Here is a 55,221-nt window from a genome sequence, read left to right on the forward strand (position 1 = left end):
GTCCGGACCCGAGGAGAGCGCCGACGACGACGACCCCGCGCGGCGTCGGCGCGCGGGGTCGTCGTCGTCGGCGCTCTCCTCGGGTCCGGACCGGCTCGACCGCCCTGTCGAAGGCTCCTCCGTCCGGGTCAGCGGCTGGTCCGTCCACTCTGCCGCTACACACTCCTACGGCTCCGTGCTCCACCCGCCCCGCACGGGCGAGCCGGGTTCCTCGCTCCTCCTGCTCCGCACGGGCGAGCCGCACTCCGCCCGCCTCGCCGTCACCTCAGCGAGGCCCGACCGCCCGGCCGCGGTCGTCTCCGTCCGAGCCCAGGCGAGCGCACGGCGGCGTCGGCCGGGCGCATCGCGAGGGGCGGCCGCGTCCGAGGGTCGGGCCGCCCCCTCTCGACGGCCCCGGAGTCCGCGCCTCAGACCGTGGTCACGACGCGCAGAGTGCGTAGACGCTGAGGGTCAGCGTGCCGTTGACGGCGTAGGCGGACCCGGTGACGGTCCATGTACCGGATCCGACCGGAGCGCTCGTGGAGACCTCCGACTTGTAGGGGCTGCTGCCGTCGACCTCGGTCCAGGAGAAACCGCCTCCGATGACATTCGGCGTCGCGCCGGTGCAGGTGGCGGAGAGTGTCTGCACGTTGTTCGCGTAGATTCCAGTCCTGGTCGCGGTGACTGTGGCGTATGTGGCGCCTCCGCCCGCGGGTCCGGCGGGTCCGGCCGCTCCATCCGCTCCGGGAGGCCCTGCGGGCCCGGTCTCTCCGTCCATTCCGGTGGCTCCGATCTCTCCGATCGGCCCGGGGGCTCCGTCTGCTCCGGGGAGCCCGGGGGCTCCGTCTGCTCCGGGGAGGCCGGGGGCTCCGTCTGCTCCGGGGAGGCCGGGGGCTCCGTCTGCTCCGGGGAGGCCGGCGGCTCCGTCCGCTCCCGTCGCGCCGATCTCTCCGTCCGCTCCGGCGGGACCAGGCGCCCCGTCCGCCCCGTCCGCTCCCGGAGAACCGATCGGCCCCACTGCTCCGGCAGGACCCGTAGAGCCCACCGCGCCCGTGGCGCCGGTCCTGCCGACCTGTCCCACTGCTCCGGGAACGCCCGCCGGCCCCGTCTTGCCGACCGGTCCCTGCAGGTTCCAGCTGGCCGTGGTGGCGCCCTTCGGGCACGTCGGCGAGGTCGTGCCGACCTTGAAGAGGAGGCCCTGCTGCAGGCATCCGTAGTAGGCGGGCGACGTCGTCGTCGCAGCGGATGCTGCGGCGCTCCCGCCGGCGACGACCGCCAAGGCGACGGCGACGGCGATTCCGGCGTTCTTCAGTCCACGCCGGCGGGACTTCTTCGAGGATTCGATCATGAACGAAAGGTAGGTCTCAGGCCGTGTCCGAGGGTGGACATGTCCGCAACAGGACACCGGTCCGCTGCTGAGGCGGACGACCTCCTGCTCCTGCCTGGTGCGGCTGACGTCCCGCCACTCGAGGCCCAGACGCACCGTCAGCGGTCGGCACGGCACGGCACGGGCGGCCTCACCGGAGGCGGCTCCTGGTCCGCGGCGCCGGCTACCACAGCGCCGCCCGCCCGTGCACGGGGTGGCCCCGGAGGCGCGGCTCGCCTGGGATGGAGGGGAGCGGCCCGATCCGGGTGCCGCGGACGGAGGAGCCATGCCCGACCAGTACACGTTCACGAACCCCGCCACCCAGTACCCGGACGTGACTCCGCCGGTCCAGCAGCAGCCCGAGCCCGGGCTGCAGTCGCGGATGACCCCGGTGCCCGACCTCGGCGAGGAGAGCTACCGCGGCACCGGCAGGCTCGCGGGCCGCCGCGCGCTCATCACGGGAGCCGACTCCGGGATCGGCGCAGCCGTGGCCATCGCCTTCGCCCGCGAGGGGGCCGACGTCGCCCTCGCCTACCTCCCGAGCGAGGAGGAGGACGCGCAGCACGTGATCGGGCTGATCCGCGCGGAGGGGCGCACCGCCGTGCCGATCCCCGGCGATCTCACGAGTGCCGAGTACTGCACGCGGCTCGTGGCGGAGGCGGTCGAGGGCCTCGGCGGGCTCGACGCGGTGGTCAACGTGGCCGGGAAGCAGATCTGGAAGGAGGACCTGCTCGACATCACCGACGAGCAGTTCGAGGCGACCTTCGCGGTCAACGTCTTCGCTCCGTTCCGGATCATCCGCGCGGCCCTCCCGCACCTGCCCGCGGGCGCCACGATCATCAACACGGCGTCGGCGGAGGCGCACAAGCCCGCCCCCGACCGCCTCGACTACGCGATGACGAAGGGCGCGATCAACAACCTCTCGAAGGGCCTCGCGCAGCAGCTCGCCGCGAAGGGCATCCGCGTGAACGTCGTGGCGCCCGGCCCGACGTGGACCGCCCTGCAGGTGAGCGGCGGCGTCGACCCCGAGAGCCTGCCCGACTTCGGCTCGAGCGAGTCGCCGATGGGCCGTGCCGCGCAGCCTGCCGAGCAGGCCCCGGCCTACGTGTTCCTGGCGTCCGCCGAGTCGAGCTTCGTCGCCGGCGAGACCCTCAACGTGAACGGCGGCATGGTCTCGCCCTGACCCGCCGCGCCGCCGGCGCTCGCTGCTGGACCGCCGAGACGCCTCCGTCCTGCTCGAGACACGGGCTCGCGTCAACCCTCTCCCGAGCGGCGGGGGGCGCGAGGTGCCATGGAGGGACCACCACGAAGGAGCACCATGAGCACCACGACCGTCCTCCCCATCGAGACCTACTCCGACGAGCAGGGCTGGCACAACCGCATCGCCCACGCCCGGGTCCCGCTGAGCCACCACGAGTCGCGCCAGGAGGCGGAGGAGGTCGGCGAGGAGATCGCCGAGCAGCGCGGCGGGGAGCACGTCGTCCTCGGCTGACGGTCGACGCGGGGCGCGGCATGCCGTGCCTGACCGGGGAACGCGGTCGGCCCGCGGCAGGCGCCCGCTCCGCAGACGCCCCGCCCCGCAGGCGCCCGCTCCGCAGATGCCCCGCCCCGCAGGCGCCCGCTCCGCAGACGCCCCGTCCCGCGCGTGTAGCGCCCTCGACCCCGCCCGGTCAACCTTCTCGACCTCCCGGCCCTCTCCTCCCTAGCGTGGCCCGTCGTGCTCGCTCCCGAGCGCGCGACGAGAGGACGACATGGCCACGACGAGCGACGCCCCCGCGACCGGAGAGGCCGGCGGCACCTCCCTGCGCCGCCGCATCACCGGCCCGCTGCTCTACTTCTTCATCCTCGGCGACGTCCTCGGCGCGGGCATCTACGCCCTCATGGGCACGCTCTCGGCGGAGGTCGGCGGTGCCGTCTGGATGCCCCTCCTGCTCGCGCTCGGCCTCGCGCTGCTGACCGCCGGCTCCTACGCCGAGCTGGTGACGAAGTACCCGAAGGCGGGAGGCGCGGCGGTGTTCGCGCAGCGGGCGTTCAAGCGCCCGATCGTCTCGTTCCTGGTCGGCTTCGCCATGCTCGCGGCCGGAGTGACCAGCGCGGCCGGTCTGTCGCTCGCGTTCGCCGGCGACTACCTCGGCACCTTCCTCGACGTGCCGACCGTGCCGACGGCCATCGTCTTCCTGATCCTCGTCGCGTGCCTCAACGCGCGGGGAGTCGCGGAGTCGCTGCTCAGCAACACGGTGATGACCGTGATCGAGGTCGGCGGCCTGCTGATCGTGATCGGATGCGTCGCGCTGCTGGTGGCGGGCGGAGGCGGCGACCTCGCCCGCACGGTCGAGCTCAGCTCCGAGCAGGCGCCGGCGCTGGCGGTGCTCGGCGCGGCGATCATCGCGTACTACTCCTTCGTCGGCTTCGAGACCTCGGCCAACATCGCCGAGGAGATCCGCGACCCCAGCCGCGTCTACCCGCGCGCGCTGTTCGGCTCGCTGCTGACGGCCGGTGCGGTGTACGTCCTGGTCGGCCTGGCGAGCTCGATCGCGCTGCCCGCCGACGAGCTGTCCGGGTCCTCCGCCCCGCTGCTCGACGTCGTGACGGCGAGCGGAGCCGGGGTGCCGGCGTGGCTGTTCAGCCTGATCGCGCTCGTCGCGGTCGCCAACGGAGCGCTGCTGACGATGATCATGGCGAGCCGCGTCACCTACGGCATGGCGAAGGACGGCCTCCTCCCGGACGTGCTCGGCCGGGTGCTGCCGAAGCGCCGCACGCCGTGGGTGGCCATCGCGGTGACCACGCTGGCCGCATGCCTCCTGACCCTGGTCGGCGATCTGGCGACCCTCGCCGAGACCGTGGTGCTGCTCCTCCTGCTGGTGTTCATCAGCACGAACGTCTCGGTGCTCGTGCTGCGGCGCGACAAGGTCGAGCACGACCACTTCCGCGTGTGGACGGCGATCCCCGTGCTCGGCGTCGCCTCGTGCGTGCTGCTCCTCAGCCAGCAGGACCCGATCGTCTGGCTCTACGCGGGGATCCTCCTCGTGGTCGGAGTCCTCGTGCACCTGGCGACCCGCCGCTCCTCCCGCCGCACCGCCTGATCCGGCGGGGGATGGGCCGGCTGCACCATCCGACCGTCCTCCCTCGGCCGAGCCCCGTTCGCCCCGCGACCGGTCAAGCCCCTGGGCGGACGGCCGTCCGAGGCGTGGGATGGAGGGAACGGAAGGAGCACGAATGACCGACACACCCTCCCGCGAGGAGCTGCCGCTCCCCGACTGGAACGACATCCCGCTCGGCACGCTCGCGGAGCGCATCCGCCCGCTCGACGAGGCCGGCCTCGGCGCGCTGCTCGCCTACGAGGAGGCGCACGGGCACCGCCTGCCGGTGACGACGATCCTGCACTCGCGTCTCGAGCAGCTGCGCGGGGGAGCGGAGCCGGCAGGCAGCGTGCCGGAGTCGCTGCCCGAGGTGTCCCGCTCGTCGTCCGGATCGCCGGTCTCGCCGGCGACGTCCGGTCCGCCGATCAATCCGCCCTCGCACGGAGTGCCGACGAACCCGACTCAGCCGCGCTGACGGCGGCGGGCGGAGTCGCGGTCGCGGCGGCTCCGCCCCCGCCGCGCGCTACCCAGGGCCTGCCCAGCGCGCACGGGCAGACTGTGCGGAGCCGATGACGGCGACCGGACGAGGGAGCAGTACCCGGAACGCGACAAGACTGACTCGTAGGAGCTGTCATGTCCTGGATCGTCCTCATCCTCTCCGGTGTCCTCGAGGCCGTGTGGGCCACCGCCCTCGGCAAGTCGGAGGGCTTCACGCGGCTCGGCCCGTCGGTCGTCTTCGGAGTCGGCGTCGTCGCGAGCATGGCCGGCCTCGCCTACGCGATGCGCGAGCTGCCCACCGGCACCGCGTACGCGGTCTGGGTCGGGATCGGCGCTTCGCTGACCGTGCTCTACGGCATGTTCTTCGGCGGCGAGGGCTTCTCGCTCGTGCGTACGCTGCTGGTCCTCGGGATCGTCGGCTGCGTCGTCGGCCTGAAGCTCGTGCACTGACCTGGCGGCCGTCCTCTCCTCCGCGACAGGCCGCTCCCGTACGCGACACGCCGACGGAGGCGCGCCGGACTGGCATCTCGCCGAGGGTCCGAGGCCGGTGGTTGCAGGACGCCGCGCGTTCCACCTAGGCTCGGCGCATCAGGGGAGAACGATCGTTCTACGGTTCTCCCCGCCCCCCAAGGAGGACTCATGCCCACTCGTACCGCACGCACCGCCTGGAACGGCTCGCTCGAGACCGGCGAGGGCCAGGTCGAGCTCTCGAGCTCGAAGATCGGCACCTACGACGTCTCGTTCCCCAAGCGCGCCGCCGACGACGCCAACGGCTCGACCAGCCCCGAGGAGCTCCTCGCGGCCGCCCACTCCGCCTGCTACGCGATGCAGTTCTCGGCCGTCCTCGGCCAGGCCGGCGGCACCGTCGAGGCGCTCGACGTCCGCGCCGACGTCTCGCTCGGCCCGGACTCGGCCGGCGGATTCAAGCTCACCGGCATCAAGCTCATCGTGAGCGGCGAGGTCTCCGGCATCGACGAGGCCGCCTTCCTCAAGGCCGCCGACGAGGCCAAGGAGACCTGTCCCGTCAGCAAGGCGCTCACCGGAGTCGACATCACGCTCGACGCCACCTTCGAGGGCTGAGCCCCTCCGCACGTCCCGAGCACCCCGTCGCGCATCGCGGCGGGGTGCTCGTGCGTCCGGCGCGGCCGCGGAGCGGCCTATGGAGACCCCCGCCCCCACCGGCCGCCCGGCGCCCCCTGTCGTCAGACCGCCGCCGGCGCGTAGCGGAAGCCGGCGCCGAGGTGCTCCTCCGGCAGCCGGTCGCCGCGGCCGTGCAGCTTCTGGCGGAGGCTGCCCTTGACGTACTCCTCCGGGTACGCGCCGCGGCTGCGCAGCTCCGGCACGATGAACTCCACCACGTCCTCGAAGGTGCCGGGCGTGATCGCGTAGGCGAGGTTGAACCCGTCCACGTCGGTCTCCTCGACCCACTCCTGGAGGTGGTCGGCGACCTCCGCGGGCGAGCCGACGACGAACGGGCCGAGCCCGCCGATCACGCTGAGCTTGGCGATGTCGCGGACCTTCCACTCCGAGCCGTCCTCGTTCGCCTCCTGGAAGTTGGCGACGGCCGACTGGATCGCGTTGCTCTTCACGTTGCCGATCGGCTCGTCGAGGTCGTACTGCGACAGGTCGATGCCCATCCAGCCTGACATGAAGACCAGCGCCCCCTCCTCGCTCCCGTAGGAGAGGTAGTCGCGGTGCTTCTCGTGCGCGGCCTCGCTGGTCTCGGCGGTGATGATCGTCAGCAGTGTGTAGATCTTCGCGGAGTAGCGGTCGCGGCCGGCCGCCTCGAGGGCGTCGCGGATGCGCGAGACGGTCGCCTTCAGGCCGGCCTTCGTCGAGGACGCGACGAAGATCGCCTCCGCGTTGCCCGCCGCGAAGCGGATGCCGCGCGGCGACGCTCCCGCCTGGTAGATGACGGGGGTCCGCTGCACTGACGGCTCCGAGAGGTGGATGCCGGGGACGGTGAAGTTCTTGCCGCGGTGCCCGATCTCGTGCACCTTCGCCGGGTCGGTGAACACGCCGGACTCGCGGTCGCGGACGACCGCGTCGTCCTCCCACGACCCCTCCCACAGCTTGTAGAGCACCTCGAGGTACTCGTCGGCGACGTCGTAGCGGTCGTCGTGCTCGAGCTGGTCCTCGTGGCCCATGTTGCGGGCGGCGCTGGGGAGGTAGCCGGTGACGACGTTCCAGCCGACGCGGCCCTTCGTCAGGTGGTCGAGCGTCGACATGCGCCGCGCGAACGGGTACGGGTGCTCGTAGGCGGTGCCCGCGGTGATGCCGAACCCGAGGTGCTCGGTCGCGGCGGCCATCGCCGAGACGAGGAGGATCGGGTCGTTGACGGGGACCTGCGCGCCGTGGCGGATCGCCGCCTCGTTCGAGCCGCCGTAGACGTCGTAGGTGCCGAGCACGTCGGCGATGAAGATACCGTCGAACGTGCCGCGCTCGAGCAGCTTCGCCAGGTCGGTCCAGTACGAGAGGTCCTTGTAGCGCCAGGACTGGTCCTGGGGGTGGCGCCACATGCCCGAGGACTGATGGGCGACGCAGTTCATGTCGAAGGCGTTGAAGCGGATCTGGCGGGTCATGGAGTCGATAGTGCCCAGAAGAGCAGCGAACGGGTACCGAGCGCGACGCACGGCGTCACAATGCGACGCCCGTCGAGGCGCCCGGCGGGTCTGGGTGGTCGGCGACGTCCTCGACGAGCTGGCCGACCTCGAGGACCGCATCGGCAGCGCGATGATCGAGAGTCGGAACGGGTGATGCGCCGGGGCGCACCGCCCCCGTCCGCCGACCGGGCGGCTCCTCCTCCTACGCCAGCTCGCGCCCCAGGAAGCGCACGTGCTCGCCGATCTGGAACGCCTCGCCGCCCTCGTGGCCGTTGAAGGGGTAGACGCGGATCTCGCGGGGTCCGGCGTAGCGGTTGTAGGAGGCGTAGACGGTGGACGGCGGGCAGATGTCGTCGCGGAGCGCGACTGAGAACAGCGCGGGGGACTGCGCGTAGGGGGCGAAGGAGGTGCCGTCGAAGTACGAGAGGGTGTCGAACACGCGCGCCTCGGCGCCGCGGTGGGTGTGCAGGTACTGCACGATCTCGCCGTACGGCATCGTGTCGACCAGCCGGACGGCGTGCGGGATGTGGGAGAGGAACGGCACGTCGACGATCGCGGCGCGCGCCGACTCCGACTCGCCGAGCAGGCCCAGGATCCCGGTGACGGCGAGAGCGATCCCGCCTCCCTGGCTGCCGCCCGAGACGGCCACGCGGGAGGCGTCGACCGCGGGGTGCGCGCGCAGCACGTCGAGCGCGCGGACGGCGTCGGTGAAGACGCGGCGGTAGAAGTGCTCCCCGGGCGACTCGATGCCCTGCGTCATGAAGCCGGAGACGTGCGGCCCGCTGCCCACCGGGTCGGGCGTCGCTCCGGAGCGGTGCCCGGACCCCTGGCCGCGGGTGTCCATGACCAGGTGCGCGTAGCCGGCGGCCGACATCGCGGTCCACTCCGCGAGCTGCCCGCGGCCGCCTCCGTAGCCGATGTAGGTCACGAGCCCGGGGAGGGGCCCCTCGACGCCGCGGGGGAGGATCAGCCACGCGCGGATCGGGTGGCCGCCGAAGCCGGAGTAGGTGACGTCGAAGGTGTCGAGCAGTCCGAAGCCGGCGTCGACCCGCTCGAGGCGCGGCTCGGTCGCGACGGCCCTCGCCTCGGCGATCGTGTCGCGCCAGAACTCGGCGAACCCGGCGGGCTCGGCGATCTCGGGGGCGTACTGCTCGAGGAGGTCGAGCGGGAGGTCGTACTGCGGCATCACGGACTCCTTCTCGGGCAGCGGCGCCCGAGGACCGAGGCTACTGGAGGCACGGGCCCACCTGGGTGCGGCGTGGGAGAACGCCGCAGAGCGGAATGCCTGGGCACCCTCCGCGTTCTCCTCAGCATGACGACGTACGGAATCATCGGAGCAGGCAACATCGGCAGCCAGGTCGCACGGGCGGTCATCGCCCTCGGGGACGAGGTGGTCATCGCGAACTCGCGCGGCCCCGAGACCCTCGCCGACCTCATCGCGGAGCTCGGCCCGAAGGCCCGCGCCGCCACGGCACAGGAGGCGGCCGAGGCCGCCGAGATAGCCGTGGTGACGGTGCCGCTGAAGAACCTCGAGGAGGTGCCGGTCGCCCCGCTCGCCGGCAAGATCGTCCTCGACACGAACAACTACTACTTCGAGCGCGACGGCCGCATCGAGGCGCTCGACAAGGGCGAGACCACGACCAGCGAGATGCTCCAGCAGCACCTCCCGGAGTCGAAGGTCGTCAAGGCGTTCAACCACATCATGGCCGCCGACATCACCACCGACGGCACCCCGGTCGGCACGCCCGACCGCCGTGCCCTCGCGACGTCGAGCGACTACCCCGAGGCGATCCACTTCGTGACCGACCTCTACGACCGGATCGGCTTCGACACCGTCGCGATCACGCCGCTGAGCGAGTCGTGGCGCGTCGAGCGCGACCGCCCCGCCTACGTGGTGCGGCAGAACCGCGAGGAGCTCGAGGCCAACCTCGCGAAGGCCCCCCGCACGGTCTGATCCAGCCACTCGGAGGGGAGCGGAGCTGCGGCGCCGCTCCCCTTCTGCCTGTCCGGACGGCGTCGGAGGCGCGCCCGGGACGGCTTCCTCGGCGCTCGCCGCCGCCGGGCCTGCGATAGTCGAGAGGACCAGCCACGCACCAGAGAGCCCCGATCGGGCTCCGAGAGGAGAGGCCTGCCATGCCCTCGACACCCCGTTCCGTCCCCTCCCGCTCCGGGCTCTCGCGCCGCAGCGTCGTGATCGGCGGTCTCGCGGTGCTCCCGCTGCTCAGCGCCTGCACGCCCGACTCCTCCGCTCCGGACGACGCTCAGCAGGAGGCGCCCCGCACCCGCACCGCGGCTCCGAGCGGGCCGGTGGCGCTCGCCCCGGACGCGCTCGCCGCGAGCGCGGCCCTGTTCGCCGCGGCTCCGCTGGTCGTCCTGGTCGAGGACGTCGCCGAGTCCCGCCTGCGCGCCGCCCAGGTGAGCATCGCCTGGGGCGTGCCGCTGCTGGTCGGCTCGGCGGGATCCGGAGCGACGGCCGCCCCGACCGCGGACGCCGCGGCCGTGGGATCCACGGCTTCCGAGACGCCGTCCGATCCGGGGGGCCCGTCCGACTCCGCGACCGGATCCGCCACCCCGTCCTCCACCGCTCCGACCTCCGACGCCCTCGCCGCCGAGTTCGCCCGCCTCGGCGTGACCCGCGTGCTCGCGATCGGCGACGTCACCGCGCCCGAGGGCGTCGACGTCGTCGCCTCCGCCTCCGACGCGGCCGCCCTCAGCACCGCGTCCGGCCTGACCGTGACCGACCTGGCGCTCGCCGACCTCGCCGCCGCGGCGCCGTCCACCGCCTCCGACGCTCCCTTCGGCGCTCTCCCGGCCCGGGCCGACGCCCTGACCGGCCTGCACGCTCTCGCCCGCGCGCAGGACGCCGACGTCGCCGCACTGGCGACCGCCCGCGCGGCCGGCGTGCCCGTCACCGTGGTCGACGGCGACGACCTGCTCGCCTCGGGCGGAGCCGTGACCGCGATCGCCGAGGCCGACGCCTCCTGCACGCTGCTGCTCGGCCCTGTGCTCGCCGCCCAGCCCGAGCCCGAGTGGGCCGTGCGCGCGGCCGCGAGCGGCTGGCAGCTGCCGGGCGGCGGCCAGCGGATGTTCGGCGGGCACCTCTTCGTCGCGATCTACGGCACTCCGGGCGCTCCCGTCCTCGGCGTGCTGGGGGAGCAGGGCCTCGAGCCCACGATCGCGCGGGCGCAGGCGGTGGCCGAGCCGTACCGGGCGCTCACCGACAAGCAGGTCGTGCCGAGCCTCGAGATCATCACCACGGTCGCGGCGGGCGACCCCGGCAAGGACGGCGACTACTCCAACGAGCTCGACGCCGCCGACATCCGCCCCTACATCGACGCGGCGCAGGCGGCGGGGATGTACGTGGTGCTCGACCTGCAGTCGGGGCTGACCGACTTCCTCACCCAGGCGAAGCAGTACGCGGACCTCCTGACGCTGCCCAACGTCGGCCTCGCGCTCGACCCGGAGTGGCGCCTGCTGCCCGGCCAGAAGCCGCTGGAGCAGATCGGGCGCGTCTCGGCCGCCGAGGTCGACAGTGTGTCGGAGTGGCTGGCCGACCTGGTGCAGAGCGAGGGGCTGCCGCCGAAGATGTTCGTGCTGCACCAGTTCCGGCTGTCGATGCTGCAGGACCGCGACAGCATCCGCCGCGACCGGCCCGAGCTGGAGTTCCTCATCCACGTCGACGGCCAGGGCTCGCAGCCCGACAAGCAGGCGACCTGGGACGCGCTGCACGAGGGCGCCCCCGAGGGCATCGGCTGGGGCTGGAAGAACTTCTACGACGAGGACGCGCCCATGCTCACCCCCGCCGAGACCATGGCCGAGGTGCGCCCCCTCCCCGACCTCGTCACCTACCAGTAGGCGGATCCCGAGGGCGGGCGTCAGCGGCGCAGGAGCTCGCCGGAGACGACGCCCGCCTCGACCTCCTCGAGGGCGCGGCCGCGGGTCTCGGGCACGCGCTTCCAGATGAAGACGAGCGCGAGCAGGCCGACGGCGCCGAACAGGAAGAACGTTCCGGTGATGCCGACGCCGGAGACGAGGGTGGGGAAGAACAGGCCGAGCACCGCGTTCGTGATCCAGTGGCAGAAGATCGCGATGCCGACGCCGACGCCGCGGATCCGCAGCGGGAAGATCTCGGACAGCATCACCCAGGTGACGATGTTGAGGAACGTCTGCATGCTCCCCACGAACGCGACGACCAGCACCAGGATCACGTACGGCCGCGCCGGGTTCCCCACGGGGAGCGCGACGGAGGCGATGCCGATCAGGAAGTGCATCGCGGTGGTCAGGGAGTAGCCGAGCAGGAGGGTCGTGCGGCGGTTCATCGTCTGCATGAGCCGCAGCCCGATCAGGCCGCCGATCACGGCGATCGCCCCGGGCGCGATGTTGGCGACGAGCGCGCCGTCGTGGTCGAAGCCCGCCTCCTTCAGCACCGACTGGCCGTAGTACATGATCGAGTTGATGCCGGTGAGCTGCTGGGCGACTCCGATCCCGATGCCGACCAGCAGGATGCGCACCGCCCAGCGCTCGCGCAGCGCCTGCAGCAGGGGGATCCTCGGGCCGTCCTTCGCGCCGATCGAGCGGGCGATGGTCTCCGCCTCCGCATGGGCCCGGTCGGGCGTCCGGATGGTGGTGAGCACGTCGAGCGCCTCGTCGCGGCGGCCGTGCGCGATCAGCCAGCGCGGCGACTCCGGGACCCGGGTCATGCCGAGCAGGAGCGCGGCGGCGGGGAGCGCGGCGACGGCGAGCATGATCCGCCAGACGCCGGGCAGCTCGCCCCAGACGGTGCCGATGACGGCGTTGGCCACGAAGGCGGCGAGCTGGCCGATCACGATCATCAGCTCGTTGCGGCCGGCGAGCGAGCCGCGGATCTCGGAGGGGGAGATCTCGGAGAGGTAGATCGGCACGACCACCGAGGCGCCGCCGACGGCCAGTCCGAGGACCGCCCGCCCGAGGACCATCACGCCGAAGCCCGGCGCCACCACGCAGACGAGGGCGCCGACGAGGAAGAGCACGGCGAGCAGGCGGATCGTGGTCCGCCTCCCGAGGGCGTCGGCGAGGCGTCCGCCCGAGATCGCGCCGATCGCGGCGGCGAAGAGGAGCGAGCTGGTGACGACCCCCTCTGTCAGCGCGGTGAGGCCCAGCTCGGCCGACATCGGCTCCAGGGCGCCGTTGATGACGCCGGTGTCGTAGCCGAAGAGGAGGCCGCCGAGGGTCGCGATGAGCGCGATGAGGCCGAGACGCCGAGTCGGCGCCTCCAGGGAGGTGGTGGTCATCCGCTCACTCTGACGCATGGCCGCGCGGTGAGCGAACCCTGGACCGTCGGGGGAACCCGGTGTAGCGGGTCCCCTCGACGGCCCGGGGCCCCTCGGCGGCAGGGAGGGGGGAGGGAGCGTGCGGAGGGGGTGCTCAGGAGGAGACGCGCGCGCCCTCGCGCAGGCCCTCCTCCTTGGCCTGCTGCACCAGGGCGGCGATGCGGCGGCGCGAGCGCGAGCGCCCGGCGAGCAGCGCCGCGAGGATGAGGGCGACCCCGAGGATCACGAGCAGCTGCGGGACCGGCACGGCGGCGACCGTGATCGACTCCGTCACGGGAGCGGTGGCGACCGGCTCCTGATCGGCGGCGGCGACGGTCGGTGCGATGGTCAGGTCGGCGCCGACCCCGAAGAGGGGCCAGATGCCGTCGAGCTGCACCGAGACGCTGCGCCGGTCGCCGGGCAGCAGCTCCTGCTGGGGCGCGTCGGCCGCGACGACGGGGGCGGTGGCGCCCTGGGCGCTCGCCGTGCCGTCGAGCAGCAGGCGCACGTTGCCAGTGTTCACCACGTCGGCGACGAGCGAGAGGGAGCCGGGCTGGAACGGGTTCCAGGAGATGCGGTAGTCGCTGGCCAGGTCCTCGACGGAGAAGGAGGGGGTCACCTCGCCGGTCACGCGGGTCATCACGCGGAAGCCGATGCGGCTCTCCACTCCGACGTTCGCGCCTCCCGCCTCGGTGCCCTGCGAGAGCACGGAGGCGGCGATGCCGGCGGCGTGGTCGCCGGGGGTGGCGTTGTCGGGGACCGTCACGGTGAACGGCACCACGCCGCTGCTGCCCGGATCGACGGTCACGGTCTCGGGGGCGGAGATCCACAGCCCGGCGTCGACCGACTCCTGGTCCGAGTTGAGCATGTTGAAGCGGCCGGTGTCGGTGAAGTAGCCGTCGGCGCTGGTGATGCTGAAGGTCACGGGCTGGTCGCTGAGGTTCCGCACGACCGCCTCGTCCGAGGCGCTCGCGCCGGGGGCGAGCTCGAGCTCGACCCACGCGCGCTTGTCGGGGACGCCGTCGGTGGAGGGGCTGACCGCCCAGGTGATCGCTCCGTCGGCCGCGACGGCCGCCGGAGCGACTCCCGCGCCGAGGAGGGCGACGATCAGCGCGAGCAGCGCGGGGAGGAGCGGGCGGCGGGGAGCGGCGGAGCGGCGCGGAGCAGTCATCAGAACCTCATGGTCGCACGGGGGAAGCACGACGCGGCCGGGCGGGCGGGCCCGGCCGCGTCGGCCGTGGTGGGATCGCGGCCGAGGGAGTGCGTCCCCCGGCCGCGACGGGTCACTCGAAGAGCGACAGGGTGATGGTGGACGAGTACGCGCCGGCGTCCACGTTCACGGGGGTGCGGAGGAAGAGGTCGGCGTCGGCGCTCCAGGAGCCCTCGGGGTTGACCTGCTGGGAGTTGCTGGCGACGATCGCGAGCAGCTCCTTGCCCTTCAGGCCGACGCCGTTGGCGCCGCCGTCGATGGCGGTGCCGACCTCATCGCCCGCGGCGACCTCGCCGAGGTCTCCACCGTCGACCAGGTCCGGGGTCCAGCCGAGGTTCTCGGCGCCGATGGTCGAGCCGTCGGCCGACGTGAAGTCGCTCGCCGTGCCGATGACGTACCACGCGGAGTCGGGGGAGACGTCCGCGGCGTCACGGGTGTCGGTGACCGTGACGGTGGGCAGGGTGCCGGTGAACTGGCGGCGGACGTTGTCCGAGCCGGTCTCGGTCAGCGTCGTCGAGTCCGCGGCGACGGTCATCGAGAGGGCGCCGGTCCCGGGGAGGTCGGCGATCTCGACGTTGATGTCGACGTCGTCGTTGCCGTAGTTGACCTCGGCGGCGAACGCCGTTCCGGCGACTCCGAGCAGGAGGACGCCTCCGGCCAGTCCAGCGGCTCCGCGGATCAGAAGGGATCGGGTGTTCATGTCGGGTGTTCTCCGTTCTCCGGCCGGCGTCGTCGCCGGCTCGATCTCAATGGGTGTGGGTCGTGCCCGCGGATCAGCTGCAGCTGGCCGCGGAGTAGGGGGCGGTCGCGGAGGCCGTGGCCGGCTTCCCGCTGATGAACGCGGTCGCCGTGGCGGTCGCGGATCCGTCGGTCACGCTCGTCGCCCGGGTGGTGAAGGCGGCCGAGACGGTGGCGCCGGGAGCGACGTCGGCGAAGCTCTTGGAGCCCCACGTCGTGCCGATCACGATCTTCGCGGCGAAGGCGTTCGGGTTCGTGGCGGTCGCGGTGACGACGATCTTCCCGGCGGCGCAGCGCGTCGTGGAGGTCGTGGTCACGGCGATCGCGGGTGCCGAGTCGGTCACGGGACCGACGGAGGCGGAGGCCGTCGCCGGCGTCCACTGCGGCTTCGCGGCGGTCACGGCCACCGAGATCGTCGCTCCGCGGTCGGCGGCGGTGAGCGTGTAGCTCGACGCCGTCGCCCCGCTGATCGCGGTCCCCCCGCGCTTCCACTGGAAGCCGGTCGCCGTCCACGGGGAGGAGGCGGAGGCGGTCAGCGTGCTGCCCACCGTCGCCTTCCCCGTGATCGAGGCTGCGAGCGGCGCGGTGTCGACGATCGTCTGCGCGGCGACGCTGGTGAGGGTCGGGACGACCTTCTGCATGAGCCCGGTCGTCTTGTCGAAGGTCACCCGGTCGATCGTCGTCTCGCGGTGCTGGCCGTCTCCGCCGGGGATGGCGAAGCGGTGGTAGGCGATGTACCAGTCGTCCGTGCCGGGCACGTTGACGATCGAGTTGTGGCCCGTGGCGAGGATGCCCTGCGAGGTGTCCTTCTCGAGGACCACGCCGCGGTAGGTCCACGGTCCGTCGACGCTCGTCGAGGTGGCGTAGCCGACCTTGTAGTTCTCCGAGCCGGTGTCGTCGATCGAGTAGGTGAGGTGGTACAGACCGTCGCGGTAGTTCAGGAACGCACCCTCGCGGAAGTCGGTCAGACCGCTGATCTTCTTGATCGTGCCGGTCTTGATCGAGAGCATGTCGTCGGACAGCTCCCCGTAGAGCGGGTCGCCGTTGCCCCAGAAGAGGTAGCTCTTGCCGGTCTTCGGGTCGGTGAACGCGGCGGGGTCGATCGCCTGGCCGGACCGCACGGACTCGCCGTTGGTGATCATCGCGGTCGGCTGCGCCGTGAACGGGCCCATCGGGCTGTCCGAGACGGCGACTCCGATCGTCTTGCGGTTCAGCGAGGAGTTCTCGCCGGAGAAGTAGAAGTAGTACTTCCCGTTCTTCTCGATGATCGTCGGCGCCCAGGCGTTGCCGGTCGCCCACGGCACGTTGCCGTTCGCGCCGTCGAGCGTCAGGAAGGGCTGCTCCGAGCGGGTCCAGTCGATGAGGTTCTTCGAGGACCAGGCGTAGAAGGTCTTACCGCCCCAGCCGGCGAAGCCGTCCGAGGTCGCGTACAGGTAGTAGGTGTCGCCGAAGACCGCGATGTTCGGGTCGGCGTTCAGGCCTGCGAGGACGGGGGACTTCATGACGACGGCCTTCAGGGTCCAGGTGGTCGCGGTGCCGCCGGCGGCGGGCGTGAGCACGACCGTCTGCGGGGTGGAGAGGTCGCGGACGGTGCCGGAGGCGGGGCTCGCCGTGACGCCGGCCGCGGTGGAGAAGGTCGGGGTGAGCTTCGTCAGGTCGGTCCCCGGCTTCACCGGGAAGGTGACCGTCCTGCTCGCCGAGTCGACGATCGGGGCCGTCTTCAGGACGTCGCCGCTGAGCGACAGGTCGACCAGGGCCGACGTGTTGCCGGAGGCGGCGAGCACCTCGGAGGCGCTGAGGGCCCGGTTGTAGACCGAGAACTCGCGGATCTGGCCGCGGAAGCGGTTGTCGGCGTCGTAGTTCGAGCGCCCGATGTAGTTCGCCGAGGTGGAGCCGCCGCCGATGTCCTTCGGGTCGGTCGTGACGGTGCCGCTGGCGACCTTCACTCCGTCGAGGTAGATCGTGCCGGTGGTGCCGGAGAGCGTGTACGTCAGGTGCGCCCAGGTGCCGCGGGGGAGGGCCGAGCCGCCGGCGACGGTCTGCTCGGTGGTGTAGTTCCCGGTCGCGATGCTGGTGCGGTAGTTGTTGCCCGAGGTGAAGAGGTAGCCGTCGCCGGCGCCGTTCGTGGTGTTGCCCAGGCCGTAGAGGAAGTAGGCGCCGCCCTGAGCGGGATCGATCCAGACGTCGGACTGGATGGTGAGGTCCGTCACTCCGGCGAGCAGGTCGTTCGGCAGCTTGACGTAGTCGTCGGTGCCGTCGAGCTGCAGGGCGCCGTCCTTCCAGGTGCCACCCGAGGGCAGCGTGCCGTTCTGGTTGTTGCCCGAGCTGTCGCGCACCGTGGTGCCCGAGCCGCCGTCGAAGGTGTAGCGGAGGATCTCGCCGGCCGCGTTGACCGGCTTCGCGGCGGGGCCGGTGCTGCTGGTGCCGTAGGCGGCCGTCAGGCGCGCCTCCTCAGCGCTCGAGAGGCGGAGCACCGAGCCGTGGCGGAAGGGCTTCGAGAACGAGTACGTGTTCGCGCCGGTGGTGCCGACAGGAAGCGCCGTGAACCGCATGTCCGCGAGGGTGTCGGTGACGTAGGCGGAGTAGCCGAACGAGTCGCCCATGACGACCCAGCGGCCGTCGGGCAGCTGGTAGACGGTGAGGCCCTCGAGGTGGTCGGAGAGGCCGCGGGACTTCTCCTCGCCGAAGCCGATCACGCGGGTCCAGGGGCCGGCGAGACTCGGGGCCTTGTCGACGACCGTGCGCCAGTCGGCGGTGGAGAAGCGGTAGTACGTGTCCCCCTCCTTCGCGATGGTCGTGTCGATGATGCTGCCGCGGCTCCCGCCGCCGGCGGCGGGGTTCTCGTCCAGCCAGACCTTCGGGGTGGAGAAGCCGACGAAGTCGCGCGTGGTCGAGACGTAGACGCGCTGGGCGGAGGCCCCGCCGGTCAGCGTCTTGTCGCGGGCGGCCCAGTAGACGTAGTACTGGCCGGTCGCGTCGTCCCAGATCGCCTCAGGAGCCCAGACGTTGCCCGCGTCGGGGAAGCCGGCGAAGACGATGCTCTGATCGCTCCAGTTCACGAGGTCCGTCGAGCGCCAGACGACGAGGTTCTTGCTCGCGTTGGTCTGGTCCCAGGTGCCGCCGGGAGCGGTGCCCTCGGCGTGCAGGTCGGTGCCGATGATCCAGTACTCGTCGCCGGTGGGGGAGCGCACGAGGTGCGGATCGCGGACGCCGAGGGTGCCGCCGAGGTTGGCGAGCACGGCCTTGTCGTTGTTGAGCTTCGACCAGTGCAGACCGTCGGTGCTGGAGCCGAAGTAGATCTTCTCGTAGTCGGTCGAGGCGAAGTGGGTCCAGAGGTAGCCCGCGTCGTACTCGGTGTCGAGGTCCGCGGGAGCCGCGGTCACCGTGACGGGCAGCTGCCGGGTCGCGGTCGTGCCGGCGATCGTCGCGGTGAGTGTGACGGGCGTGGCGGCGGACCGGCGCTTCACGACACCGGTCGTGCTGAGCACGGCCGTGTTCGAGGAGGACCAGGCGACGTCGTAGGAGCCGGCCTTCGCGGGCAGCGTCACGTTGCCGCGGACGTCGCCGGAGTTGACGATCGAGAGGGCGTCGAGCGCCTTCTGGGCGTCGGCGTTCACGTCCTTGGCGGGCACGGTGGCGGTGAAGGTGCGGGTGGCCGTGGCCGAGCCGCGGGTGGTCGTGGCGGTCAGCTCGACCGAGGCGACCCCGGTCGCGGGTGGCGTGACGACTCCGCTGGTCGAGACGACCGCGGAGTTGCTCGAGGCCCAGGCGATGGCGGAGCCGTTGGGGCCGGTCGTCGGGAGGGTGAGGTTCGCGGAGACCGAGGAGAGGCTCCCGAGGTCCAGGGCGGCGGAGTCGCGGGAGACGCGCGTGCTGTCCGGGGCCTGGAGGGTCGCGACGTCGGCCGCGCTGAGCGCCGTGCTGTAGACGCGGAAGTCGCGGACCGAGCCGGCGAGGGTCTTGTCCGCCGTGTAGACGGAGCGACCGATCGCGTTCGCGGTGGTGGTGCCGTTGCCGATCGCGGCGGGAGTGATGGTCACTCCTGTCTGCTGCGCGACCTGGGTGCCGTCGAGGTAGAGGCGTGCGGTGTCGCTCGCGTCGTCGAGCGTGTAGGTGAGGGTCTTCCAGACGCTGCGCGCGAGGTTCGCGTTGGAGTTGACGGTCTGCTCGGTGGTCCAGTTGCCGGTGGCGATCGAGGCCTTGTAGCCGTTGCCCGTCGTGTAGAGGTAGCCGTTCCCGGCGCCGTTCGTCGTGTTGCCGAGGCCCCAGATGAAGTAGGGCGTGCCCTGGTTCGCGTTCACCAGGACCTCGGTGCTGACCGTGATCGAGTTCAGGCCCGCGAGCAGGTCGTCGGGCAGCTTGACGTAGTCGTCGGTCCCGTCGAGGGCGACGCCCGCGGCTCCGCGAGGAGCGGCTCCGTTGACGAGCGTGCCGGTGCGGCCCTTGCCCGAGCTGTCGGCGACGGTCGTGCCGCTCGTCTCGTCGAGCGCGTAGCGCAGGACGAGGCTGTCGGAGGGAGCTGCGCTCGCCGACTGGGCCGTCAGAAGGGGGACGGTGAGGGCCACGGCCGTCACGAGGACGAGTGGTCGCAGGAAAGGCTTCATCGCGCTTTGCTCCAGGGTCGGCACCATTGCTGAGGGGAGGGAGTGTGCCGGCTTCGTACGCGGCAATGTTCACGGTAACACTATGTTGACGACAACGTGAAGAGCCTAACCGGATCATTTCCCGACACTCCAGAGGAGAGGCGAACCGGTTCGACGAATCCCGAGTGCATCCTGGAGCGACGCGTACGCCGATGTCCGGTCGGATCAGCCGCGGTCGACGTCGCGCGAACGGCTCAGCGCGCGGTCCATCGCCCTCAGCGTCCGGAAGCCGGCCCGCTCGGCCACGGCCGCGCGAGCCGAGGGCGAGAGCGACGGGCTCGCGGCGAGCAGCGACGCGGCGAGGTGCACGCGCCGCTCGCGGAGGGTCGCGGCCACGGTCGTGCCCCGGCGGTGGAAGGCGCGGTCCAGCGTCGCCCGCGAGACGCGGAGCCGCATCGCGAGAACGCCGGCGGTGAAGTCCGCGTCACCCGCCTCCGCATCGATGACGGCGATCGCGCGGAGGAGGACGCCCTCGAGTCCGTCCTCCGGACGGGCGGGCGGCAGGCTCTGCTTGATCAGGGCCGACGCGGTCGCCTCGAGCGCCCGGCGCAGCTCGCTGAAGCCGGGATCGCCCGCCGCGAGGTCCGCGTTGAGGGTCGCGTTGACGAGGGAGACGAAGGCGCCGCTGTAGCTGTCGGCGGCGAGCAGGGTGCAGGACGGCCCGTCGGACTGTGCGCTCGTGAGGCCGAGCCTGCCCCAGGACGTCCTCAGCGCCAGCCAGGCGGAGTCCTCCTCCGCCCGGAACCGAGCGGAGTCGTCGCGTTGGAGGAGGGCGAGCCCGCCGGGCCGCAGACGAGCGGCCTCGAGAGGGCCGTCGACGACGATCTCGCCGGCGACCGGGACGATGAGGTCGACCTCGGCCCGGTCGGGGGCGGGGAGGGGCGGGTCGGTCCGGAGCGTGCCGGGTGTGTGCCAGAGGCGGCTCAGCCGGAAGCCGTCGACGGCGAGCACGTCCCCGGCGAGGTGCAGGGGCGGAGCTCCGTCGCTCGCCCAGCCGAGGCTCCTCAGCCACGCCTCCACGCGGGGACCGCTCAGCTGCAGCGTCTCGACGAGACCGCGCGGGGCGGCCGGCTGCTCGGAAGCGGTCACCGGGCTCCTTCGCAGCGGGGACGGGGTGCGCGGGCGGTGACCACGTTAGGCCGGGGGAGGGGCGCCGAGACGGGGTGGCGCGTTCCTCCTCGGACGAGGCGCCCGTCCTCGGCGGGAGGGCGGAGGCGGCCCTCCTCGCCCGCGGTCCGGCAGGACGCGGGCGGAGAGGGCCGCCGGGCGCGGATCAGCGGCAGTCGGTTCTCGCCTTGATCCAGTGGGGGTTCAGCGCGCCGTCTCCCTGGGCGGTGATCCCGGCCGCATCGGGGCCGGTGCTGGCACCGGAGCCGATCTTGGTCCACGTGTTCTGCGCCGTGCTGTAGTACCAGATGTCGCCGTTCGCCTTCACGGAGACGTTCCCATCCGCTCCCTGACCGTAGGTGCGGACGAACCCGGAGTTCTCCGGAACGGTCGCGAGCCGGGTGCCGTACTGCAGGACCCCGTCCTTGATCCAGTGGATCTCGAACGTCCCGCCCGGCCGCTGGGTCAGTCCGGCGGCGCTCGGCTCGGTGCTGGCTCCGGTGCCGACGAGGTCCCAGACGTTACCCTGCGGGGTGTACCGCCAGATGTCGCCGTTCGACTTCACGGCGATCGTGCCGCGGGTGCCGAGGCCGTAGACGCGGACGAATCCGGAGTTGGTCGGCACCGTGGCCGCTGCGGTGCCGTACTGCAGGACTCCGTTCTTGATCCAGTGGACGTTCAGGGTCCCGGCCGGGTTCGCGGAGATGCCGGCCGCGCTCGGCTCGGTGCTGGCGCCGGTGCCCAGAAGGGTCCACTCGTCGGCCTGGCGGTTGTACCGCCAGACGTCGCCGTTCGCCTTGATGGAGACGTTCCCGTCCGCGCCCTGACCGTAGGTGCGGACGAATCCGGAGTTGTTCGGAACGGTCGCGAGCGCCTTGCCGTACTGGAGGACTCCGTCCTTGATCCAGTGCGCGTTGTAGGTTCCGTCCGGCTGCTGCGTGAGCCCGGACGTGCTGGGCTCCGTGGAGGCGCCCGTGCCGAGCTTCTGCCAGCCGTCCGACCGCCGGTACTGCCAGATGTCGCCGTTCGCCTTGACGGAGACGTTGCCGTTCACACCCTGCGAGGAGGTGTGGATGAATCCGGAGTTGTCGGGAACAGTGGCGAGGCCCGTGCTGTACTGCAGGTCGCCGGTCTGGCGGACCGGGAACGGGGCGTTCGTCTTCGCCGAGCCGCCGAAGGCGAGGGCCGAGCCGGTCGAGGGGCCCGCGATGACGCCGCCGACCGGGATGGTGGCGACTCCGTTCGCGTCGGTCACGAAGGTGTCGGTCCCGCTCCCTCCGAAGCGGAAGCCGGGCGGGGTGTTCACCCGCACAGGGACGTTCGCGACGTTGCCGCCGGTGAGGGTCAGCGTGATCGGCGCCGTGTTGGGCGTGCACGCGATCATGGTCGGGATGGAGCTGAACACGAGGGTCTGCGTGGCAGAGGCGGCGGCGGCCGGGGTGGCCGTCGCTGCGGCGATCACGGGCAGGGACCAGGTGGCGCCGGCGACGACGGTGCGTCGCCTCAGCGGACCCTGCTCAGCGGGAGAGTTGTCGGAAGTCACAGTGAAGCTCCTCGGTCTGTCTTCTCGCCGGCGGCCTGCTCGGAGGACGGTCGTCGTCCGCTCGGCCGCTTCGGCGGGTACGACGGGCGCCGTACCGCTGGGGAGTCTTCCCGCGGGCGGGCGGTCGGCCCAAGCGCTCGGGGGCAGGTGAGGAGGAAGTGGCGCTGCCGTGAGGAGGGAGTGGTGAGCTCCGGCGCCGCTCCGAGTCGCGACAGCCCTCCCGACCGGGTGCTCCCGTCGGTCGCCCGTCGCCGCCGGGGCGCCGCCAGTGCGATGAGCGGGAGCGCAGCCGTCCGCTGTGACCGGTCCGGTGACAAACGGAGCACGCGCGGGCTGCGAATCACTCCTGTGGTGAGGCGTCAGCGTGCCCGCGAGGAGGGGGCGCCCGATGAGGTCGAGATCGGCCGAGATGTACCGGCGGATGGCCGAGCACTGGAACGGCGTGGAGGCCCGTTCTGGACTGCGGGTCGAGGCGACGGGCTCGCTCGGCTTCGAGATCGCCAGACTGTGGATTCCCGGTGGCTGCGTTCTCGAGCAGAAGCCGCAGTCGCGCTGCCCGCCGGGCGCGCATCTGCTGCTGGTCGTCGAGGGCGGAGGACGCATCCGACAGGACGGACGGATGCTCGAGTGCGGCAGTGGTGATCTGGTGGTCATCGACGCGGAGCCGCGGACCGGGGCGCGCTTCCCCCGCTCGACCGTGATCTACGCCTGGGTGCTCGGCGAGCGGGCGCTGGAGCAGCGCTGGATCACGGAGCGCTTCGGCGAGGTCCTGCCCGTCGCCGGCTGCTTCCTGGCCCCGGCGCGGGCGCTGATGAACGGTCTCCTCGACGGCGACCCCGCTCTGGCGGAGCAGCCCGCCGTCGCCCGGGCGGGCGAGGCCTTCCTGAAGGAGCTGGTCGAGGGCTCCGCACCGCGCAGGCGTCCCCGCGCCGAGGACGTCTATGGGGAGGCCATGGCCCTGATCGAGGAGCGCCACCGCGATCCCGCCTTCACCGCCGCCCGGCTCGCCCGCGAGCTCCTGGTGTCGGAGCTGACGCTGGCTCGCGCGTTCTCCTTCCTCGGGCGGACGGCCGACGACGAGCTCGAGCGGCGCCGGGCGGGCACCCTCCTGCTCCTGATCGGCGGGCGGTCCCTGGCGACGGCCGACTTCGCGCGCTCGGCCGAGGAGGCGGGCTTCGCCTCCGAGGGGAGCGCTCGCCGCGCGCTGTGGCGGCTCTCCCAGCGCCGCTGACCGCGACGGTCCCCGTGGCCGTCCTCCCGGTCCGGCGACGGCGTGCGGCCGGATTCCGAGCGCGAGGCGCGGAGGCCTGGGAGATCCGTGCGAACGTCCGGCGGTGATCGACAGATGAGGGATTCTGTTCGTTCGACGCGGAGGAGGCGGGAGATGGGGGCCGCAGAGGAGCGGATGCAGGCGTTCGCTCGAGCAGGGGACGAGCGCGGGACGGGCGCTCCCGGTCTGCGGATGGACGCAGCGGACGGACCGGGACTCGCGCTGACGCGGGTGTGGGGGCCGAACGGGATCAGGGTCGCCCTCTCGCCGTCGGTCGACAGGGCGGACAGGCCGGTGGGCGTTCACATCTCCCTGATCGTCGAGGGCGGGGGCGAGGTCGTCCTCGACGAGGGCGTGCTCGAGGCGACGCCGAACAGCGTCCTGCTCCTCGACGCCAGGGTCCCGGTGCGCATCGACTGCCGGCGGCCCACCCTCTCGTACACCTGGAGCTTCGACGCCGCCGTGCTCGAGCACCGGTGGGTCCGCGAGCGGATCAACGAGGTCGTGCCGGTGCGCGAGTCGGTCTGGACGCCTGCCCGCGCCCTCGCGAACAGCCTGATCGAGGGCGATCCGGCCGTGCTGGGCGCCGCCGGCGTGAGGCGGGCGAGCGAGCTGCTGCTGGAGGGGATCGTCGAGCACAGCGCTCCGCGGGTCCGGACCCGCGGCGCCGACCAGGTCTACGCGGAGGCGATCCCGGTGATCGAGGCACGCCACCGCGACCCGGCGTTCTCCGCCGCGGTGCTCGCCCGGGAGCTGCTCGTCTCCCCTCGCATGCTCGCGGAGGCGTTCGCGTTCCTCGGCCGCACGCCGGCGGAGGAGATCGCGACGCGACGGGCGGGCACCCTCCGGCGCCGCATCGGCCTGCGGCGGCGGGGCCCTGCCGACTTCGCCCGCCTCGCCGAGGAGTGCGGCTACGGCACCCGCGAGCAGGCCGCGCTGACGCTCAGCCGCTCCGCCTCCTGAGGCCGGCGGAGCGCCCCGGAGACGACGGCGCCCCCTCGTCCGCGGAGGGACGAGGGGGCGCCGGGGGAGATCGGGCGGGAGCCCGGTCAGGTCTTGCTGCGGGCCATGACGGCGCGCTGGAGGAGGACGAAGACCAGGAGGATGCCTCCGGTGATGATCGTGGTCGCCTCCGGCGGGATGCCGCCGTCGCGGGTGATCAGGACGTTCATCAGGCCGAGCACCAGGGCGCCGACCACCGAGCCGAGCACGAAGCCGACGCCGCCGGTGAGCAGCGTGCCGCCGATGACGGTCGCCGCGATGGCGTCGAGCTCCCAGCCGGTGCCGGTGATGTTCTGCGCGCTGCCGAGGCGGGCGGTGTAGACCACACCGGCGAGACCGGCGAGCGTGCCGCTGATGATGTAGATGAACAGCTTGGTCCGCACCACCGGGAGGCCCATCAGGGCCGCCGACTGCTCGGAGCCGCCCATCGCGTAGACCGTGCGGCCCAGGCGGGTGCGGTGCAGCACGAAGAACGCGCCGGCCACGACGAGGATCGCGATGATCACGCCGGGGCTGATGACGAAGTCGTTGACCTTGGGGCCGTCGATCAGCTTGATCGGCGTGGCCAGGCTCAGCACGGCCGAGTCCTCGGGGAGGCGCTCCGGGACGGTGCTCAGCATGGAGGCGAGACCGCGGGCCAGGAACATCATCGCGAGCGTCGCGATGAACGGCTGCACGTTGAAGTACTGGATCAGGACGCCGGAGATCACGCCGAACAGGGCGCCGATCACGACCATCAGGACCATCACGAGCCAGGGGTTCCAGCCGGCGTTGATCAGGAGCACGCCGCTCACGCTGCTGAACGCGATCACCGCGCCGACCGAGAGGTCGATGCCGCCGGTGAGGATCACGAAGGTGAGGCCCACGGCGAGGATGATCAGGTGCGCGTTGTTGACCAGCAGGTTCGAGATCGTGCTCGCCTGCAGGATCCGGCCGTAGGCGGCCTCGCCGTAGACGATCATCCCGAAGAAGATGATCAGCGCGGCCAGGGTGGGCAGCTTGTCCAGGTGCTGGCTCAGCCAGCCGCGCGCCCCGGAGGTGCGCTTGGTGCTCGCCGGAGGGGCGGAGCGGGTCATCACGGCACTCATGCGGGGATCGCCTCTTTCTGCGGGACGCTGCGGCGCGCCTCGCGACGGGACTTGAAGGCGGAGCGGACGCGCTCGGACTGCAGGAGGCAGAGCGCGACGATGACGATCGCCTTGAAGGCGGGCGTCGCGGAGGACGAGACTCCGAGGAACACGACGGTCTTGTCGAGGGTGGCGATCAGGATCGCGCCCACGGCGGCACCGGTGATGTTGAACTTGCCGCCGGCGAGCGAGGTGCCGCCGATGACGACCGCGAGGATCGCGTCGAGCTCGAGCTGGTAGCCGGTGCGCGAGACGTCGACCGTCATCACGCTCGCCGTGGCGAACACGCCCGCGACTCCGGCGAGGATTCCGCTGCCGATGTAGGCGGTCATCAGCAGGCCCCGGCGGTTGATGCCCGCGAGGCGGGCCGCCTTCGGGTCCATGCCGATGGCCTCGATCATCAGGCCGAGCGCGCTGCGGCGCACCAGGACTCCGACGACCACGACGATGGCGATGGCGAGGAGGAACACGACCGGGAGCCCGAAGACGTACCCGTTCGCGAGCCAGCGGAAGGGCTCGTTGGTGGCGGCGGTGTTCTGGCCGCCGGTGATGACCTTCGCCAAGCCGCGGCCCGCGAGCATCACGACGAGCGTGCTGATGAAGGGCTGGAGGCCCACCACCGAGACGAGGATGCCGTTCACGGCTCCGAGCACGGCGGCCACCAGGAGGGCGACCGCGAAGGCTCCCGCTGCGGCGCCGAGCGAGTCGGGCGCTCCCGCGGAGTTGAGGAACTCCATCGAGACGGCGCCGGCGACGACCATGATCGAGCCGACCGAGAGGTCGATGCCCCCGGTCGCGACGACCAGGCACATGCCGACGGCGATCATCAGGATCGGAGCGGCGGCGCGGGCGATGTCGATGACGTTGCCGACGAGGTAGCCGGTGGTGGGGCTGACCGAGACGGCCAGGTAGCCCGGGTCCTTGACGACGTTGACGAGGAGGAGCAGGGCGATCGCCACGACTCCCCAGAAGTACTGGCGGCGGATGATCCCGCCGAGGACGGATCCCCGGGCGGGTCGGGTGTCGCTGCTCATGATGCGGCCTCCTGCGTGGCGCTCTCGAGGACGACGACGTCCTCGTCGACGACTCCCTCTGCGGCGATGGTAGTGACGATCGACTCCGCAGTGACAGCGGGACCGTTGAGGATCTCCGCGATCACGCGGTGGTCCTTCAGGACGATGATGCGGTCGCTGAGACGGACGACCTCGTCGAGCTCGGACGAGATGAAGACCACGGCGACGCCCTCGCCGGCGAGGGCGACGACCTTCTCCTGGATCTCGGCCTTGGCCCCGACGTCGATGCCGCGGGTCGGCTCGTCGAGGATGAGGATCTCGGGGGCGGTGGCGAGCCAGCGGCCGAGGAGGACCTTCTGCTGGTTGCCGCCGGAGAGCTTGCTGATCGGGCGGTCGGGGTCGGCCGGGCGCACGTTGAGCTCGACGAGGTACTTGCCGACGATCTCGTCCTTCTCCTTCTTGGAGAGGGGGCGGGCCCAGCCGCGCTTGGCCTGCACGCCGAGGATGAGGTTCTCGCGGACCGAGAGGTCGCGGATGATGCCCTCGTCGCGGCGGTTCTCGCTCGAGAACGCGATCTTGTGGGCGAGACCGGCGGTCGGCGTCGGGACGTCGATCTTCTTGCCGTGCATCGTGATCTCGCCGGTGTCGGGCTTGTCGACGCCGTAGATCAGGCGCGCGAGCTCGGTGCGGCCGGAGCCGAGGAGCCCGGCGAAGCCGACGACCTCGCCGCGGTGCAGCGTCAGGTCGGTGCTCTCGATGGAGCCCTTCTTGCCGATGCCCTTCGCGGTGTAGAGCGGGGCGTCGCGGTAGAGGTGGTCCTGGCTCTCGCGCTCGGAGTCGAGGGAGCGCAGCGCCGCGATGTCCTTGCCGATCATCTTCGAGATCAGCGAGGTGCGGTCGAGCTCGTGGGTCAGGTACTCGCCGACGAAGGTGCCGTTGCGCAGCACCGTCAGGCGGTCGCTGATCGCGTAGACCTGGTCGAGGAAGTGCGAGACGAAGAGGATCGCGACGCCCTCCGCACGGAGGCGGCGGATGACGACGAAGAGGTTCTCGACCTCGTTCGCGTCCAGGCTCGAGGTCGGCTCGTCGAGGATGAGCACCTTGGAGTCGCTCACCGTCGAGCGGCTGATCGCGACCAGCTGCTGCATCGCGATCGAGAGCGAGGCGAGCGACTGGCGAGTGTTGAGGTGGCCGAGGCCGAGCTTCTCGAGCGCGACCTTCGCGGCCTGGTGCGTGGCCTTCCAGTTGATGCCGAAGGGTCCGCGGACCTCGTAGCCGAGCATCACGTTCTCTCCGATGGAGAGGTTCGTGACCAGGTTGACCTCCTGGTACACGGTGGAGATGCCCGCGGCCTGCGAGTCGGCGGTGCCGGTCAGGCGACGGGTCTCCCCGTCGATCACGATGTCTCCGCTGTCGATGCGGTAGACGCCGGTGAGGGCCTTGATGAGCGTGGACTTGCCGGCGCCGTTCTCACCCATGAGGGTGTGGACCTCGCCCGGGAACAGGCGGAAGTCGACGCCGTCGAGGGCTTTCACGCCGGGGAAGCTGATCGAGATGTTCTTCATCTCGACGATCGGAGGCGAACCTGTCATGTCGCGTCGTTCCGTTCTCGAGCGGGGCGCAGCCGAACAGGTGCGCCGAAGGGTCGGAGCGACCGGGGCCGGCGGAGAGCCGGCCCCGGTCGCTCCGGGGGAGTGGTGCCGCGTCGAGGACGACGCCGGGCGACCGGTGGTGCTGAGCGACTAGAACTTGCGGTCGGGCAGCGCGGTGGTGGCGGCCTCGGGCGAGTCGAAGGTCTCGCTCGGGACGACGATCGAGGACTCGACCGTCTCGCCGGCCAGGGTCTTCTCGACCGCGTCGAGGGCGGTCTCGCCGAACAGCGGGTTGTACTCGGCGACGAAGCTCAGCTCGCCGTCGGCCAGCGCCTGCAGGGCGTTCTTGGTGCCGTCGATCGTGGCGATCTTGACGTCGGTGCCGGGGGTGAGGCCGGCCTCCTGGACGGCCTGGACGGCGCCGAGGCCCATCTCGTCGTTCTGTGCGAAGACCAGCTGGACGTCGTTGTTGTTCGACTTCAGGACGGTCTCGAAGACGCTCTTGGCCTCTTCGGTGGACCAGTTCGCGGTCTGCGCGCCGATCTTGGTGAACTTCGAGTCGGCGCCGATGACCTCGTCCCAGCCCTCGTTGCGCTCGTTGACGACCGAGACGCCCGCGGGGCCCTCGAGCGTGAAGTACTTCGCGCCGCTCGGGAAGGTGGTCTTGGCCCAGTCGGCGACCGAGGTGCTGACCGCGATGTTGTCCGGCGCGATGCGGGTCACGTAGAGGTCGGTGTTGTCCGGCTCGATGCCGCGGTCGATCAGGATGACCGGGATCTCGGCCTCCTGGGCGCGCTCGAGCGAGTCCTCCCAGCCGGAGCCCTCCGTGGCGGAGAGCAGGATGATGTCGACGCCCTCGTCCACGAAGGAGGTGAAGGAGTCGATCTGCGACTTCTGGTCTCCGTTGGTGGCGGGTGCGTACTTCAGGTCGAAGCCGGCGTCCTTGGTGAACGTGTCCTCGATGTTGGTCTCGTTCGCCTGGCGCCACGCGCCCTCGGGGCCGACGGCCACGAAGCCGACGGTGGTGAGGTCACCGCTCGAGCCGGAGCCCGAATCGGTGCCGGAACCGCCCGAGCAGCCCGCGAGTCCGAACGCGAGTGCGCCGACTGCTGCGAAACCCAGGAACTGGCCGATACGCCTCGTCTTGGACATAGATCTCCTCCTTGAGATCGCGGGCACGAAGAGAGTGCCCGAGATGGTGGACCCCGAAGGGCCTCGAATGCGGGCCTAGCGGCCCGAGGTGCGGTGAGTGCAGGATGTGCAGTGGGCGCCGGCCGAAGCAGCGCCACGTCGAAATGTTACCGTGAACAATTCTTGTGACGCAACAGCACGGCGGTGCGCTTCGGTAACGATCCGGTCGCGGGGCCCGCAGGGCCCGATGGCAACCCTCTGCCCGGTGGTCGGGCCCGGGAGTAGCTTCCCTGGCCATGATGCTCCCTCGATCGCGCTCCGTCCCCGCGACGGCCGCGACGGCGGCCCTCGTGCTCGCGCTCTGCGGATGCTCCGCGGACGGCACGGCGGCCCGCCGCGCGGCCGACGCCTTCCTCTCCGCGCTCGCCGACGGCGACGGCGCCGCGGCGTGCGCGCTGCTCACCGGCTCCGCCCGCGACGCCGTGGAGGACCGGGAGGGCGACTGCCCCGGCGGCGTGCTGGAGCTCGGGATCGCGGAAGACGGAGCAGGGGACGCCGAGGTCGACGGCCGGGCGGCGATCGTGCGCTCCGGCGGCACCGCGGTGTTCCTCACCCCGGGCGACGACGGCTGGCTGGTGCGCGCGGCCGGCTGCGCGCCGGTGGCGGACGCGCCCTTCGACTGCGTCCTGGACGGGAGCTGACGTGCGCACCGCTTCCGCCCCTGTACTACGCCGTGATCGTGCTCGGCCTGATCGGGTTCTTCGCCGTCGGGATCCTCGGGAGGTGAGCCGGATGCGCCGCTTCCTGCGCGAGAACGGACTCTCGCTGTTCTTCCTCGCGATCTTCCTGCTCGCTCTCGCCGGGCAGTCGTTCGCCGGGCTCGCCGCCTACAACGACACCCAGGTCGCGGAGGGGCTGCGGGAGGTCGGCTACTGGCGCTTCGTCACCTCCTCCGACTTCGCGATCGACGTCGCCGAGAACTCGCAGTCGGAGTACCTCCAGTTCTTCCTCTACATCGGAGCGACCGTCTGGCTCGTGCAGCGCGGCTCGCCCGAGTCGAAGCGGGTGGGCGAGGAGGGGCTCGAGACCGACGAGCAGCAGAAGGCGGGCGCGTCCGCGGAGGACGACTCGCCGCCCTCGGCCTCCGCCGGCGGCGTGCGGCAGGCGCTGTTCTCGCACTCGCTGCTGCTGGTGATGGGGGTGGTGTTCCTGCTGTCCTGGGCGGCGCAGTCGGTGACGGGCGTCGTGGCCTACAACGAGGAGCAGCTGACGAGCCTGGAAGCGCCCGTCGACTGGCTCGGCTACGTCTCCTCCGCCGACTTCTGGAACCGGACGCTCCAGAACTGGCAGTCGGAGTTCCTCGCGGTGGGCAGCATGGCGGCGCTCGCCGTGTTCCTGCGCGAGCGCGGGTCGAGCGAGTCGAAGAAGGTGGGCGACCCGCACGGGCGGACGGGGATCTGAGTGGTCAGGGGGCGTCGGATCGGACGCGGATCTCGTCGCCCTCGAGGGCGAACCGCAGGGACGTGCCGATCGGGAACCGCTCGCGCAGGGCCTCCGGCGCCGCCGACGTCACGGTGAACTGCGCGACCGCGGGGAACGCTCCGGCCGTGCAGCCCTGGAAGAACAGGCCGTCCTGCGGCTCGGCGGTCCGCACGATGGAGAGGCACGAGCCGGCGCTCGAGGAGCGGCGCTGCCGGACGACGGTGAGCCCCGTGTCGGCGGGCAGGCTCTGCCGCACGACGGTGAGCCCGCCGAAGTCCTCGGTGGTGACCGATCCGTCGAACCCCAGTCCCTCCCAGCCGGGGAGGTCGGTGCCGTTCGACAGCGGCAGCACGGCGACCTCGCGGCCGGGCTGTCCGTCCTCGGCGGTGGCGAGGAGGGTGGCCCCCGCGGCGACGGCGGCCGTCGCGGCCAGCGCGGCGAGGAGGAGGAGGCCGCGCCGACGGGAGCGGCGGGGCGGGACGTGGCCGAAAGGGTCGGACTCCTCGTCGGCGGAGGCGTCCGCGGAAGGTGCCGCGTCCTCCGGCGCCGCGTCCCCGGAGACCGCGGGAACCACCGCGTCCGGCAGTGCGGTGCCGAGGGCGGGGCGGACGCGGGCCTCGAGCGCGGAGAGCCGGGCGAGCGCGCCGGGGTCCCGCTCGATGTCGGAGCCTCGGCCGTAGGCGCGCCGCTGCAGCTCCGCGAGCTCGTCCGGTCGCTGATCGTCCACCCCCGGATCCTCGCAGGCCCGGCGCCCGAGCGGGACCCGCCGGCGCGTCGAGGTCCTGGCGGTCGAGCAGCCCGGACGGCTCATCGAGACCCGGTGGACGGTGCGGCCGCTCGGCCGGCGGGGGAGGTCAGTCGTCGTCGTCGTCGAGGTCGTCGTCGCGGTCGGCGGCGATCATCTCGACGATCGTGTCGACGGTGAGCCAGGGGCCGTTGCTGACCTCGCCGATCTTCTCGCGGTCCTTGAAGACGACGATGCGGTCGCTGAGGCGCACCACCTCCTCCAGCTCGGACGAGATGTAGACGACGGTCACCCCCTCCTTCGCGAGCTGCGCGATGTGCGCCTGGATCTCGACCTTCGACGCCACGTCGATCCCGCGCGCCGGCTCGTCGAGCACGAGCAGCCGCGGACGGGTCGCGAGCCACCGCGCGAGGACCACCTTCTGCTGGTTGCCTCCCGAGAGGTACTTCACCGGGATGTCCGGGTCGGCCGGCGAGATGTTCAGCGCCTCGACGTAGGTGCGCACCAGGGTGTCGGTCTCGGCGGCTGACAGCGGGTGCGCCCAGCCGCGCAGAGCCTGCAGGCCCAGCACGAGGTTCTCGCGGAGGGAGAGGTCGCCGATGATCCCGTCCTCGCGGCGGTTCTCGCTCGAGTGGGCGATGCGGTGGCGCAGGCCCGACACCGGGTCGGAGATGCGGGCGGGCTCGCCGTCGATCAGCACCTCGCCGGTGTCCGGCTTCTCGACCCCGCTCACCAGCGACGCCAGCTCGGTGCGCCCCGAGCCGCGCAGGCCCGCGAAGCCCACGATCTCGCCGCGGTGCAGCTCCAGATCGGTCGGGCCCACGGCGCCGCGGCGGCCGATCCCGTGCGCGCGGTAGATCGCCGGGCCGACCGGCTGGCGGCGGTGCTCGCGGCGGTCGGAGCCGATCTGCCGCAGCGCATCGATGTCCTTGCCGATCATCTTCGCGATCAGCTCGGCGCGGTCCATGGTGTGCGCCGGGTACTCGCCGACGGTGCCGCCGTCGCGGAGCACCGTCAGCCGGTCGCTGAGGGTGAGGACCTGCTCGAGGAAGTGCGAGACGAACAGGATCGCGACGCCCTGGTCGCGCAGCCTCCGCAGCACCGTGAAGAGGCGGGCCACGTCGCTGAGGTCGAGGCTGGAGGTGGGCTCGTCGAGCACGAGCACGCGCGGACGGTCGACCATCGCGCGGCTGATCGCGACAAGCTGGCGGATCGCCGGCGAGAGCGAGCGCAGCGGCAGGTGCGGGTCGAGGTCCTCCAGGCCCAGCTCGGCGAGCATCTCGGCCGCGCGGTGGTGGGTGCGCGACCAGGAGATGCCGAAGCGGCCGCGGACCTCGTGTCCGAGCATCACGTTCTCGCCGATGCTGAGGTTGTCGGTGAGGCGCTCGTCCTGGAACACGGCCGTGATGCCCGCTGCCTTCGCCTCCGCCGGGCCGCTGAAGCGCCGGGCGACGCCGTCGACGAGGATCTCGCCCGCGTCGGGCTGGTGGATGCCGGTGAGCGTCTTGATCAGCGTGGACTTGCCCGCGCCGTTCTCGCCCATCAGTCCGTGGATCTCGCCCGGCACCAGCCGCAGGTTCCCGTCCTTCAGAGCGGGTCCGGAGGCGAAGGAGACGCGGATGCCGGTCATCTCGACGACGGGTGCCGCGGAGCTCCGGGTCGTCCTCGATGAGATCGCCACGTGCCGTCCTCGGTTCGTGTGCGGCGCGCCGTCAGGGTCCGGCGTGCCAGGGGCTGCCGCCGATGATACGCGAGCGCATGCGGCGGGACGGGAACAGGAGGGTCACGATCGGGGAGCGGCCGTGGAGGAGCGGATCACCAGCTCCGTGGGGATCCGGGTGCGCTGCGGGATCTCCTGGCCGCGGATCCTCGCGTGGATCACCTCGGCGACCGTCGTCCCGAGCTTGTCGAAGTCCTGGCGGACCGTCGTCAGCGGCGGGAGGAAGTGGCGGGCGGTGGGCAGGTCGTCGAAGCCGACGATGCTCATGTCCTCGGGCACGCGGATCCCGCGCTCGACGAGGCCGTGGATCACTCCGAGCGCCATCTCGTCGTTCGCGACGACCATCGCGGTGAAGTCGGGCACCGACTGCAGGCTCGCGGCGAAGTCGTACCCGGAGTCCGGGGTCCAGTCGCCGATGACGATGGGGCGCTCGTGCATCCCCCACGACTTCGCGCGGCTGTGGAAGGCGCGCTCGCGGGCGCGCGCGTCGAGCCAGTCGAGGGGGCCGGAGAGGTGCAGCACGTCGCGGTGGCCGAGGTTGCCCAGGTGGTCGACGGCCTGGAACATGCCGGCCTGCTGGTCGACCGAGACGGTGAGGAAGCTCGGATCCTTATCGCTCTTCACCACGAGCGTCGGCACGCCGATCTCGACGGTGCGGAGGGTCGCCACGGAGGAGGAGCGCGGCGCGATCACGCAGAGCGCGTCGATCCCGAGGCCCATCAGGTGGGCGATCGCGTCGGTGGGGGTCATCTCGAGGTCCGGCCGCAGCGCGACGGAGGTGATCGAGTACCCCTTCTCGCGGGCGGCGCGCTCGATCGCGCGGAGGGTGCTCGACGGCCCGTACTCGGCGCCGCTCTCGATCATCACGCCGATGCGGTCGGTGCGCTGCGTGACGAGGGAGCGGGCGGCGATGTTCGGCCGGTAGTTGAGCTCGTCGACCGCCTCGAGGACCTTCTGGCGGGTCGATTCCTTGATGTTGGGGTGCCCGCTGAGCACGCGCGACACGGTCATGTGCGAGACGCCCGCGACCGCCGCGACATGGCGGAGGTTCGGCCGATCGGCCATGAGAGGACCTCCTCCGCTCCCCGGGCGGGTGAGCCGCGCCACCCCGGCGCGGACGAGGCTCAGAGGGCTCGGCTGCCGGGGGTGGCACCAGCATAGTCAGGCGGGGCCGACCTCCCGGTGGGCGCCTCCTGAGCGGCGGGCATCGTCCGATCCGCTGCGGCATCCGCCGTGGCGCGGGGCGGGCGGGACCGTCCCGGTCGCGTCGCTCTCACTGCGGTCCTCGATGATCGAGGGGGCTCCGGGGCGTCGTGAGCCCTCGCCAGAACACGTCGTGCAGGGAATGCTCGGCGACGAGCTCCGGAAGGATCGGGGCCGCGTCCGCTCCTCGTAGGAGGATGTCGTCCAACGAAGCGATGACGTCCACGACCGAGCGCGGAGTGAACTGCCCGGCGAGACGTTTCGCCTTCGCACGGACGTTGTTGGGCGTGGGGCCCGCATCGATCACGGAGTGGTTCCAGAGCCGGCTGTGGTGAGCGCACCGGTTGCGCAGGTAGACGAGTGCGCGGACCCGGTAGGCGAAACCGGCTCGGGCGACTCCCAGACCGGACGCGACGTCCCCCGCAAGCGATCCTCGTGCCCCTCGCTCGATGCATCTCGACAGAGTTCCGAAGGACCAGGCCTCGACGGCCGACCACACCGGTAGCTCGCCGAAGGCGGCCGCGCCCCTGCCGCCGGGGAGCTCCGTGAAGCGGAGGACATGCCGTTCCCTGCTGCGCTCGATGTCGCGGAGGCACGAATCGACTGTCGACTCCGCGTTCGGAGACTCGGAGTAGAAGCTCTTCTCGAGAGAGCACTCGTACGGGCCGTGCTCACGAGCGATGACATGAGCCGTACGGCTGCGGAGAAGGATCTCGGCATGAGCCAGTCGAGCACGCAGGCTCTGCCGCAGCGCTTCATCTGCGTCGCAGACCGCTCGGACGTCCTCGAACGAGACTCCGTCCGCGAACGAGTCGTCCCCGTCGTGCGGAGCCCGCTGGAAGTAGCGGGCGTACCCGGAGAAGCGGTAGTGGTTCTGCGCGGCCAGGTAGCTCGTGCAGGCCTCCCCGTCGGCGATGCCGAGCCCGCGGTCACGGAGGAGCTGGACCTGCGGCTTCCACGACAGGCTCGGTTTCCGTGCCATCGCAGTACCTCGGTGCCGAAGAAAAAGGCCCCTCCCATGTGAGCATCGCGGAGAGGCTTGGGAGGGGGTCGATCGGATCGAATCTACCAGGCGTCCCTCAGCCGTGGTCCCTGCGGCGCCACTCGACCAGCAGGTGGCACGAGTGCTGATCGGACCATCGCCGCAGGACGGAGAGGGCCGACCGCTGCGGCGCCGAACGCTGCGGGTCTTCGAAGGCGCGGGGCGGGCGAGTACTCTCGGGAGCCTCATGGCACGCGACAACGAACCGACCGTCACCCTCACCTATCCTCTTGAGGAGCGCCTGCGCGCGCAGGTCGCCCGCGAGGGGGAGCGCAACGTCGCTCTGCGATCCGCGGCCCTGCTCACCGGCGGCTACGAGGGCGAGTCCTTCCTCCTCACCGTGGGCGGCGAGCACGCCGACGGGATCCTCAAGGGAGCGCCCTCCCTCTACTGGCCCGAGCTCTGGGGTGCCCGCGCGCTCCTCTACGTCTGGGACGACGACGCCGCCGACGCGGTGACCGCCGGACTCGCGAACCCCTCCTGGCGCGTCCGCGAGATGTGCGCCCGCGTCTGCGCCGAGCGCGTGCTGGGCGGGCAGAAGAAGCTGTCCCGCCTGACCACCGACGAGCACCCCCGGGTCCGCGCGGCCGGAGCGCGCGCTCTCGTGGCGGCCGCTCTGGCGGGGATCTCCTCCGGTCGCGACGCGAAGGGCGAGTTCGCGGCGAGCGTCGAGGCCGTCCTGACGGGCATGCTCCGCGACCCGGACCGCGACGTCCGCCGCGCCGCGCAGCAGTCGGCCGACGCGCTGCGGGACGCCCGCTCGGCCTGAGCGGACCGTCCGCCGGCGGTCGAGGCGTCGCGAAGGGCCGCCTCCCGGCTCGGATGACGACCGTTCGTGACGCCTCGGAGCCCCGGGGGCTCAGCCGACCAGGTGCGTCGCGCGCTCGAAGGCGCGCTTCAGCTCGTCGCGCTTGCGGGGCTGGCTCATCGCCCGCTGGCCGGGGCTCCACGAGTCGATGACGGTCGGGCCGTCGACCAGGTACGGCTCGATGTTCTTCTTCCAGCCGCTGGTCGGCGCGGTCCCGGCGTTGACGACGACCCGCAGGTCGGGGAGCAGCGGCAGGAGCCGGCGCAGCTCCATCGCGCCCTGCCGCACCTCGTCCGCGTCGGGGGCGCCGTCGAGCTGCCACGGCACGATGTTCCAGATCAGGGTGCGGGCGTGCAGTCCGACCTCGTCGCGGAGGGTCCAGGTCGAGGCGGCGGTCGCGTCGTCGTTGTCGACCGAGACGAAGCCGGAGCCGTCGGGGGCGGTCGACATCGGTCCCGGGGCCTCCAGCACGATGAGCGCACGCGCCTCGACGCCGGCCTCGGCCGGGTCGAAGTCGGGCACCACGGCACCCGGATGCCTGCGCATGCGCCGGGCGAGGAGCTCCTCGCGGAACGCCCGGAGGGGCTGCACCGAGGGCTCGTCCTCGAGCAGGGCCCGGCGCTCGTCGAGGGCGGAGCGGTCGCGGAAGCCGTACGGCTCGGTCAGGAACACCCTCCGAGGCTAGTCGCGATCGGCGCCGCCGCGGGAGGCGGGCCTGCGGGCGCCCTCCTGGGTGACCCCGGCAGGGCCTGGCTCGCGCCGCCCCCGGCTCCTACGGTCTGACTGCAGTCGAGAATCTGGACCGGAGGGGGTCACCGTGTCGGACGAGCCGTCAGTGAGCATCGGGGTTCCGTACGTCGAAGGGGGGTCATCGCCGCAGGTGCTGGACGTGTACAGCAGGTCGGTGTCCCCGGCCGAGGACGCCGCTCGGCCGGCCGTCGTGCTGATCCACGGCGGCGGGTGGTTCCGGGGGGACAAGAGCAAGGAGCGGGCGCTCGCGACGATGCTGGTCGACGCCGGCTACCTCGTGTTCGCGGCGGACTACCGCGAGGCTCCGGACTCGGTCTTCCCGGCCAGCAGGGACGACGTGCTCGCCGCGGAGCGGTGGGCGGTCGCGTCCGAGTGGGCGTTCGACCGGAGCAGGCTGGCGTTCTTCGGCGGATCGGCGGGCGGGAACCTGGTCGTGGAGGCCGCGATCGCCACCGGCCGGCCCGCCGTCAGCTGGTCGGGGATGTTCGACCTCCTCGGCATCGTCGAGGCGACCGACGACCTCCCGGCCACGCCGACGACGCAGGACCTCGACGCCATGAAGAGCGCCGACATCAACCAGACCGGCCGGAACGACGCCTTCCTGCGCTGGACGATCCTCAACGAGGTCGGGGGCGACCGCGGGCTGCTCACCGCCGCCTCCACGACGCGCCACGCCTCCCCGGACGGCGGGCCGGTGTTCCTGGCCAACTCGCTCGGCGAGTTCGTCCCCGTGAGCGACGCGCAGGCCATGCAGGCGGCGCTCTCGGCGGTCGGAGTCGCCAGCACGCTGCAGCTGATCCCGGGCACCCGTCACGCCGAGGGCTACACGGAGGCGGCCATCGGCCCCTCGCTCGCCTTCCTCCGCGACGCCCTCCCGCCGGCCCGCGCATGACGACGACGGAGTTCGCCGGAGTCGGCAACGTCTTCTACTTCGTCGACGACCTCGACGCCGCTGTCGCCTGGTACTCGGCGAGGCTCGGGCGCGAGCCCGTCGTCCGCGGCGGGGCGCTCGTGGCCTACGACCTGGACGGCACCCGTCTGACGCTGCACGAGCGGGACGAGCTGAACCGGCCCGGACCCGACGGCACGAGCCCGTACTGGACGGTCCCCGACGTCGACGCCGTCGTCGCCGACTGGACGGCGAACGGCGCCGTCGCCCACCGCGGTCCGAAGACGGTGTTCACGGGGGAGCGGCTGTGCCAGCTGCTGGACCCGTTCGGCAACCTCTTCTCGGTGCGGCAGGCCGTGCCCCGTGACTGAGGACGTCGCTCCGGCTCCCGCCGCCCCGGCGCAGACGTCCGCGCCGGCGCAGCCGTCGGCCTGGGCGCCCATGGCGATCACCGCCTTCCGCGTGCTGTGGTTCGCCCAGCTGGGCAGCAACATCGGCACCTGGATGCAGACCGTCGGAGCCCAGTGGTACCTGGTCGAGGCGGCCGCGGGCGCGGCGGTCGTCGCGCTCGTGCAGACGGCCAGCCTGGCGCCCTCGATCCTCGTCGCCCTCCCCGCGGGCGTGCTGGCCGACTCGCTCGACCGGCGGCGGCTGCTCATCTGGGGGTCGTCGGCCAGCGCGCTGCTGGCGGCCGCTCTGACGGTCGTGGCGGCGGTCGGCGCGCTGACGCCGTGGACGATCCTGGCGTTCACCTTCCTCCTCGGCATCACCTCCACCCTGACCTCGCCCGCCTGGCAGGCGATCCAGCCGGAGCTCGTGCCCCGGAACCTGATCGCGGCGTCGTCGGCCCTCGGAGGGGTGACGGTGAACGGCGCGCGCGCGGTCGGCCCGGCCCTGGCGGGCGTCGTCCTCTCGGCGTTCGGCGCTCCGGTGGTCTTCGGCATCAATGCCCTGAGCTTCATCGGCGCGGTGCTCGCTCTGCTCTGGTGGAAGCGGCCGGCGCAGACCGGCCTCGACGACCGCGAGCAGTTCGGCGCCGCGCTGAAGGGAGGGATCCGGTACGTCGCCTCCGCGCACCTCGTCCGCCGGATCCTCCTCCGCTCCGCGCTCTTCGCCCTGCCCGCCAGTGCGCTCTGGGCGCTGCTGCCGCTCACCGCGAAGCGCCTCCAGCTCGACTCCAGCGGCTACGGCTTCCTCCTCGGGGCCCTCGGTGCCGGTGCCGTGCTCGGCGTCTTCGCCCTGCCGCTCGCCCGCCGGAAGCTCTCGGACGACGTCGTGATCGGGGCGAGCGCCGTGCTGTTCGCGGCGGGGACGCTCGCGGCTGCCTTCCTGCCCCTCGTCCCGGCGCTGCTGCTGCTGGTCCTCGCGGGGCTGGCCTGGATCGGCACCCTCACCGTGCTGAACGCGGCACTGCAGCTCGCACTGCCGCAGTGGGTGCGGTCCCGCGGAGCCTCGATCTACATCCTGGTCTTCATGGGGACCATGGCGGTCGGCTCGATCGGCTGGGGCCTGGCCGCGCAGGTGCTCGGCACCGCGCCCGCGTACGCCGCGGCGGCCGCTCTGCTCCTCCTCGTGGCGGCCAGCGTGCGGGTGCTGCCCCTGCTGCCGGGGACGGGCACCGTCGACCGCAGCATCTCGATGTCGTGGCCGACGCCCACGCTGGTGTTCGAGCCGGAGCCGACGGACGGGCCGGTGATGGTGCAGATCTCGTGGACGGTCCGCCCCGACTCCCTCGCGGACTTCCGATCGGCCATGCGGCTGCTGGAGAGCTCCCGCCGCCGGACCGGCGCCTCGCGCTGGGCGCTCTACCGGAGCGGGGAGGAGGCCGACGTGCAGCTGGAGACGTTCATGGTGCCCTCGTGGGGCGAGTTCCGGCGGCAGGAGACCCAGCGGCTCACCGGCCGCGACCGCGAGATCCGCGCGGCGGCGCTGACCCACGCCGACGGCGATCCCGTCGAGCGGCACTTCTTCCCGAGCGCGACGCCCTCCTCCTGAGAGAGGGAGCGGCGGCGAGCCGTCCCCGTGATCGTCGAGACGCCGGCCTGCGAGCGGTGTCCCGGCGGCGCGCGGACGCCTCGGCGCGTCTCGGGCGCGAGGGCCGAGGTGCGCCGCGGTCAGCCGCCGACGGTGGAGCCGAAGCCGGACTTGCCGGAGGAGCCGAAGCCGCCCGAGAGGGTCGCCTTCGAGCCGACGGTCGAGCCGGCCGGCGCACGCTGCACGACGTCGGGCTGGGTCGCTCCGCGGGCCGCGAAGCCGCCGGACGCGACGGGCGCCCAACTGGTCGCCCGCGTCGAGTTCCAGCGCGAGGACGCGAAGACCAGCGGGCCGAGCCAGAAGCCGCCGGCGTAGTGCCCGCGGTACTCGTCGGTCGCCTCGCACAGCTGCTCGGGGTCGTCGCCGACCTCCTCGCCCTGCGCCTGGAGCTGGGCGATCTGCTCCCGCACGTCGGCGAGGCAGTCCTCGCGGCTCGCATAGACGGGGCGCTCGGCGTTCTCGGGGATGACGTAGTCCTGACCGTCGGCTCCCGTGGCGACGACGCCGTCGGTCGAGGGGCCGCCGTTCGCGAGGGCGACGGCGAGGCCCACCGCGCCGACCGCGACCGCGCCGCCGATGAGCAGGCCGCGGCGGTTCTTCGCGATGCCGCTAATGCCCACGCTCCGGGAGCGGTGGGGAGCGGTGCGGGTGGAGCCGTCGCCGCGGCCGGTGCCGCCGCTCGAGCCGCCGCTCGGCGTGCCGGAGCCCGCCTCGGGCTCGCGGCTGCCCCAGTCGTTCCCGGAGCTCGGCGTCCCGGAATCGCCGGGGGTGCGGTCGTCGTCCGTCATCGGGTCTCCTCGTCCTGCGGGCGGGCCGCGCGGGTGTCCTGCGGCCGGTCGTGCTCGGGGGCGCCGTACTCGGGCGCGGGGGTGCCGGGCGCGGGAGCGCCGTAGGCGGGGGTGGCGCCGTGCCCGGGGCGGGAGGCGGCCGACGCGCCGTCCGCGGCCGTCGCGACCCCGTCGCTCCGTCCGCCCTCGATGTAGTGGGGGACGAACTCCGCCAGGTCGCCGGTGATCAGGCCGCTCGTCTCGCGCACGTCGATGCCGGCCGGGGTCTCGCCGACGATCCAGCTGCCGATGACGACGGTCTTCCCGTCGACCCGGGCCAGCTCGGCGCGCTCCTGGTGGATGAAGCCCTCGGCGCCGTAGCTCCCGCCGTTCTCGGCGACGACCGAGCCGTCGGCGTCGAGGACCGTCACGTTCGCGCCCTCCCGGCCCAGGCGCGGCTTGCGCACCTGCGCGGTGCCGGGCAGCGGATGCACGGAGGCGGGCAGCAGGTTCGGGTGGCCGCGGAACATCTCCCACAGCACCACCAGCAGCTGCTTGTTGCTGAGCAGGAGCTTCCACGCCGGCTCGACCCAGCGGGTGCGCTCGCGCCGGTCGAGGAGCAGGCCGCCGAACTGCTCGCCGAGCATCCACTCCCATGGGTACAGCTTGAAGACGTGGCGGATCGGCTCGCCGTCGCCGTCGAGGAAGCCGGCGCCGTCGAGCTCGTAGCGGATGTCCTCGACGAAGATCAGCTTGGGGTCGAAGCCGGCCTGCGCCGCGGTCTCGGCCATGTAGGCGACGGTGTCGGCGTCCTCGACGATCAGCTCGCCGTCTCCGGAGTCGTGCAGCGACGCGAGGTGCAGCCGGGCGCCCTCGTCGAGGCTCCAGCGCTCGAGGCGGAGGTGGCGCCACTGCTCGACGAGCTGCTCGTGCAGGCTGTTGAACTGGTCGGCGTCGGGCCCCTTCGTCTCGACCAGCCACTGCCACTGGGCCGCGGCGGTCTCGACAAGCGAGGTCGGGGTGTCGGCGTTGAACTCGAGCAGCTTCACCGCGCCCGCGCCGTCGTAGGCGAGATCGAAGCGGCCGTAGACCGTGGGGTCGTCCTCGTCCCACGAGGTGCGCACCAGCTCGTGGAAGCGGGGCGGGATGCCGAACTCGGCGAAGCGGCACTTCCGCACCACGAGCTCGCACGCCTCCATGCAGAGGTCGAAGAGCTCCGAGGTCGTGCGCTCGAGCAGGTCGATCTCGGCGGGCTCGAAGGAGTAGGCCGCGGACTCGTTCCAGTAGGGGCGGCCGCCCTCGGAGGGGAGGTCGTAGAAGCTGAAGCCGATCTCGTCGCAGCGGGCTCGCCAGTCCGGTCGCGGAGTGAGGGTGTGTCTGCGCATGATGTCCGGCAAGTGTAGGTCGGGCGTCCGCGTGAGGGCAGGGGGTGGCGCCGTCCTCCGCGCTAGCCTCGACGGGAGCGAAAGGCCGTGCCATGACCGCACCCCTCCCGCTCGCGGGCGTCCGCGTCCTCGAGCTCGGCAACTTCATCGCGGCGCCCACGGCTGGCAGGCTGCTCGCCGACTTCGGCGCCGAGGTGATCAAGGTGGAGCGGCCCGGCACGGGGGACGAGCTGCGCCGCTGGCGGCTGCACGAGGGGTCCGAGACCTCGCTCCTCTTCCACACGATCAACCGCAACAAGCGCTCGATCGCGCTCGACCTGCGCACGGACGAGGGGCGCGACGCCGTCCGCCGCCTGGTCGCCGAGTGCGACGTGGTGCTCGAGAACTTCCGGCCCGGCACGCTCGAGCGCTGGGGGATCGGGCCGGCCGTGCTCGACGAGGCCCGGCCCGGCATCGTGATCGGCCGCATCTCCGCGTTCGGGCAGACCGGCCCGCTGTCGGCCCGGCCCGGGTTCGCGGCGGTCGCGGAGGCGATGGGCGGGTTCCGCGAGCTGGTCGGCGACCCGGACCGGCCGCCCGTGCGCGTCGGCGTCTCGATCGGCGACTCGATCGCCGGGCTGTACGCGGGCTACGGAGTGATGATGGCGCTGTTCCAGCGCGAGACCCGCCGCTCCGCGGGGCTGGATCCGGCACCGCTGGCGGAGCGGGTCGTCGACGTCGCGCTGCACGAGGCGATGTTCTCGATGACGGAGTCGCTGATCCCCGACTACCAGGCGCACGGCATCGTCCGGGAGCGCGTCGGCGGGCGGATGGAGGGCATCGCCCCGACCAACGCCTACACCTGCGCCGACGGGGCGAGCATCGTGATCGCGGGGAACGCGGACGCGATCTTCCAGCGGCTGATGGCGGTGATCGGCCGCGCCGACCTGGGCGGGGACCCGGCGCTCGCCTCGAACGAGCAGCGCTGGGCCCGGCGCGACGAGCTGGACGCGGCGATCGGCGCGTGGACGGCGGGCCGCACCGCCGCCGAGGCGCTCGCGGTCCTCGACGACGAGGGCGTCCCCTCCGGCCCGATCTACACGGCCGCCGACATCAGCGCGAGCGAGCAGTACGCGGCGCGCGACATGATCCAGGCCTTCGACGTCGAGGACGCCGGCGGCACTCTGCGCGGCGTGGGCTTCCCGGGGATCGTGCCGGTGCTCGGCGGCCGCTCCCTCCCCATCCGCTCGCTCGCGCCCGACCTGGGCCAGGACACCGAGGAGGTGCTGGGGATGCTCCGGCGCACCGGTCCCGCTGCTCCCTCCGCCGGCGGGGCTGCTGCTGCAGCTCCGGCCGCTCCTGCCGCTCCCTCCGCCGCCGCTGCCGAGGAGGCCGGCCGGTGACCGCGCTCGCCTCCGCGGGCCTGCGCGACGTCACCCTCCGCGACGGCCTGCAGCTCACCGGCAAGCTCCTGACGACCGAGCGCAAGGTCGACCTCGCGCGCACGCTGCTCGCCGCGGGAGTGCCCGAGCTCGAGATCGGCTCGCTCGCGCGCGGCGACCTCGTCCCTCCGATGGCCGACACCCTCGACGTGATCGCCGCGCTCACTCCCGAGGAGCTGGAGCGGTGCTGGGTGTGGGTCGCGACTCCGCGCCACGTCGAGCGTGCGGCCGCCGCGGGGGCGCGCCGCTTCCAGTACTGCTTCTCGGCGTCCGACTCGCACAACCTCGCCAACGTCGGCAGGCCGACCGAGGCGAGCATGGCCGCGATGCCGGAGGCGGTCGCGCTCGCCGAGAGCGTCGGCGGGCGGATCCAGCTGTGCATCGCCACCTCCTTCACCTGCCCGTTCGAGGGCCCGGTCGACCCGGAGCGCGTGCTCGCGATCGCGCGCGACACGCGAGCGGAGGGAGCGGCCGACGTGGTCGTCTGCGACACGCTCGGGCAGGCGCACGCCGGCCAGGTGGCGTCGCTCGTCTCGCGCGTGGCCGCGGAGACCCCGCCCCGCGAGATCGTGTTCCACGGGCACGACACCTGGGGCTCGGGCGTCGCGAACGCGATCGCCGCCGTGCAGGCCGGGGCCGCGGTGGTCGACGGCGCGCTCGGCGGCCTCGGCGGCTGCCCCTTCGCGCCGGGCGCCAGCGGCAACACGGCGACCGAGGACCTCCTGTTCGCCCTGCGCCCCGACTGGTTCACGCCCGGCGCGCTCGCGGTCCTCGTCGGCGAGTCGGAGTCGCTGCTCGCCGAGCTCGGCGAGCCCGGCCGCTCGAAGGCCGCTCAGGGCGCCCGCTCGAACGCCCCCGCCTTCCCCTGGGCGCTCTGAGCGGGTCGTCTCCCGCTCGCCGGTCCGAGGCGTCGCGAACGGCCGCCTCCCGCCGCGGAGGAGGACCGTTCGCGACGCCTCGACAGCGTCGTGCGGGGTCAGCGCGCGAGCAGCGCGCCGAGGCGTGCGCGCTCGGCGCGGAGGACGTCGACCAGGAGGGACCCCTCGGGTGCGGCGAGCCAGCGCTCCAGGGCGAGGTCGAAGAGGGCGGAGGCCGCGAGGGCGGCGAGGGCCGCGTCCTCCGGCGCGACTCCGGCGTCGACGAGGGCGGCGCGCATGCTCTCGGCGAGGGCGGCCGACTTCAGGAGCTCGCGCTCGCGCAGCTGCGGCTCGGAGCGCACGACGGCACGGCGGGCGGAAATCTGAGCGCGCCAGGTCTGGAGGTCGCCCGAGGCGGCCGCCTCGAGGCCGTGCATCACGAGGTCCATCGGCGCGAGGCCGGCGGGGGCGCCGGCGAGCAGGCGGCCGACGATCTCGGGGAACTCGCGCTCGCGGAGGAAGAGGACGTCGCGCTTGTCCGCGAAGTGGCGGAAGAAGGTGCGGGTGGTGAGCCCGGCGCGCTCTGCGATCTCGGGGACGGTGGTGCCCGCGTAGCCGTGCTCGGCGAAGAGCTCCATCGCCGCCAGCTCGAGGCGGAGGGCGGCGTCGGGGGCCCAGCGTGACATCAGCCCAGGATAGCTGACGACACGACGTGTCATCAGGAGTAGTGTGACGACACGTCCTGCCATCACTTCCGACTGGAGCCGCCCGTGCCCGAGAACGCCGCCGCCCTGCTGACCGCCCCTCGGGCCGACCTCGTCGTCCGCCCCGCTCCGATGCCCGTCCCCGGTCCGGGGGAGGTCCTGCTGCGCAACCGCGCCCTGGCCGTGAATCCGGTCGACGAGATGAAGCAGTGGACGGGCGATCTGATGTTCCGATGGGTGCCGTACCCGGCGGTGCTCGGGGAGGACGTGGCCGGAGTGGTCGAGGCGGTCGGCCCTGGAGTGACGCGCTTCGCCGTCGGCGACCGGGTCGTCGCGTACGCGGTCGGGATGGAGCGCGGGCGGCGGAACCGCGACGAGGGCGCCTTCCAGGAGTACACGGTCGTGCGCGAGGACCTGGCGGCGCCGATCCCCGACCGGCTGGGCTTCGAGGAGGCGGCGGTGCTGCCGCTCGCGGTCTCGACGGCGGCGACGGCGCTGTTCCAGCGGGACCACCTCGCCCTGCTGCACCCGAGCGTCCCGGTCCGGCCGACGGGCAGGACGGTCGTGGTCTGGGGCGGGACGACGAGCGTGGGGAGCAACGCGATCCAGCTCGCCGTCGCCTCCGGGCACCGCGTGGCGACGACCGCGTCCCCCCGCAACCACGAGCGGATGCGCGAGCTGGGCGCCGAGATCGTGCTCGACTACCGCAGCCCCACCGTCGTCGCCGACCTGGTGGCGGCGCTCGCGGGCCATGAGGTCGCGGGGGTGCTCGCGATCGGGACGGGCTCCGGTGCTCCGTCGGTGGCGGTGGCCGCGGCCACCGGAGCGCGACGCGTCGCCCTGGCCAGCCCCTCCGTCTCGTTCGGCTCGCTCCCGCGCCGGCGCGGTGTCAGCGCCGCCTTCGTGCGGACGATGGTGCGCCTGGTCGGCGGCACAGCGGCGCTGCAGATCGCGGCCCGGCGCCGCGGCATCCGCGCCCGCTTCGTCTGGGGCGGCTCGCTGATGACGAACGAGGTGGGGCCGATGCTGTGGCGCGACCACCTGCCGGCGGCGCTCGCCGAGGGCCGTCACGTCTGCGCCCCGGCGCCCGAGGTGGTGGGTGAGGGGCTCGCCGCGCTGCAGCCCGCCCTCGACCGGCTGCACGAGGGTGTGTCGGCGGTGAAGCTGGTCGTCCGCCTCTGAGGGGCGGGCTCCGGGAGGCCGGGCTCCGACCGGCCCCGTGCGGAGGGATCGAGCGGGGTCTGGCCCCGAGCGACCAGCCCGGGGATCCGGCCGGGTTCCTCCGGTCCGCCGCCGCCCGCCGCAGCCGCTCCGCTTGAGCCGTGCCGCCGAGTGGCCGCAGCGCCGGAGCCTCGGTATCGTGGCGCGCTCCGACGCGACCCGAGGAGATCCCGTGATCCGCCGCACCGCCCCCGGAGCCGCCGCGCTCCTCCTGCTCGCCCTGACCGGCTGCTCCGCCGGGTCGTCGCCCGCGGCGTCCCCGTCCGCCACTCCGGAGCCCGTCGGCGGCCTCGGGGTCGCCGTCTCGGCGCTCTGCGAGCCCGGCTCCGATCCGCAGTGCGTCCCGGTCGGCGGGCAGGACGTCCTCGTCGATCCCGAGGACTTCACCCGCGCGGGCGTCGCCGCGGTAGAGGCCGATCCGAGCACGGGGGTCGTCGACGTCCGGTTCGACGAGGCGGGCGCCGCCCTCCTGCGTCGCGGCTCGCAGGCGGCCATCGACGAGGGGGCCGACGGCCGGCTCCTCCTCCGCGTGGGCGACCGGGTCGAGTCTGCGCTCTCCGTGATGCAGCCGATCGAGGGCGACACCGTGCAGATCGTTCCCGCGGAGGGCGACGCGCAGGGGCTGGTCGACCGAATCCTCGCCGGCTGACGCCCGCCTAGGATCGGCGCATGGCGAAGGGTTTCCGCACGGAGCGCGCGCAGGCGCTCCTCCTCGCGCAGCCCTGGGCGCTCTCGCTGGTGAGCGCCGTCTTCGTGGCGGGGATGCTCTGGCTGGCGGCGGACGCGGGCTGGGATCTCGGCGCGGTCGTCGGCGGCGGACGCCGGCACGCGCCGCTGTGGCTGGTGCTCCTGCTCGGCCTGCCGCTGTTCGGCGCCGGAGTGGTGCTCGGCGCGGTCCGGCAGGTGCGGCTCCTGCGGCGGCCGGCGGCGCCGCCCGTCCCGAGTCCGGAGGCGGAGCGGCTGCGGCGCGAGGGCCCGGGCTGGCTCAGCCGGCGCGAGGACGAGCGAGCGGCGCAGGGCGGGACCGGGAGCGCGCAGGGCGGCACCGGCGGCACACCGGACGAGATCGGCAGCGCTCCCGACGGCACGGACGACCCGCGCGACGAGGCCCGCTGACCGCGCCTCAGAGGTGCAGCATCCCCCAGTCGATGATCACGGCCAGCGCCGTGTAGGCCGCGGCCACCGCTCCGACCGCCTTGCCCGCGCGGTCGAGGTCGGCCTGCGGGTCCGGACCGGCGTCGGCGACGACCCGGAGCAGCGCTCCGACCAGCGCGATCAGCGTGATCGCCAGGATCCAGACCTTGAGCGACGCGTGCGGGTCGACGTGCGCGAGCGTCAGCGCGACGACCGGCACCGCCACCACGAGCACCGACGCCAGCACCAGGAGGCAGCCGCGCCGGGTGAGGCCGGTCGGCCCGAAGGAGCCGCCGCGCATCCAGGCGCGCACGCGCTGCCTCCGCGAGGCGGGCGGACCGCCGGCGGAGTCCGCGTCGGTCGAGGGACCCCAGTCCTGCGCGGTCGTCATCGCGCGGTGCCGGAGCGGTCGGGAGTCGGGCTGGGCCGCATCGGGTCCTCCAGGAGACGAGGGGGCGCGTCGGACGGTGGTGCCGACCCCTCAGTCTCGGGAGCGCGTCCGGCAGCGGCAAGCGCCTCTTCCGGACATGTCCGGAAGAGGACGCTCAGGCCCGTCCCTGCAGGATCAGATTCCAGTACACCCACGGCAGGACGCGGCGGTCGGCGAGGTAGGTGAGGCGCCGCTCCTTCGCCAGGCCCGTCCAGAAGGGGACGGTCGGCTTCGGGCGGTAGCGGTCGTCGAACTCGGCGAACACCACGCTCGACCGCGAGACCACGAAGGGGCAGACGGAGTAGCCGTTGTACACGCGGGGGAGCGGGCGGCCCTTCTGCGCGGCGACGAGGTTCTTCGCGAGCGTGGTGGTCTGCTGGCGCAGCGCTCCTCCGGACTTCGAGTTGACCGTGGCCGCCGCGTCGCCGAGCGCCCAGACGTCGGGGAACCGCGGGTGCCGCAGGGTCAGCGGGTCGACCTCGACGAAGCCGCCCTCGTCGCCCTCGGCGGCCAGTCCGGTGCCGGCCAGCCAGTCGGGGGCCGACTGCGGGGGCACGGCGTGCAGCACGTCGTACGACAGCGTCTCGCGCGGGCCGTCGGTCGAGCGCCGCGCGCGGTCGGGGCCGGGGAGGGCGGTCGCGCGCTCGTCGACGGCGAGGACGACCCGCCGCTCGGCCGCGTCGACCTCGACCAGCTCGCGGCCGTAGCGGACCTCGATCCCGTACTCCGCCACCTTCCGCTCGAGCTCGGAGTCGATCAGCGGCATCCCGAACAGAGTGGGGGTCGGCACGACGAGCACGACGCGGATGCGGTCGAGGACGCCGGTCGCGCGCCAGTAGTCGCAGGCGAGGTACATCGGCTTCTGCGAGGCGCCGGAGCAGGTGCCGGGGCCGCCGGGCTGCGTGAAGACGACGGTGCCGGAGCGGACCTCGCGGAGCACCTGCGACGCCTTGCGGGCGTACTCGTACTCGTAGTTCGACACTCCGAACGGCGAGTCCATCGCCTCCTGGAGCCCGGGGACCGCGGCCCAGTCCTTCTGGATCCCGGGGCAGACGACGAGCTGCCCGTAGCCGACGGTGCGGCCGGAGAGGAGGGTGACCGTGTGCGCGACCGGGTCGAGCGTCTCGACGCGGTCCTGGATCCAGACGACCCCCTTCGGCGTCACCGAGCCCTGGGGCCGGGTCGCCGCGGAGGCGGGTGCGGTGCCGCCCGCGACGTGGGAGAGCATCGGCTGGTAGACGTGGGTCGACCGGGGCTCGATCACCGCGACGTCGTCCACTCCGGAGCGCCGCAGCCGTCCCGCGGTCGAGAGTCCGGCGTTGCCGCCGCCGATGATGAGGACGTCGTGGCGGGCCGCGCCGGGATCGGTCATGGCCTCACCCTAGGGGCGCGCCGGGGCGAGCGGACGGGCTTGCGCAGACCCGCGGAAGGGGGTGCGCTCGGAGCGCCCGGGACGGTGATCCCGCACGGCCGCCCGGGTCGCGTCAGGCCGCCTCGAGCGCCTGGATCGCGGTCCTCGCGGTCGCGCAGGGGTAGGAGTCGTACCCGTCGTGGGCGTCGAAGGCGCGGCACTCGGCGCAGCGCAGCCGCACTCCGGCGCCGCCCTCGAGGACGCGCTCGGGGCGGTGCCCGTGCAGGATGACGGCGAGGCTCGCGACGAGGGGGTCGCTGCTCACCAGCGCGCCCCGCAGCGCCTCCGACCGGCGGCGGAGGTAGTCGTCCGCCACCGCGTCGATCGACTGCTCGGGAAGGTCCGGCTCGGGCCAGGAGGCGGGCCTCTCGACGGGCAGGTCGAGCTCGTCGAAGCCCATCGACCAGTCCGGGAAGCGCCGCTGCTCGTGCACGCTGGTCCAGACGGTGACCACTCCCTCGTGCCGCGGGTCGGCGAGGATCCGCGCGTAGAGCGAGCGCACGTCCGACTCCTCGCCCTCGAGCAGCTGCATCACGCGGCGGCCGCGGAAGACGAGCATCCCCGAGACTCCGTGCTCGACGTTGTTGCGGCGGCTCGTCTCGAGCAGCCGGCGGATCTCCCCCGAGCCCAGGTCGCGGTCGAGGGTGCTGACGTAGACGACGGTGAAGACGAGGGAGTCGCGCCGCGGCGAGTGCTCGACGAGGTGGAGCGTCGCGGGGGAGTGGGCGCCGGCTTCGGGGTCCATCAGGGCCGCGACCTCCGGGAACTCGAGCCAGATCAGGTCCTCCGGAGCGCTCGGCTCCACGGCGGTGACCGCCGGGACCGCGTCCAGCCACTGCGTCCGCTGGCGGAGGTCGGCGGCGACCGCCTTCTCGTCGAGCCCGGGCAGGAGGCCTGCGGCGCCGGAGACGAAGAGGCTCGTCGCGGAGTTGAGCAGCAGCGTCACGACCGTCGCGTGGCCGTCGCCGGCGAGCACGGGGAGCTCGACACTGTCGGTGCGGCCGTGGGCGGCGAGCCCGGAGGCGTAGGAGACGAGTGCGTCGGCGACCGCGTCCCCCACCTGGAAGGTCGCGCCGGCGTACTGGATCTGCTTCATGGCTCCACGATGCGCCTGCGGCGGATCCGCGGGTAGGGGTACCGGTGCCGAGTGGAGCGTGCAGGGGTCGCGGCTACTCCCGCCCGAGGAGCAGGGAGCTGCGACGGGCGCCTCCGCGCCGGCCGCGAAGGCGAGCTCCGGGCGCCCGCGGTGCCGGACGGCGGCGGGATCGGCGCGGGCGTCGGCATGCGCGGCTCTCTCAGCATGCGGAGAGCGGCTCCCCATCTCCGCGCGCTCGTCCGCACCCTGCCCCCTCACGGGCGCCACCGGTACCCTTGACAGGTGCCCCTGACCCTCCCTCCGCTGAGCCGCGCCCGCGCGCGCGCCGCCGCGGCGTACCCGACCCGGCAGCTGCTGACCAAGCGCGCCTCGGGCACGAACGGATGGCTCAGCTCGTGGGGGACGAACGCGCACGGCGAGATCGCCGGCTGCCCGCCGCCGCGCGGCTGACCCGCGACCGCCCCTCCTCCGGAGTCCGCGGCCGCGTCCCCGCGCTCACCCACCCCTCCGGACGGAACCCCTCATGCCGCACCAGCCCCTGCCCGCCGATCAGGCCCCCCACTCGATCTGGCGGGGACTCCGCCAGACCCTCCAGAAGGACACGGTCGGCGGAGCGTTCCTGCTCACCGCGACCCTCCTCGCCCTGATCGTCGCGAACAGCCCCGCGTCCGCGCTCTACACCGCGGTCCGCGACTTCCGCTTCGGCCCCGAGGCCCTGCACCTCGAGCTGAGCGTCGGGTCGTGGGCGGCCGACGGCCTGCTCGCGATCTTCTTCTTCGTCGTCGGGCTCGAGCTCAAGGAGGAGTTCGTCGCCGGCAAGCTCCGCGACCCCAAGACGGCGCTCGTGCCGATCGTCGCGGCCGTCGGCGGCGTGGCCGTCCCCGCCCTGATCTTCACCGCGGTGAACCTGCCCCGCGGAGGAGCCGCGCTGGACGGCTGGGCGATCCCCGCCGCCACCGACATCGCCTTCGCCGTCGCGGTGATCGCCGTGGTCGGCCGCTTCCTCCCGCCGGCGCTGCGGACGTTCCTCCTCACGCTCGCCGTGGTGGACGACCTCATCGCGATCACGATCATCGCCGTCTTCTACACCGCCGGCATCGACGTGCTGATGCTCCTGCTCGCGCTGGTGCCGCTGGCGGTCTTCGCGGTCTGCGTACAGCGCGGCGTGCGCGCCTGGTGGGTGCTGATCCCGCTCGGAGTGGCGACGTGGGCGCTCGTGCACGCCTCGGGCATCCACGCCACGGTCGCGGGCGTGCTGCTCGGCTTCACCGTGCCGGTCGTCGCGTCGAGGCGCGCCCGGGTGCAGGTGGGGTCGGACGCGGAGGGGCGCCCGGTCTACGACGGCCTCGCCGCGCACTTCGCCGATCGCTGGAGCGTCCTCTCGACCGCGGTCGCGGTGCCGGTCTTCGCGTTCTTCTCGGCCGGAGTGACGGTCGGCGGAGTCGCGGGCCTGGTCGACTCGTTCCAGGACTCGATCGCCGTGGGCATCATCGCGGGCCTCGTGCTCGGCAAGCCGCTCGGCATCGCCGGGAGCACCTTCCTCCTGACCCGGTTCCGCGGCATCGGCCTGGATCCGTCGCTGCGCTGGGTGGACGTGATCGGCATGGCGTTCGTGGCCGGCATCGGATTCACGGTGTCGCTGCTCGTCGGCGAGCTCTCGTTCGGCGCGGGCAGCGAGTCCGACGACCACGTGAAGGTCGGCGTCCTGGCCGGCTCGTTCCTCGCGGCGGTGATCGGAGGCGCGATCCTCTCGGTCCGCAACCGCCACTACCGCCGCCTGCAGGGCTGACGCCCGGCGGGATCTCGCGGCGCCCGCGGCCCGGGCGACTCGATCGGCACGCGCCTCCTGCTGGTCGAGCAGCCGCCGCAGGCGCCCTGTCGAGACCCGCGCGGCTCAGCAGTGCAGGCCGTGGACGACCGCGTGGCCGCGGCCGCGGGAGATGAGCAGGCGGTTCACCGGGGTCGTGACGACGAAGGCCAGGGCCAGGGCGCCGGCGAGCGAGCCCCAGAAGAGGCCGGACGAGAGGCCCGCGTCCATCGCTCCGGGGATCGCGAGCACCACCGTGTTGTCGACGACCTCCATCACGGCGATCGAGACGGTGTCGGCCGCCAGCGCGATGCCGACGGCGGCGCGCCACGTCACTCCGGAGCGGAGCACGCCCCGCAGCGTGAGCGCGTAGCCGAACACGAACGCGAGGACGATCGAGAGGGCGACCGTCGCCAGGGCGGGCAGCCCCAGGGCGGAGCCGATCACCATGCCGAGGACCTCGCCGATCGCGCAGCCGGTCAGGCAGTGCAGGGTCGCGAGGGCGGCGGCGCGCCAGGTGGTCGGGTGGTGGTGGGCGTGGTCGGTCATGGTGTCTCCTCCGGTTCGGTCCAGGGGAGTGCAACATACCCCCGGGGGGTATATTCCCGACCCGGCCGTCAGAGTCTCCTGCGGCTCCGCAGGCCTGCGAGCCGTTCGCCCGGGCGCGCTACCCTCGCCGGGTGCTCCTCCGAGCACCGCCCCTCGACACCAGGAGCCCCGATGGCCGCCCCCACCGTCCTCTTCGTCTGCATCCACAACGCCGGCCGCTCGCAGATGGCCGCCGGCTACCTCCGCGCCCTCTCCGGCGGCGCCGTCGAGGTCCGCTCCGGCGGCTCCGAGCCCGGCGACAGCATCAACCCGATCGCGATCGAGGCGATGGCGGAGGAGGGCATCGACATCTCGCAGGCCGTCCCGCAGCTGATGACCACCGAGCAGGTCCAGGCCTCCGACGTCGTGATCACGATGGGCTGCGGCGACGTCTGCCCCGTCTTCCCGGGCAAGCGCTACGAGGACTGGGACCTCGCCGACCCGAAGGGCCGACCGCTCGAGGAGGTCCGCTCGATCCGCGACGACATCAGGGCCCGCGTGCAGGCGCTCGTCGCGGAGCTGCTGCCCGCCTGAGCCGTTCGATGCGGTCCGGCCGCGTCAGCGTTCGGCGGGAGGCGGGAACGTCCGCCCGACCGGAGGCGAGCCCGCCGGGAGCGCCGCGCGCGCCCGGTGCAGGAAGACGGCGGTCATGACGACCCGGGCGCGGGCCGGCGACGAGTCGAGCGGGCCGATCAGCTCCTCGATCCGCGCGAGCCGGTCGTAGAGGGTCTGCCGGCCGATGCCGAGCGAGGCCGCCGTCGCCGTCTTGCTCCCCCACAGCGACGCGAAGGCCTCGAGGGTGGCGAGCAGCTCGCCGCGCTGGGCGCGCAGGGGCCCGAGCACCTCCTCGACGAGGTCGTCCGCCTCCGGATCGTTTTGCAGGGAGCTCGCGAACCGCTCCAGGCGGTACTGGCGCGAGTCGACGACTCCGCCCGCGGGCGCCCACTCGAGCGCGCCGCGCACCTCCGCCAGCTCCCGGGGCACCCGCTCCTGCCCGCCGAGCCCGCTTCCGACGCAGAGCAGAGCGTCCGAGTCGAGGGCGGCGCCGAGGCGCAGCAGCTCCGCGCGGCCCTCCTCCATCGCGGCGGCGGTGGCGAACGGCAGCAGCGCCAGCAGCTCGGAGCCGACCACGCAGAGCACCGGGCCGGGATCCGCTCCCGCGCCCGTCAGGAGGCGGAGCAGAGCGCGGAGCCGCCGGTCGTCGTGACCGGTGTCGGCCCGGACGCCGAGGTAGCGCTCCCGGGAGCCGGCGCCGAGGCGGCCGAGGAAGGCGTCGATCTGGAGGTCGGCCGCCTGGTCCGCGCGCTCGACAGATGCGATCGCGAAGAGCTGGGCGGTCAGCCGCTCGGTGACCGACGGCGGGCGGTGCCGGAGCACGGCGATCGCGAGGACGTCCGGCGCCCGGTCGAGCGCGACGGCGACGGCGTGGAGGTCGGCGTCGGCGTGGGCCCGCAGATGCAGGGTGCCCAGGAGGGAGTCGCCCGCGTGCAGCACGTTCGAGAACGTCCCGGCCGTCGGCTCCGTGTCGACGCCCGGCCCGGGCGAGGCGCGGGCGATCTCGTCGCCCGTGAGCGAGACGAGCGAGGCGGAGGCGCCCGTCGCGGAGGCGACGACCTGCAGGAGCTCGTCGACACCGGCGTCCCCGGAGGCCGCGTCGGCCAGCAGACCGGACACTCTGTCCGCCAGTCGGATGCTCCGGAACTTCTGCTCGGTGAGGTGGGTGTTGATGCTCTCGCAGACCTGCACGAAGGGGACGCGCCGGGGCAGGGCGAGCACGGGGAGGCCGAGCTCGTCGGCCGCCGCGACGATCGGCGGCGGCACCGCGGGCAGGCGCGGCGAGAGCTCGAGAGCGAGGGCGCCGACTCCCGCATCCACCAGAGACCGCACGTACTCGCGGCACTCCGCCGGGTCCTGATCGGTCGAGAGGAGCGCGCCCTCCATCAGGAGCAGCTCGCCTCCGAGGAGGAGGGGCGCGATGTCGAGCTGCTCGCTCGTGTGGGCCCAGCGGATCACGGCGCGCTCGGCGGCCGCGTGCCCGGCGGCCACCACCGGGAGCATGGCGGCGAGGCGCGGATCCCGCATCGCGTCCGACAGCAGGTAGGCCATACAGAACGTCCTCTCGCGTCACGGCGAATTTACACGCGGACGCGCCGCCCGAAACGGGTCCGCACGAGAGTGGAGCCTCACCGGGCGCCCCGCCCTCCCCTTCATCTCCCTCCCCGAGAGGATCCGCCATGAGCACCGACACCCTGCACGGCACCGCCGACGCCGAGGACGCGCTGAGTCCCCTGCCCGACTCCCGGCGCACCGCCCGGCTCGACGGGCAGTTCTGGATCTGGGCCGGCGCCAACATCGCCCCCATCAACTGGGTGCTCGGCGCCCTCGGCGTGAACATGGGCCTCGGCCTGGCGGACACCGTCACCGTCCTCGTGCTCGGCAACGTCGTCGGGATGGCGGTGTTCGGCTTCTTCGTCCTCCTCGGCCAGCGGACGGGGGCGACCGGGATGCTCGTGGGACGGGCGATCTTCGGCCGGCGC

Annotated in this window: 51 protein-coding genes and 1 riboswitch (1 of these 52 only partly in view); of the genes, 25 read left to right on the forward strand and 26 right to left on the reverse strand. The window is 72.9% G+C overall.

From position 1 onward, the window contains the following. Window positions 1-418: 418 nt before the first annotated feature. Window positions 419-628, reverse strand: a complete 210-nt coding sequence (locus C5D09_RS17715; RefSeq protein ID WP_146086531.1) for a hypothetical protein — start codon at window positions 626-628, stop codon at window positions 419-421. Between the two features lie 1,003 nt (window positions 629-1,631). Here C5D09_RS17715 and C5D09_RS10630 point away from each other — a divergent pair. From C5D09_RS10630 to C5D09_RS10655, 6 genes are all read left to right on the forward strand, one after another. After that, window positions 1,632-2,528 carry an SDR family oxidoreductase gene (locus C5D09_RS10630; RefSeq protein WP_104227027.1) on the forward strand — a complete coding sequence of 299 codons (897 nt, stop codon included), beginning with the start codon at window positions 1,632-1,634 and terminating at the stop codon, window positions 2,526-2,528. 135 nt (window positions 2,529-2,663) lie between these two features. Continuing rightward, entirely contained in the window at window positions 2,664-2,837 is a 174-nt protein-coding gene (locus C5D09_RS10635; protein ID WP_159940661.1) for a DUF2188 domain-containing protein, read from the forward strand. A 259-nt stretch (window positions 2,838-3,096) separates the two neighbouring features. Next, the gene (locus tag C5D09_RS10640; protein WP_104227025.1) at window positions 3,097-4,428 is read left to right on the forward strand and encodes an APC family permease; all 1,332 of its coding nucleotides are present in this window, start codon (window positions 3,097-3,099) and stop codon (window positions 4,426-4,428) included. Window positions 4,429-4,561: 133 nt separating this feature from the next. Beyond that, window positions 4,562-4,900 carry a hypothetical protein gene (locus tag C5D09_RS10645; protein WP_104269273.1) on the forward strand — a complete coding sequence of 113 codons (339 nt, stop codon included), beginning with the start codon at window positions 4,562-4,564 and terminating at the stop codon, window positions 4,898-4,900. A gap of 85 nt (window positions 4,901-4,985) precedes the next feature. Next, a riboswitch (guanidine-III (ykkC-III) riboswitch) is annotated at window positions 4,986-5,049 on the forward strand. Window positions 5,050-5,058: 9 nt separating this feature from the next. Beyond that, window positions 5,059-5,373: a multidrug efflux SMR transporter gene (locus tag C5D09_RS10650; RefSeq protein WP_104222377.1), complete on the forward strand. Its 315-nt coding sequence runs from the start codon at window positions 5,059-5,061 to the stop codon at window positions 5,371-5,373. Window positions 5,374-5,562: 189 nt separating this feature from the next. Continuing rightward, window positions 5,563-6,003 carry an OsmC family peroxiredoxin gene (locus tag C5D09_RS10655; RefSeq protein ID WP_104222378.1) on the forward strand — a complete coding sequence of 147 codons (441 nt, stop codon included), beginning with the start codon at window positions 5,563-5,565 and terminating at the stop codon, window positions 6,001-6,003. Window positions 6,004-6,125: 122 nt separating this feature from the next. On the opposite strand, the gene C5D09_RS10660 is transcribed toward C5D09_RS10655, so the two are convergent. Continuing rightward, entirely contained in the window at window positions 6,126-7,505 is a 1,380-nt protein-coding gene (locus C5D09_RS10660; protein WP_104227023.1) for an LLM class flavin-dependent oxidoreductase, read from the reverse strand. Between the two features lie 223 nt (window positions 7,506-7,728). Next, window positions 7,729-8,712: an acetylxylan esterase gene (locus C5D09_RS10665; RefSeq protein WP_104257718.1), complete on the reverse strand. Its 984-nt coding sequence runs from the start codon at window positions 8,710-8,712 to the stop codon at window positions 7,729-7,731. Between the two features lie 126 nt (window positions 8,713-8,838). On the opposite strand from C5D09_RS10665, the gene C5D09_RS10670 reads away from it, so the two are divergent. Continuing rightward, entirely contained in the window at window positions 8,839-9,480 is a 642-nt protein-coding gene (locus C5D09_RS10670) for an NADPH-dependent F420 reductase (protein WP_104222381.1), read from the forward strand. A gap of 179 nt (window positions 9,481-9,659) precedes the next feature. Then, on the forward strand, window positions 9,660-11,381 hold the full coding sequence (locus tag C5D09_RS10675; RefSeq protein ID WP_104269274.1) for a hypothetical protein: 1,722 nt from the start codon (window positions 9,660-9,662) through the stop codon (window positions 11,379-11,381). Between the two features lie 20 nt (window positions 11,382-11,401). Here the strand turns inward: C5D09_RS10675 and C5D09_RS10680 are convergent, their stop codons facing one another. The 6 genes from C5D09_RS10680 to C5D09_RS10705 form a co-directional block, all read right to left on the reverse strand. Continuing rightward, window positions 11,402-12,796: a sugar porter family MFS transporter gene (locus C5D09_RS10680; RefSeq protein ID WP_258060020.1), complete on the reverse strand. Its 1,395-nt coding sequence runs from the start codon at window positions 12,794-12,796 to the stop codon at window positions 11,402-11,404. Window positions 12,797-12,929: 133 nt separating this feature from the next. Continuing rightward, window positions 12,930-13,985: a WxL protein peptidoglycan domain-containing protein gene (locus tag C5D09_RS10685; protein ID WP_104269275.1), complete on the reverse strand. Its 1,056-nt coding sequence runs from the start codon at window positions 13,983-13,985 to the stop codon at window positions 12,930-12,932. Window positions 13,986-14,097: 112 nt separating this feature from the next. Beyond that, window positions 14,098-14,724 (reverse strand): hypothetical protein, encoded by a 627-nt coding sequence (locus C5D09_RS10690; protein WP_104227017.1) that lies wholly within the window; start codon window positions 14,722-14,724, stop codon window positions 14,098-14,100. Window positions 14,725-14,797: 73 nt separating this feature from the next. Then, the gene (locus C5D09_RS10695) at window positions 14,798-19,366 is read right to left on the reverse strand and encodes a family 43 glycosylhydrolase (RefSeq protein WP_181074597.1); all 4,569 of its coding nucleotides are present in this window, start codon (window positions 19,364-19,366) and stop codon (window positions 14,798-14,800) included. A gap of 204 nt (window positions 19,367-19,570) precedes the next feature. Continuing rightward, the gene (locus C5D09_RS10700) at window positions 19,571-20,494 is read right to left on the reverse strand and encodes a helix-turn-helix domain-containing protein (RefSeq protein WP_104269276.1); all 924 of its coding nucleotides are present in this window, start codon (window positions 20,492-20,494) and stop codon (window positions 19,571-19,573) included. A gap of 184 nt (window positions 20,495-20,678) precedes the next feature. Further along, entirely contained in the window at window positions 20,679-22,055 is a 1,377-nt protein-coding gene (locus C5D09_RS10705; protein WP_104269277.1) for a hypothetical protein, read from the reverse strand. Between the two features lie 388 nt (window positions 22,056-22,443). Between C5D09_RS10705 and C5D09_RS10710 the strand changes: the two genes are divergently transcribed. Together C5D09_RS10710 and C5D09_RS10715 are read left to right on the forward strand one after the other, a co-directional pair. After that, window positions 22,444-23,286 (forward strand): hypothetical protein, encoded by an 843-nt coding sequence (locus C5D09_RS10710; RefSeq protein WP_104269278.1) that lies wholly within the window; start codon window positions 22,444-22,446, stop codon window positions 23,284-23,286. Between the two features lie 153 nt (window positions 23,287-23,439). Next, on the forward strand, window positions 23,440-24,288 hold the full coding sequence (locus C5D09_RS10715; protein WP_104269279.1) for a hypothetical protein: 849 nt from the start codon (window positions 23,440-23,442) through the stop codon (window positions 24,286-24,288). Between the two features lie 86 nt (window positions 24,289-24,374). Here C5D09_RS10715 and C5D09_RS10720 read toward each other — a convergent pair whose 3' ends face one another. The 4 genes from C5D09_RS10720 to C5D09_RS10735 all read right to left on the reverse strand — a co-directional run bounded on the left by C5D09_RS10720 (window position 24,375) and on the right by C5D09_RS10735 (window position 29,211). After that, window positions 24,375-25,415, reverse strand: a complete 1,041-nt coding sequence (locus tag C5D09_RS10720; protein WP_104222391.1) for a sugar ABC transporter permease — start codon at window positions 25,413-25,415, stop codon at window positions 24,375-24,377. After that, on the reverse strand, window positions 25,412-26,488 hold the full coding sequence (locus C5D09_RS10725) for an ABC transporter permease (RefSeq protein WP_104227011.1): 1,077 nt from the start codon (window positions 26,486-26,488) through the stop codon (window positions 25,412-25,414). Before C5D09_RS10725 ends, C5D09_RS10720 begins: the two co-directional genes overlap by 4 nt. Beyond that, window positions 26,485-28,059 carry a sugar ABC transporter ATP-binding protein gene (locus C5D09_RS10730; RefSeq protein ID WP_104222393.1) on the reverse strand — a complete coding sequence of 525 codons (1,575 nt, stop codon included), beginning with the start codon at window positions 28,057-28,059 and terminating at the stop codon, window positions 26,485-26,487. The genes C5D09_RS10725 and C5D09_RS10730 overlap by 4 nt, the downstream gene beginning before the upstream one ends. A 150-nt stretch (window positions 28,060-28,209) precedes the next feature. Then, window positions 28,210-29,211, reverse strand: a complete 1,002-nt coding sequence (locus C5D09_RS10735) for an ABC transporter substrate-binding protein (protein ID WP_104222394.1) — start codon at window positions 29,209-29,211, stop codon at window positions 28,210-28,212. Window positions 29,212-29,486: 275 nt separating this feature from the next. Between C5D09_RS10735 and C5D09_RS10740 the strand changes: the two genes are divergently transcribed. Both C5D09_RS10740 and C5D09_RS10745 read left to right on the forward strand, forming a co-directional pair. Then, window positions 29,487-29,891, forward strand: coding sequence for a hypothetical protein (locus C5D09_RS10740; RefSeq protein ID WP_104269280.1), 405 nt, complete (start codon window positions 29,487-29,489; stop codon window positions 29,889-29,891). A 91-nt stretch (window positions 29,892-29,982) separates the two neighbouring features. Continuing rightward, on the forward strand, window positions 29,983-30,651 hold the full coding sequence (locus C5D09_RS10745) for a DUF6766 family protein (RefSeq protein WP_104269281.1): 669 nt from the start codon (window positions 29,983-29,985) through the stop codon (window positions 30,649-30,651). A gap of 4 nt (window positions 30,652-30,655) precedes the next feature. Here C5D09_RS10745 and C5D09_RS10750 read toward each other — a convergent pair whose 3' ends face one another. The 4 genes from C5D09_RS10750 to C5D09_RS10765 all read right to left on the reverse strand — a co-directional run bounded on the left by C5D09_RS10750 (window position 30,656) and on the right by C5D09_RS10765 (window position 35,322). After that, window positions 30,656-31,399 (reverse strand): hypothetical protein, encoded by a 744-nt coding sequence (locus C5D09_RS10750; RefSeq protein ID WP_104269282.1) that lies wholly within the window; start codon window positions 31,397-31,399, stop codon window positions 30,656-30,658. 127 nt (window positions 31,400-31,526) lie between these two features. Next, window positions 31,527-33,047 carry a sugar ABC transporter ATP-binding protein gene (locus tag C5D09_RS10755; RefSeq protein ID WP_104255631.1) on the reverse strand — a complete coding sequence of 507 codons (1,521 nt, stop codon included), beginning with the start codon at window positions 33,045-33,047 and terminating at the stop codon, window positions 31,527-31,529. A 153-nt stretch (window positions 33,048-33,200) separates the two neighbouring features. Continuing rightward, complete coding sequence (locus C5D09_RS10760; RefSeq protein WP_104222399.1) at window positions 33,201-34,202, reverse strand: LacI family DNA-binding transcriptional regulator; 1,002 nt, start codon at window positions 34,200-34,202, stop codon at window positions 33,201-33,203. Between the two features lie 208 nt (window positions 34,203-34,410). After that, window positions 34,411-35,322 (reverse strand): Abi family protein, encoded by a 912-nt coding sequence (locus C5D09_RS10765; protein WP_104269283.1) that lies wholly within the window; start codon window positions 35,320-35,322, stop codon window positions 34,411-34,413. Between the two features lie 247 nt (window positions 35,323-35,569). Here C5D09_RS10765 and C5D09_RS10770 point away from each other — a divergent pair, with 247 nt between their 5' ends. Beyond that, complete coding sequence (locus C5D09_RS10770) at window positions 35,570-36,151, forward strand: HEAT repeat domain-containing protein (RefSeq protein ID WP_258066976.1); 582 nt, start codon at window positions 35,570-35,572, stop codon at window positions 36,149-36,151. A 90-nt stretch (window positions 36,152-36,241) separates the two neighbouring features. On the opposite strand, the gene C5D09_RS10775 is transcribed toward C5D09_RS10770, so the two are convergent. Beyond that, a complete protein-coding gene (locus C5D09_RS10775) occupies window positions 36,242-36,862 on the reverse strand; it encodes a hypothetical protein (protein ID WP_104269284.1) in 621 nt (206 codons plus the stop codon). A gap of 217 nt (window positions 36,863-37,079) precedes the next feature. Here C5D09_RS10775 and C5D09_RS10780 point away from each other — a divergent pair, with 217 nt between their 5' ends. Genes C5D09_RS10780 through C5D09_RS10790 form a run of 3 tightly spaced genes read left to right on the forward strand, consistent with a single transcriptional unit; the run spans window position 37,080 to window position 39,824 of the window. Beyond that, complete coding sequence (locus C5D09_RS10780; protein WP_181065720.1) at window positions 37,080-37,832, forward strand: alpha/beta hydrolase; 753 nt, start codon at window positions 37,080-37,082, stop codon at window positions 37,830-37,832. Then, window positions 37,829-38,200 (forward strand): VOC family protein, encoded by a 372-nt coding sequence (locus tag C5D09_RS10785; protein ID WP_104234343.1) that lies wholly within the window; start codon window positions 37,829-37,831, stop codon window positions 38,198-38,200. The genes C5D09_RS10780 and C5D09_RS10785 overlap by 4 nt, the downstream gene beginning before the upstream one ends. Next, entirely contained in the window at window positions 38,193-39,824 is a 1,632-nt protein-coding gene (locus C5D09_RS10790; RefSeq protein ID WP_258066977.1) for an MFS transporter, read from the forward strand. Before C5D09_RS10785 ends, C5D09_RS10790 begins: the two co-directional genes overlap by 8 nt. A 119-nt stretch (window positions 39,825-39,943) precedes the next feature. On the opposite strand, the gene C5D09_RS10795 is transcribed toward C5D09_RS10790, so the two are convergent. Next, window positions 39,944-40,651, reverse strand: coding sequence for a hypothetical protein (locus C5D09_RS10795; RefSeq protein WP_104269285.1), 708 nt, complete (start codon window positions 40,649-40,651; stop codon window positions 39,944-39,946). After that, window positions 40,648-42,015, reverse strand: coding sequence for a glutathionylspermidine synthase family protein (locus tag C5D09_RS10800; RefSeq protein WP_104269286.1), 1,368 nt, complete (start codon window positions 42,013-42,015; stop codon window positions 40,648-40,650). Before C5D09_RS10800 ends, C5D09_RS10795 begins: the two co-directional genes overlap by 4 nt. Window positions 42,016-42,107: 92 nt before the next feature. Between C5D09_RS10800 and C5D09_RS10805 the strand changes: the two genes are divergently transcribed. Beyond that, a complete protein-coding gene (locus C5D09_RS10805; protein ID WP_104269287.1) occupies window positions 42,108-43,397 on the forward strand; it encodes a CaiB/BaiF CoA-transferase family protein in 1,290 nt (429 codons plus the stop codon). Further along, window positions 43,394-44,314, forward strand: coding sequence for a hydroxymethylglutaryl-CoA lyase (locus C5D09_RS10810; protein ID WP_181135032.1), 921 nt, complete (start codon window positions 43,394-43,396; stop codon window positions 44,312-44,314). The genes C5D09_RS10805 and C5D09_RS10810 overlap by 4 nt, the downstream gene beginning before the upstream one ends. Before the next feature lie 98 nt (window positions 44,315-44,412). Here the strand turns inward: C5D09_RS10810 and C5D09_RS10815 are convergent, their stop codons facing one another. Beyond that, window positions 44,413-44,979 (reverse strand): TetR/AcrR family transcriptional regulator, encoded by a 567-nt coding sequence (locus C5D09_RS10815; RefSeq protein WP_181135033.1) that lies wholly within the window; start codon window positions 44,977-44,979, stop codon window positions 44,413-44,415. 84 nt (window positions 44,980-45,063) lie between these two features. Between C5D09_RS10815 and C5D09_RS10820 the strand changes: the two genes are divergently transcribed. The 3 genes from C5D09_RS10820 to C5D09_RS10830 all read left to right on the forward strand — a co-directional run bounded on the left by C5D09_RS10820 (window position 45,064) and on the right by C5D09_RS10830 (window position 47,334). Further along, window positions 45,064-46,179: a zinc-binding alcohol dehydrogenase family protein gene (locus C5D09_RS10820; RefSeq protein ID WP_104269289.1), complete on the forward strand. Its 1,116-nt coding sequence runs from the start codon at window positions 45,064-45,066 to the stop codon at window positions 46,177-46,179. Between the two features lie 211 nt (window positions 46,180-46,390). Then, entirely contained in the window at window positions 46,391-46,867 is a 477-nt protein-coding gene (locus C5D09_RS10825) for a hypothetical protein (protein WP_104269290.1), read from the forward strand. 20 nt (window positions 46,868-46,887) lie between these two features. Beyond that, a complete protein-coding gene (locus tag C5D09_RS10830) occupies window positions 46,888-47,334 on the forward strand; it encodes a hypothetical protein (protein WP_104269291.1) in 447 nt (148 codons plus the stop codon). A 7-nt stretch (window positions 47,335-47,341) separates the two neighbouring features. Here the strand turns inward: C5D09_RS10830 and C5D09_RS10835 are convergent, their stop codons facing one another. The 3 genes from C5D09_RS10835 to C5D09_RS10845 form a co-directional block, all read right to left on the reverse strand. After that, complete coding sequence (locus C5D09_RS10835) at window positions 47,342-47,743, reverse strand: hypothetical protein (protein ID WP_104226999.1); 402 nt, start codon at window positions 47,741-47,743, stop codon at window positions 47,342-47,344. A 154-nt stretch (window positions 47,744-47,897) separates the two neighbouring features. Then, on the reverse strand, window positions 47,898-49,154 hold the full coding sequence (locus tag C5D09_RS10840) for an NAD(P)/FAD-dependent oxidoreductase (protein ID WP_104269292.1): 1,257 nt from the start codon (window positions 49,152-49,154) through the stop codon (window positions 47,898-47,900). Window positions 49,155-49,266: 112 nt separating this feature from the next. Further along, a complete protein-coding gene (locus C5D09_RS10845; RefSeq protein ID WP_181135034.1) occupies window positions 49,267-50,289 on the reverse strand; it encodes a BLUF domain-containing protein in 1,023 nt (340 codons plus the stop codon). Window positions 50,290-50,571: 282 nt separating this feature from the next. Here C5D09_RS10845 and C5D09_RS17520 point away from each other — a divergent pair, with 282 nt between their 5' ends. Beyond that, window positions 50,572-50,739 (forward strand): hypothetical protein, encoded by a 168-nt coding sequence (locus tag C5D09_RS17520; protein WP_181027217.1) that lies wholly within the window; start codon window positions 50,572-50,574, stop codon window positions 50,737-50,739. Between the two features lie 73 nt (window positions 50,740-50,812). Continuing rightward, complete coding sequence (gene nhaA, locus C5D09_RS10850) at window positions 50,813-52,078, forward strand: Na+/H+ antiporter NhaA (protein ID WP_104269294.1); 1,266 nt, start codon at window positions 50,813-50,815, stop codon at window positions 52,076-52,078. A 105-nt stretch (window positions 52,079-52,183) separates the two neighbouring features. Here the strand turns inward: nhaA and C5D09_RS10855 are convergent, their stop codons facing one another. Continuing rightward, entirely contained in the window at window positions 52,184-52,645 is a 462-nt protein-coding gene (locus tag C5D09_RS10855) for a DUF4396 domain-containing protein (RefSeq protein WP_104269295.1), read from the reverse strand. A 171-nt stretch (window positions 52,646-52,816) separates the two neighbouring features. Here C5D09_RS10855 and C5D09_RS10860 point away from each other — a divergent pair, with 171 nt between their 5' ends. Then, window positions 52,817-53,218, forward strand: coding sequence for an arsenate reductase ArsC (locus tag C5D09_RS10860; RefSeq protein WP_104222419.1), 402 nt, complete (start codon window positions 52,817-52,819; stop codon window positions 53,216-53,218). A gap of 24 nt (window positions 53,219-53,242) precedes the next feature. Here the strand turns inward: C5D09_RS10860 and C5D09_RS10865 are convergent, their stop codons facing one another. Then, window positions 53,243-54,790: a PucR family transcriptional regulator gene (locus C5D09_RS10865; RefSeq protein ID WP_104269296.1), complete on the reverse strand. Its 1,548-nt coding sequence runs from the start codon at window positions 54,788-54,790 to the stop codon at window positions 53,243-53,245. Between the two features lie 128 nt (window positions 54,791-54,918). Between C5D09_RS10865 and C5D09_RS10870 the strand changes: the two genes are divergently transcribed. Continuing rightward, window positions 54,919-55,221, forward strand: the beginning of a protein-coding gene (locus C5D09_RS10870) for a cytosine permease (protein ID WP_104234359.1). 1,167 nt of this gene lie beyond the right edge of the window; the window shows 303 of its 1,470 coding nt (coding positions 1-303); it begins with the start codon at window positions 54,919-54,921; its stop codon lies off the right edge, out of view.

Origin of the sequence: Rathayibacter sp. AY1C9, from assembly GCF_002932315.1 — a bacterium.
GTDB lineage: Bacteria > Actinomycetota > Actinomycetes > Actinomycetales > Microbacteriaceae > Rathayibacter.

What these genes read in the sequence shown, in the direction of transcription:
- C5D09_RS10630 (WP_104227027.1), top strand. Translation starts at nt 1,632, where the DNA reads ATGCCCGACCAGTACACGTTCACGAACCCCGCCACCCAGTACCCGGAC.
- C5D09_RS10635 (WP_159940661.1), top strand. Translation starts at nt 2,664, where the DNA reads ATGAGCACCACGACCGTCCTCCCCATCGAGACCTACTCCGACGAGCAG.
- C5D09_RS10640 (WP_104227025.1), top strand. Translation starts at nt 3,097, where the DNA reads ATGGCCACGACGAGCGACGCCCCCGCGACCGGAGAGGCCGGCGGCACC.
- C5D09_RS10645 (WP_104269273.1), top strand. Translation starts at nt 4,562, where the DNA reads ATGACCGACACACCCTCCCGCGAGGAGCTGCCGCTCCCCGACTGGAAC.
- C5D09_RS10650 (WP_104222377.1), top strand. Translation starts at nt 5,059, where the DNA reads ATGTCCTGGATCGTCCTCATCCTCTCCGGTGTCCTCGAGGCCGTGTGG.
- C5D09_RS10655 (WP_104222378.1), top strand. Translation starts at nt 5,563, where the DNA reads ATGCCCACTCGTACCGCACGCACCGCCTGGAACGGCTCGCTCGAGACC.
- C5D09_RS10660 (WP_104227023.1), bottom strand. Translation starts at nt 7,505, where the DNA reads ATGACCCGCCAGATCCGCTTCAACGCCTTCGACATGAACTGCGTCGCC.
- C5D09_RS10665 (WP_104257718.1), bottom strand. Translation starts at nt 8,712, where the DNA reads ATGCCGCAGTACGACCTCCCGCTCGACCTCCTCGAGCAGTACGCCCCC.
- C5D09_RS10670 (WP_104222381.1), top strand. Translation starts at nt 8,839, where the DNA reads ATGACGACGTACGGAATCATCGGAGCAGGCAACATCGGCAGCCAGGTC.
- C5D09_RS10675 (WP_104269274.1), top strand. Translation starts at nt 9,660, where the DNA reads ATGCCCTCGACACCCCGTTCCGTCCCCTCCCGCTCCGGGCTCTCGCGC.
- C5D09_RS10680 (WP_258060020.1), bottom strand. Translation starts at nt 12,796, where the DNA reads ATGACCACCACCTCCCTGGAGGCGCCGACTCGGCGTCTCGGCCTCATC.
- C5D09_RS10685 (WP_104269275.1), bottom strand. Translation starts at nt 13,985, where the DNA reads ATGACTGCTCCGCGCCGCTCCGCCGCTCCCCGCCGCCCGCTCCTCCCC.
- C5D09_RS10690 (WP_104227017.1), bottom strand. Translation starts at nt 14,724, where the DNA reads ATGAACACCCGATCCCTTCTGATCCGCGGAGCCGCTGGACTGGCCGGA.
- C5D09_RS10695 (WP_181074597.1), bottom strand. Translation starts at nt 19,366, where the DNA reads ATGAAGCCTTTCCTGCGACCACTCGTCCTCGTGACGGCCGTGGCCCTC.
- C5D09_RS10710 (WP_104269278.1), top strand. Translation starts at nt 22,444, where the DNA reads ATGAGGTCGAGATCGGCCGAGATGTACCGGCGGATGGCCGAGCACTGG.
- C5D09_RS10715 (WP_104269279.1), top strand. Translation starts at nt 23,440, where the DNA reads ATGGGGGCCGCAGAGGAGCGGATGCAGGCGTTCGCTCGAGCAGGGGAC.
- C5D09_RS10720 (WP_104222391.1), bottom strand. Translation starts at nt 25,415, where the DNA reads ATGAGTGCCGTGATGACCCGCTCCGCCCCTCCGGCGAGCACCAAGCGC.
- C5D09_RS10725 (WP_104227011.1), bottom strand. Translation starts at nt 26,488, where the DNA reads ATGAGCAGCGACACCCGACCCGCCCGGGGATCCGTCCTCGGCGGGATC.
- C5D09_RS10730 (WP_104222393.1), bottom strand. Translation starts at nt 28,059, where the DNA reads ATGACAGGTTCGCCTCCGATCGTCGAGATGAAGAACATCTCGATCAGC.
- C5D09_RS10735 (WP_104222394.1), bottom strand. Translation starts at nt 29,211, where the DNA reads ATGTCCAAGACGAGGCGTATCGGCCAGTTCCTGGGTTTCGCAGCAGTC.
- C5D09_RS10740 (WP_104269280.1), top strand. Translation starts at nt 29,487, where the DNA reads ATGATGCTCCCTCGATCGCGCTCCGTCCCCGCGACGGCCGCGACGGCG.
- C5D09_RS10745 (WP_104269281.1), top strand. Translation starts at nt 29,983, where the DNA reads ATGCGCCGCTTCCTGCGCGAGAACGGACTCTCGCTGTTCTTCCTCGCG.
- C5D09_RS10755 (WP_104255631.1), bottom strand. Translation starts at nt 33,047, where the DNA reads ATGACCGGCATCCGCGTCTCCTTCGCCTCCGGACCCGCTCTGAAGGAC.
- C5D09_RS10760 (WP_104222399.1), bottom strand. Translation starts at nt 34,202, where the DNA reads ATGGCCGATCGGCCGAACCTCCGCCATGTCGCGGCGGTCGCGGGCGTC.
- C5D09_RS10765 (WP_104269283.1), bottom strand. Translation starts at nt 35,322, where the DNA reads ATGGCACGGAAACCGAGCCTGTCGTGGAAGCCGCAGGTCCAGCTCCTC.
- C5D09_RS10770 (WP_258066976.1), top strand. Translation starts at nt 35,570, where the DNA reads ATGGCACGCGACAACGAACCGACCGTCACCCTCACCTATCCTCTTGAG.
- C5D09_RS10785 (WP_104234343.1), top strand. Translation starts at nt 37,829, where the DNA reads ATGACGACGACGGAGTTCGCCGGAGTCGGCAACGTCTTCTACTTCGTC.
- C5D09_RS10795 (WP_104269285.1), bottom strand. Translation starts at nt 40,651, where the DNA reads ATGACGGACGACGACCGCACCCCCGGCGATTCCGGGACGCCGAGCTCC.
- C5D09_RS10800 (WP_104269286.1), bottom strand. Translation starts at nt 42,015, where the DNA reads ATGCGCAGACACACCCTCACTCCGCGACCGGACTGGCGAGCCCGCTGC.
- C5D09_RS10805 (WP_104269287.1), top strand. Translation starts at nt 42,108, where the DNA reads ATGACCGCACCCCTCCCGCTCGCGGGCGTCCGCGTCCTCGAGCTCGGC.
- C5D09_RS10815 (WP_181135033.1), bottom strand. Translation starts at nt 44,979, where the DNA reads ATGTCACGCTGGGCCCCCGACGCCGCCCTCCGCCTCGAGCTGGCGGCG.
- C5D09_RS10830 (WP_104269291.1), top strand. Translation starts at nt 46,888, where the DNA reads ATGGCGAAGGGTTTCCGCACGGAGCGCGCGCAGGCGCTCCTCCTCGCG.
- C5D09_RS10835 (WP_104226999.1), bottom strand. Translation starts at nt 47,743, where the DNA reads ATGACGACCGCGCAGGACTGGGGTCCCTCGACCGACGCGGACTCCGCC.
- C5D09_RS10840 (WP_104269292.1), bottom strand. Translation starts at nt 49,154, where the DNA reads ATGACCGATCCCGGCGCGGCCCGCCACGACGTCCTCATCATCGGCGGC.
- C5D09_RS10845 (WP_181135034.1), bottom strand. Translation starts at nt 50,289, where the DNA reads ATGAAGCAGATCCAGTACGCCGGCGCGACCTTCCAGGTGGGGGACGCG.
- nhaA (WP_104269294.1), top strand. Translation starts at nt 50,813, where the DNA reads ATGCCGCACCAGCCCCTGCCCGCCGATCAGGCCCCCCACTCGATCTGG.
- C5D09_RS10855 (WP_104269295.1), bottom strand. Translation starts at nt 52,645, where the DNA reads ATGACCGACCACGCCCACCACCACCCGACCACCTGGCGCGCCGCCGCC.
- C5D09_RS10860 (WP_104222419.1), top strand. Translation starts at nt 52,817, where the DNA reads ATGGCCGCCCCCACCGTCCTCTTCGTCTGCATCCACAACGCCGGCCGC.
- C5D09_RS10865 (WP_104269296.1), bottom strand. Translation starts at nt 54,790, where the DNA reads ATGGCCTACCTGCTGTCGGACGCGATGCGGGATCCGCGCCTCGCCGCC.